A 57,671-nucleotide genomic window follows, 5' to 3' on the forward strand; every position below is an offset into this window, starting at 1 on the left:
GGCGTCCACGGAGGTGCTCGTGTCGGCGAGTGGCACGGCCGGCGGGAGCTACGCCTATCACGATATGAGGACGGCTGGGCGGCCGCTGTGTGGGGCGGGAGACGAGGAGACGGAGTACGTCACGGTAACCATCGAGGAGGCACAGCGCCGAAACAAGGCGCCGTGTCAGCGATGTCGATATCTCGATAGCATTACCGAGCGCGACTGAACCTCAGACATGCTGTCGGCGCGTTCGCTCGCTGCACTACTGTGACAGCATTACAACCGTCACACTGTATCGGTAGCCCGGAACACCGAAGCGACGGACTGAGTGGGAGGACTCACCGTTCGCACTGATGCGAACCGTGCCCAGCACGCTGGAGACCGTGCCGACCGCTTCGCAGTCGCCTGCGATGAGCAGGTGGGAGGCAGCGTTGACCCTGCTACACGCGCTGCAAAGCACGCCATCGGAGATACTTAGGGCGGCGACCCATGACGCTGGCCACGCGAAAGCGTACTCGAGCCGCTGAGGAGCCGCGCAATCCTCATATCCCGTCGGGGACTCCCGCGGCTTCAGCCGTGGGAAGAGGTCAAGCTGGCAACAACGGGGACACCAACACGCTTCAGCACATTCCACTGGGAGCGCCAACTGGGAGCATACAAAAGAACACGCTCTTGTGGCGGAGATTATTGGTGAGTCATAGCGCAGTTCCGAGGATGGTTTTGAGCGCTTCTTTCCCCGGTTTGCGGAACACTTCTCGACGGAGCTGAAACGCTCGGATATACGGCGTGAGTCTGTCTTTAGACACACCTCGATGCGGCGAGAGCCACCGTCGCGCCAGCGACGCGTGGCTCTCGCAGGTGTTCACGTGAACGGCTCCATCAACGTACTCGCCGTCACCGTGGACGACGTATTCACGGGTGAATGCGTCGTCCTCGTCAAGTGGATCGTATGCCCGAAAGCCGTCTGTGTAGACGGTTACCGACTCCTGCTGGCGGTCGGCCAGCAGGAGTCGAATCCCCGATTCGGTCGCGGCTTTCGTCGGGATCACGTGTCGTTCACCACTGCCGCGATCAGCGAGAACAAACACAGCGAGCTTGTCCTCAGCGTATGTTCCACGTCCGCGCGTAGACAGGCCACGCGAGCGCGACGGCTGGTCGCGCTCGCGGCCCTTGAGACCTGCTTTCACGTAGAATTCATCTATCTCGACCGGGCCTTCGAGCTGTAGTCGAGGCGCGTCCAGCGCCTGCAGGAAGCGCTGGACGCGCCGGTAGATCGTCTTGTATGAAACGTCAATCTCTACGTCTAATTGCCTGAGACTTGTGTTGAAGCGGATGTACGTGTAGACGGCGAGAGACCACTTTCTGAGCGCCACCGAAGAATGTTCGAAGATCGTGCCGGTCTGATCGTTGAACGTGCGGTCGCAATCCTTACAGAGATACCGCTGAAACACGCGATAGCCGCCGTACCGAATCACAGATTCGCCACGGCAGCGTGGGCAATAGACGCCGTCGCGCCAGCGAACCTGTGCCAGCAGGTTCGCGGCGCGACGCTCCGAGACGAACGTCCTGATAGGGAACATTGTTCGTCGGGTGACGCGGTCGCGTCACCCTTGCCCGCTGTGACTTCCAGCTACTGCTGAGAACTCACCAACAATCCTCTACCCAAGAACGCACCAACAATGTTCTTCACAAGAGCGTCTCTGTGAACTCCGCCGCGATCGGGATCTTTTGCCCGGTCGAGACGATCGTACAGCCGTAGCCGTAGTAGTATTCGTCGTCGGTTGGATCGTAGCATTTCGACGCGTCTTGATCGGCAGGCATCGCCCTCACATCCGTTGAATCGATACAGTAGGTCAAGTCGAGCAGGCCGCGGACGGCGGCCTGCTCGACGAGTCGGTCAAAGACTTCGTCGACGACGTGTTCGAGATCGGTGAGGAAACGATCGACCACGTCTCTCGACGGCGGTCGATCGAAGCCACAGCTCAGCCAGACAACTGTGTTTTGAAGCTCTCGTTCGACGGGACGAATGCCGTAGATGTCGTGGTAGTAGCAGTGGAGAAAGCCACGCATCAGCTCTGGTGGTTCGTGCTCTCGTGTTCGCCCCGTCTGCGCCGGGGCGAACACGTCGAACTCTTCGAGAAACTCGAAAGAGAGGTGCTCAGACAACGCTAGCGTCTCGGTTTCCGCGACATTGAACAACGAGTCTACCGAAGGGTGATCCTGCAGGGTCGCTGGGCTCATACCACCTCAGCGTTCACCCTGCTCTTTCGTGTGATAACCGTTCTATGACACCCTCGTAAGTCGTTACCGGCACTTGGCCAACCCGTCTTGGCAAAGTGTCGGTGAACAGTTACACTAAACAGTATGATACAGCGTGACGATGTCGTCGTAGTCGACCCGGCCGTTCCCGTTGAAGTCGTAGGCGACCGCGTTCTGGTTGATCGCTGCGTCTTCGAAGTTGTCGAACAGGATCGTCACGTCGTCGTAGTCGAGTCGCCCGTTTCCGTTCAGGTCCTCGTACGCGCCGTCACTGTCGATGTCGGTCGGGGGCACGCCGTCGACCATCGGTGGACCCGCTGTCACGGTCGCACGGCCGGCCGCGACCGACATACTTGTGCCGTTGTCGTCGTCGAACCGATCGATTACGACGGTCAGGGTGGTCGTGCCAGTGCCGTTCGCCGCGAGGGTGAGTTCGGCGAGCGCGCTGTCGGTCGCACCGGACTGAATCTCTTTTTCCACGTCGGCGACGGCAAGCGTGACCGAGGAGTCGTTCTCCGTGATCTGTGGCTCGCGGCTCAGCAGGCTCTCGGGGTAGCTCGCAGCCTCGACCTCCGCGACAGTCGGGTCGGAGACGGAGACGGTCAGTGTGCCGCCGGCGAAGCCGTCGGGGGCCGCAGAGAGCGTGATGGGAACGACTGCGGCGTCACCCGACTCCAGCGTCACGTCGGTCACCGCAACCGTCGGCGTCGCGGGCGTACCGTCGGGGGCGTCCCGGTCGAGTTCGACGTTCAGCACCGCGGTGTCGAAGTTCTCGTACTGACTGCTGTACTCGGCGTCGGTGTAGGGGACGTACAGATCGACGCCCGACCCAGCCGCGAGCGGATCGGTCCCGAACGCGTCGAAGTCACTCGCCGGGACGGTCACAGTGACCGTTCTAGCCTCGCCGTCTAACTGGACGTCTGTCGTGGTAACGCGCGTGCCGGTGCGATCTGCGAGCACCGCCTCGTCTTCGACGCCCGTAACCCGGGCCGGGACGTCGACGGTGAGGGTGGTGTCGGTGTCTGTCTCGGTTCGAGTGACCGCGTTCGCCCCGAGCGTCTCGTCGACGCGCCGCATCCGGTCGCCGCGTTCCGTGTCGACCTCGTCGGCGTCGATCCGTTCGCGCGCGCTCAGGTACGCGAGGACGCCCTGAGCCATCGTGGTATCGGTGTAGATCTTCACGCGCGGTTTGTCGGCGAGCGGGTAGCCGCTCCCGCCATCGGCGATGTAGGAGTTCGTCGCGAGTGTGTACGTCGCGGAGTCGTTCACTGGTTCACCGTCGATGGTCAGGTCGCGAATCTCTCCGTCGCCCTCACCGGGTGAAGAGCTGTTCGTGTGCGGCACCCACTCGAAGGTGACGCCGGCGACCTGCTGTTGGATCTGCGTGCCGTACTGGTAGTCGTACTCGAGTGGCGTAATCTGACTGCGGAGAATCTCGCGCAACTCCGCGCCGGTCACCTCGACCACGACGATGTTGTTTCCGAACGACAGCGTCGACGTGACCATCCCACGGGTGATCTCGAACTCCTCACCCGCGCCGTACTCGCTCGGATAGAGCGTGTCGCGGATGCCACCAGCGTTCGTGACGGCGACGTCAGCACCAGTGTAGTTGCGGACACCGTCCATGAGGAGCGCCCCCGTCGCGGTGTCGTCGGTGTAACTGGAGCCGACGCCGGTGTGCTCTGGCATCTCCGCGCGCACGACGGGCGTGTCGAGGTAGTTCTCCCGGAGTGGGTTGATGTACGCTTTCCACGTGTCGTTGCGGGGCGTGTCGGTCGTCACGTCGATTAGTTCGCCCGATGCGTCGGTCACCGTGTTGTTCGCGGTGTCGACCGTGAGCGTCATCGTCGCGATGGCGTTCGCCCGGCCGCTCGTCTCGGCGATGAGCACGCCGTCGGTCTGCTGGGGCGGATACCGTTGCTGGTCGTCGCCCGAGATGAGCGCGTCGATGCCGTCGACGTTTCGCGCGAGGGCCTTCGAGTCGGGAATACCGAGCGGTGCGAGCGCGACGACCACATCGACGTTCTCCTCGGTACGGAGCGTGTCGGTCACGTTCTGTGCGGCCACGACCGGGTCTGTCACCTCGTAACCGTTCCGAGAGACGACGCCGTCGGTCTTCGAATCGATCGCACCATCGGTGACTCCGAAGTAGCCGACGCGGACGCCGTCACGTTCGACGACGGTGTAGTCCTGTGTGCCGGGGAGGTTCGATCCGTCGCTCGTTTTCTCGACGTTCGCGAGCAGCCACGGGTACGTCGACTCCGCGGAGATGTTCTCGAAGACCTCGAAGTCGTTCGTACCCGCGTCCTCGTCGTAGTCGAGTTCGTGGTTCTGGACGACCTCGGCGTCGGGATCGATGAGGTTCAGCGCCGTCACCGGCGGTTCGTAGCCGTTCTCCAGGCCCGCGTAGTTGCGAAGCGCGTGGGGGCTGACCTCGTCACCGCCGCCGGCGACGAACACCGGGCCCTCGCTCTCGGCGCGCTGTTGGTCGATCAGCGTGATCATCCGACCGAGGTCGTCGTCGCGGGCTCCCGCCGCCGCCTTGCCGATGTCGTTGTAGCCGACGAGGGTGATCTCCGTCGTGTCCGTGCCGGTGTCACCCGTTTGCCCCCCGAGGCCGGTTATCACCTTGGGCTGGAGTTTGAACGCGCCGAAACTGTAGTAGATCGGTCCTTCGACAGCGTCGACGGACACACCCGACGTCGATGGCGTGGCAGAGTCACCCGTGTCGACGTCGTCGACGGCGAGCGAACCGCTCCCGTCCGTGACCGCCCACTCACCGTACGGGCCCGGTGTCGACGAGACTGTGAGGCCGGAGACGGTGACCAGGACGCTCTCGTACGCCTCCTGGCCCGCTTCCGCAGTAGACAGCGAAACCGCCTCGGGCACCGCACCGGTCCCGGTGACGTTGACGGAGGCCGACTCCGCCGTGAGATCGAGTTCTGTCAGACCGTAGTGCTCTTTCAGGAGGGAGGTGACCTCGACCGTGTCGCCGACCGAGACGTCGGGTGAGCCACCGCTGTACGCGAAGAGACCGCTGTAGGCGACGTCCGACGCGGAGGCGTTCTGGACAAAGAAGCCGTCGGGCGAGACGGCCGTCACCGTCCCAGTTACTGTGACGGTCTGGCCGGCGTACGCCGACGCGCCGTCGCTCGTGGTGTTTGACTGGAGTTCCGAGATCGGTATCTGACCGTCCGTCGTTGTCTGGGCCGCGACGGGTCCCGCGCCTCCGACAGGAAGCGTCGCGACGAACAGTGCGACGACGAGCAGAACCGTGACGATGCGTCTGTGTGGCCGTGTAGTGTGATTCGAGTCCACACAGGGCCCCTGTTACCGAGCTGGTATAAATCCTGATAATATACTTACGTATTGAACGATACCGAAACGACGACGTTAGAGGCGTACGTAGTGGTGGATAGTACCGAGAGGGTCTCGTGACCGGCCTGCAGACGGCCGTCGAGTGAATCGACACGCGAGCGTGGAGGAGGCTAAATCATTTACGCTCTTGTGGCGTAGATTGTTGATGACTCATAGTGTTTATTGTAAGTCATTACCGGTGGATCGCCGGACCGTCTTGGTGACCCACCGGTAACCAGTTACAATAAACACTATCACAGCGCAGTTTCGAGGATGGTTTTGAGCGCTTCTTCACCCGGAATTCAGAACACCTCACGGCGGAGCTGAAACGCTCGGAGATATGGTGTGAGTCTGCCTTTCGAGACGCCCCGATGTGGCGAGAGCCACCGTCGCGCCAGCGACGCGTGGCTCTCGCAGGTGTTCACGTGAACGGCTCCATCAACGTACTCGCCGTCGCCGTGGACGACGTATTCACGAGTGACTGCGTCGTCCTCTTCAAGCGGTTCGTATGCCTGAAAGCCATCGGTATAGACGGTCAGCGACTCCTGCTGGCGATCGGCCAGCAGGAGTCGAATCGTTGACTCGGTGGCGGCTTTCGCAGGGATCACGTACCGCTCACCGCTACCACGATCCGCGAGGACGAACACAGGTGGCTTGTCTTCAGTGTACGTTCCACGTCCGCGCGTGGACAGCCCACGCGAGCGCGACGGCCCGTCGCGCTCGCGGCCTTTGCGTCCCGCCTTCACGTAGAATTCGTCGATCTCAACCGGTCCCTTGAGATGGAACTGGGGCGCGTCCAGCGCCTGCAGGAAGCGCTGGACGCGCCGATAGATCGTCTTGTACGAAACGTCGATTTCGACATCTAGCTGTCTCAGACTGGTGTTGAAGCGGATGTACGTGTAGACGGCGAGAAACCATTTTCTGAGTGCGACCGCAGAGTGTTCGAACACCATGCCTGTCTGATCGTTGAACGTGCGGTCGCAATCCTTACACAGATACCGCTGAAATACCCGATAGCTGCCGTACCGAATCACGGATTCGCCACGGCAGCGTGGGCAATAGACGCCGTCACGCCAGCGAATCTGTGACAGCAGATTCGCGGCCCGACGCTCCGAGACGAACGTCTTGATTGGCATCATCGTTCGTCGGGTGACGCGGTCGCGTCACCCTTGCCCGCTGTGACTTCCAGCTACTGCTCGGAACTGACCAACAATCCTCTACCCAAGAGCGAAAGAACAAACCAAACGCCGGCAAAGTCTTATCGCTGAAAGCGACTCGACGACGGCGCAACGCTATACGAGCTGGCTCGTGGGGGAATATACGATCCGTCTCACGACTGACGGCCGAGAGGCGTTGCGTGAAATCGACGTCGGCGTCGATGTCGCCGTGTTGCATCGCAATCTGCCGGCCGTCTCGGGCCGTGAAGTCCTTTCGAAGATACGTGCTGACGGGCACAACTGTGGCGTTCTCATGGTTTTTGACCAACAGCCCGACGGCGACCTCGACGACATGGCGTTCGATGAGTCGCGGCTCGGGCCGGTCGAGCGCGACGACTTCCGCGAGACCGTCGCCGACTTGATCGAACGCGTCGCAGCGGCCGACGACGTCCGACAGTATCTCGCCCTCCGGGCAAAAATCACGCTGCTCGAGTCGGCCTATCCACCCGACACGCTCGCTACCGACGCGCAGTATGCCGAGCTCACCGCGCAGGCCGACGCGCTCGACATCGAACCGGCCGATATCCAGGCTGCCGGTCCCCGCGCCTTCCGTGGAATCCAGCAGTACGCTCCCGATTCCGCCTCGCCGACGTGACAGGGAAGGGGTAGTCGGGACCGGGCGACTGTCCGACGGCATGTCGAGACCACCGCCCCCGGCACACGGCCCAACCGATCCCTGCCGCGCCTGCTGATCGAGTCGACACCTTGGTAACGGTGGCTCTCCCATCGAAGAGTGGCATGGCTACCCGACGACGCCAGCGGTTCATCCACGCGACCATCGCGTGGATGCTGGGCGCAATCATCGTGCTAACGCTCCTCGAGTCACTCACGGGTGAACTCTTCTTTGTCGTCTCGCTCATCGGCTTCCTCGTCGTCGTCGAACTGACCGCGCCGTTCAGCGTCACGCCGCGGTGGCGGGCGCGGCTGAAGTGGGTGATCGCCCTTGGACTCCTCGCGTTCAGCTATATCGTCGTCAGACGGGTACTCGAGATCCTTCCCCCGGGGGTGGTGTGAGCGATGCGAGGCCCGCGCGACTGGGGGTATCCGGAGTGGGTGCTCGCCGGGGTGACGGTCGCCGTCGCGATTGCGATCGTCGTCGCAGCGAGTACGTCGGCCGCGGCCTTCGGGGTCTACAACGCCGCCTGGGACGGCACGTCGGGTCTCCAGACGGAAGCGGAGGCCGTCGGGACGGAGAGCCGCATCCTCCTGAACACCTCCTCGTACGACAGCGCAAACGCCACGGAGACGCTTGCCGTCGTGCTGGCACCCACCGACCCCTACAACGCGTCGGAGACGCGGCGCGTGCGGCGGTTCGTCGAGCGAGGCGGGACGCTTCTCGTCGCCGAGGACGTCGGCACGGGCGGCAATCGGCTCCTGACGGCCGTCGGGGCCGAGGCGCGCGTGAATGGCTCGCTCCTTCGAGACGAACGGCACCACTACCGCTCGCCGGCGATGCCGCGGGCGCGGAACGTCTCCTCGAACGGACGCTTTAGCAACATCGACGCGCTCACGCTCAATTACGGCTCGGTCGTCGACCCCGCTAATGCGACCGTGCTCGTTCGCTCGTCGGCGTTCGCGTATCTGGATCGGAACGGCAACGCACGCCCGGACGACACCGAACCCCTCAACCAGTATCCGGTCGTGACGAGCGAATCCGTCGGCGAGGGACGCGTCATCGTCGTCTCCGATCCGAGCGTCTTCATCAACGCCATGATCGATCGGCCGGGCAACGCGGCGTTCACGCGACACCTGCTCGCTCGACACGAGCGCGTTCTCCTCGATTACTCACACGCGGGGAGCCAGCCGCCGCTGGCGGTTGCCGTCCTCTGGCTGCGCCGGTCGCCGCTTTTGCAACTCCTCGTGGGCGGCATCGGCATCGCCGTGGTCTGGGGGCTGGGAACTCGTCGGGCGGCGCAGGCGCGTCCCCCGTGGGCTCGTCGCGACGCAGGGCGGGACACACCGGCGCCCGAAGACGGCGAATCACGGGCACGAACGCGATCACGCAACATCGAGGCGCCGCGAGGCCGGGTGATGGCAGGAACTTTGTACCGCGACGGTGACGAACAAACCGATGAGTGACCCGGCGGACGTGTACCAGGCAGTCAGCGAGGAAGTCAGTACCGTTCTCGTCGGCAACGAACCTATCATCGAGCGCCTGACGATCGCTGCACTCACTGGCGGGCACGTACTCCTCGAGGGAGTGCCGGGCGTCGCCAAGACGACGATCGCGGATCTGTTCGCCCGAGCGTTGGGACTCGACTTCCGGCGGATTCAGATGACTCCCGACATCCTCCCCGCAGACATCACTGGCACGCAGATGTACCGCGAGCAGACGGGCGAGTTTCAGGTGCAGCGCGGCCCCGTATTCGCCAATCTCGTTCTCGCGGACGAGATCAACCGCGCGACGCCGAAGACACAGAGTGCACTGCTCGAAGCGATGCAGGAGCGGCAAGTGACGATCGAGGGGGAGACGCTGACGCTTCCCACACCGTTCATGGTGATCGCGACTCAGAACCCGATCGAATACGAGGGGACGTTCGCGCTCCCGGAGGCACAGCGCGATCGCTTCCAATTCAAACTCGTCGTCGATGTGCCCGAAGCGGGCGACGAGCGGACGATGCTCAACCGCTTCGACGACGAACCGGGCCTCGGCCCGGAGAGCGTCTCGCAGGTCGTCGAGCCGGACGCGTTACTGGCGGCGCGACGTGAGGTCGAAGAGGTACACGTCAGCCCGAAAGTCAAAGAGTACATTCTGTCGGTCATTTCAGCGACGCGAACCGCTTCCGACATCGAGTACGGCGCCTCGCCGCGGACATCACTCATGCTGCTGAATGCGGGAAAGGCCAACGCAGCGATTCGGGGGCGGGAGTACGCGCTTCCGGCCGACATCAAAGCTATGGTCCCCGACGTGCTCAGACATCGGCTGGTGCTGAATACCGACGCAGTGCTCAGCGATCGATCGATCGAGTCCGTCGTCGACGACATCCTCGGGACGACGCCGGCGCCAGAAGCTCAACTCGACGTGCCACAGCCGGACGGACAGTCCCCGGCGGACGGCGAGACGGCGGGCGCGGAGGCGACCGAGGGGGCGGACGATTGACTGGCCCGGACTGCTCGCGGCGTCACGCCTCGGCCGTCGCTTCGGCTTCGGATAGGCTCGTATCGGAATCCGACGGCGTCCACCGACACGTCACCACCAGCGAGTCCGGGTTCTCGCCCGCCGTGGTTTCGACGACGATTGGCTCGTCGAGCCCGTTGGCGAGCCCGACCGCGAGAAACGACGCCACTGGATGGTCGAACTCCGTCGTGTCGGCGTACGTGTTGCCGGTCGTCTCGACCGAGAGGCGGCCGTTTGCCACGTCGAGGTCACGCTCAGCCGACTCGACGAGCTCGAACGATTCGACCAGCGCGTCCGTGAGTTGATCGACCAGTCGGGCGGGCGACCGCCCGAGCGAGCCGGTGAGCGTCGAACGGAAGTCTCGAAACAGGCCGCTGCCGGTTGGCGTGAACGCCACGCCGCGCCGGGCGCTGTCATCCGGGACGACGAACACCGTATCGAGGTCGTCGCCCGGGGGGAGCTCGTACTGCTCGTGTTGGGGAACGAACAGCGTCGCGGTCACGGGCGATGCTCTCGGTACGTAAATCCGGTGATCGCTCACCCCGAGTTCCGCACAGATGGCGGCCTCCGTCTCGGAGGCTGATTCGTAGACGCGCTCACCGACAGAGGCCGTGAGGAATCGCCCGGGCGTCAGGTAGTAGATCATGACGCCGCCGAAAAGGCCGGTGCCTCCGAGGGCAAACAGGACGGAGCGTGTGGTGGGAAAGAGCACGCCAGCAGCGAGTGCGAGCACGCCGACGAGGCCAAGCGCGAGTGCCGTCCGTCGATAGGTGAGCCGGCGGGTTCGCGCGTATTCGCGGCGGAGTCGGTCGTTTTCTTGCTGGAGCCGCCGGACCTGCGCACGCAACGTCTCGGGGTCGGTGGCGGCGTCCGTATCGGCCTCGCCGTCCCGGTCGTCAACGTCTGCATCCGTCTCCGCGTCGCGTTTCCGCGCGGGACTACCGGGCGATTCATCGCGGCCGGCCGATCGACTCACGTCGCCACCTCACCGAGGACGACGAGTTCGTAGCGATGCAAACCGTACAGACAGAGCGCAAGCACACAGAGCACGCCGCCGCTCAACACCCAAAGGTCGATGTCGAGACCGGTGACGCGGATCCAGCCGACCGCACCACCGACAGCACCTGCAGCGACGGCGAAGCCCCCGACGACGCGGCGTCGTTGCCGGGCGATAGAGCGGTCAGTAACTAAGCAACCAGCGAGAGTGAGTGCAACGGCTACGACGCCGGCCGGCGGGGCACGGCCACTCAGTCCACCGAGCACAAGCATCCCGGCTGCAAAGCCCATGGGACCCCCGGCGACCAGACGGACACCTGCAGCGCACGCGCCGCCGACGAGGCCTACTGTCCCACCGACCAGCGTCGCGACGCCGACGAACAGCGCGGCGCTGACGAATTCGGCCAGCGTGGCCCGCAGTGGCGTTTCGATACCCGGTGCGTACCCGTCTGTGGACAGTACCATGCGTGTGGGTTGGGGTGAACTGCGTTCGTGACTGTGCTAAAACCATCGGTGATCCCGTCTCCGCGGGGATGCCCGCTCGTGGTCCTGACTACGCTGGGCGGGCCACCGAGAGCGCTCGCCTTCGTGTCGGGACCCTCTCTAGACGACAGATGTGGGCTTCCCCCTTATTAGCGTGAGGCCCTGTCGGGCTACCTAATTGACCTCCTCCCGCGCCTAAAGTCGCGGGAATCCCACCATAGGATTTCAGGCCGAGCGCGGCCCTAAGGTTTCAAGACGCATACGTTCCAAGTGTCTCTTGCTGGGTGTCAGCATCGGCTTGGCTGTCTTGTGGGACGGTCAAACGTCCCCCTTCCTCAGCCGAGTCATCGCCACTCGTGTATTCTCTTGAATGGCTCTCTCCGCTGAGGTAGCGGTCTGCAATATTGAGCGCGGCGTTCACGTCTGCTTGGTACTCCGAAACCCAACACTCCGAATTGGAACACTTGAACGTCGCCTGCTTCGGACGGTAGCCCTGTTCTCCGCAACAGTGGCACGTCTTCGAAGTGTACGCGGGATTCACCGTCTCCACACGAATCCCTTTCTCAGCCGCCTTGTAGCGAATCTGAGCGTGCATCTTCGCAAATCCCCACCCGTGAAGGCGGCGGTTCATGAACGCGCCGTAGTCCATGTTCTCACGGATGTGCGTCAAGTCTTCGAGTACCAACACGGGGTTCTCGAATTGGTCGGCGTAGGCGACGACCTCCGACGTGACCGTGTGGAGGATGTGGTCGATGTGTCGCCACAACTCGTCGCCGTAGGACTCTGCTATACGTTCGCTTCCGCGTTTCTGAAGGCGTCGGGTCGCCGTGAAGTACGTCTCACGGAGTTGTCGGACTCGCTTGCCTTCGTCGTTCCAGAGGTTGGGTGCAGTCGGGGAGCCGCGCTCGTCACGGTGACACACCGTTAACAAAGAGGCTTCCCCGATGTCTACCCCAATCGGCGTCTCCGCCGAACTGGTTTCTCGCTCCTCCACGTCTCGCGTGGCGACGATGTGGAAGTACCACTCACTGTCGCGGTTGAACAGCCGACATTCACCCATCTTCGCGTCTCCCGCGTGCAACGCTTCCAACCACTCCCGTTGTTCGGGGTTCGGTTGTGCGGGCAACCAGAGGTGGTAGTCGTCGTGGTGCGGGATTTTGACGTACCACTCAATTGCGTTCTGCGGCTTGTGGTCGAGCTTCGGGCCTTCATTCGTGAACCGAACAGGGTGGTCGTCGTGAAGCTCTTTCGCGTTGTAGCTTCCGCCACAGAGTTGTGGGACGTACTTCTTGAGCGCGTTCTTCGCGTAGCCGCTCAGGTCGTAGTTGACCACTACGTCGTTGGCCGCTGACTGTGTGGTGCAGTTGGCGTTGAACGCGGCTTCGAGCGCGTCTTGGTACGCTTGTTTCGTCTCACAGAGTTTGCGGTGCTTGTGGGCGTTCGGCTCCACAAGCTTGAGTTCCAGCGTCTCGGTGAGTTCCGTCACTGTTCGTCCTCCTCGTGACGCTCGATGTACTTCTCGACAGTCTCGCTCGAAACGTGTCCCGCTGTTCCTGCGTAGTAGCCGCGTGCCCACTTGATTTTCTCGCCGTCGTGGTCGGCGTGTCGGTGGTTGTATTTCCGCGAACTGATGCCTTTGAACCAGTTGGCGAGAAGTGACGGGGCGTGTTTCGGCGGGCTACTGACGAACAGGTGGATGTGGTCGGGTTGGACGGTGAGGTCGATAATCTCCAACCCTTTCTCGTCGGCTATTTCGTGAAGGATGTCTCGCACACGGGTTGCAACGTCACCGACGAGTACCGATTGGCGGTACTTCGGTATCCACACTATGTGGTAGTTGAGGTTGTACGTTGCGTGCCGTGTGGTCTTCATCCGTACTACACACTATGCCTCTGTGGTGTCTTAAAACTATCGTACACGGTGGGAAATCCAGCCGTGCTATCATCGGTGGGGATGTACGCTATTGTCCGCTTGACCCGCGCCTGAAGACGCGGGTATGCGCTCGCACTATGTGTCATGCGGACTGCCGCATACGAAGGCGATGGGCGTCAAGGAGCGCGTCGAGTCGGTTACCGGGGGCGACTTCGAACGCAGCGACACGCGAGAACTGATTCAATTCCTGACGAAAATTCTCGAACGAACGGTAGCGCTCGTAGGCGGCTTCCCCGTCCACGCTCGCGTCTGGCTCGTAGAGCACGCGCGGCGCGAGAAAGAGCATGACGTAATTCCCGTTCCGGCGCGCCAGCTTGACCGTCTCGCGGAGGCTTGCCCGCTTCGCGTCGTCGGTGAACAGTACCGTCCAGAGCGTGCCGCGCTGTCGAGTGTCGATCGTCCGCATCGTCTGGAACAGACTGTCACCGGAGAGTCGCGACACGTACGCGTTCGTACTCTCGAGATATGGTCGAAGCGTCGTCGCAAAGCGCGTGTCTGACTGCGATAACCGGGAGCGGATACGCTCCGCGTACTCGGGGGCCACCGCGGTATCCGCGGTGACGCGGTGTCGCGGCCGGTGGTGGTCGGCAGTGGCGGGGGCCGGGAGCGCCGACAGATCGAGCAGGCGGCGCCGGATCACTCCGTACGCCGACCGGGCCGCGGTCGACGGCTGACGAGTCGTGATTCCGTTGTTGCCAACTGTGTACAGCCGGAGCGGATCGTTCTGTTCCTCGGCGGCGCCGGCCGCACCCATCGCCACCTCGCGGAGATAGTCCAGCATCGTCTCGCCCTCGCGACCGACCTCGAGGGTCGACCGGTGGTCAACGACGAGAACCGTCTTGCGTTCGGTTTCGGTTTCGAACTGCTGGATGTGGAGATCAGCCAGTCGGGCCGTTGCCTTCCAGTCGATGTACCGCATACTGTCGCCAGGGACGTACTGTCGAATCTGGTCGGGGAGGAGCCCCGGTCCTGTTTCTTTAGTGGGGTGTTCACCGAACAGTGACTCCACGCTCTCGCCGCCCTGGCCGACGTGTAGGTTCCGCGGATACCGCGGCTCGACCGTCACCGCCGGTTGCGGCCCACGAACGAGCGTTTCCGCGTAGCAGCCACCCGCACCGCGCACCTCGACGCGGGCGGCATCGAAGTCGAACTCGCCGGCGACGGGCATCGTAAGCGTGAACTCGGTGCCGACGCCGGTCGTTCCGGGAGCGAGCCGGACGCGCCGCGCTGCGACCGACGTCCCTCGGGCACTCGTCGGTGGACGCGCCGTCACCGTCACCGCGGAGGCAGTCGGCACAGCGAGTTCGACAGTCAGTCTCACCTGTACCGTTTGTTCCACGGGGAGACGGGGTCGGTCGAGATCGTACTCGATCCGAAGGCCCTCGTCGATTTCGCGAAGCGATCGGTACGCGGCGTACTGGAGACCAAGCAGCCACGCTCCGATGCCGATGGTCCCGAGCAACCAGCGCGGCTGGGCAGCGAGCACGGCGAGGGCGGCAAACACGCCTCCGATGCCCGCAACTGTCCAGAAGCGCCGCGTGACGTTCATGTCCTCTGCGCGTACAGACGCCCGACACACAATTGAATGTTCGGTGTCGGCAGCGGAACGATAGGCCGACGAGGATCGCCGACGAGGCGGTGCGGTGTCCGAGTGACTCATGCCCGAACTCGACCGCCCCGGCGATGGCAGCGACTACATCGGAGTGACGCGGTTACGCGCTTGCCAACCGATAGAGGTGGCTAAAACGGGAGTTCACTGGTCGCCGCCACCGTGCTACTCAGTCCGACAGCAAGAGTACGTCCACCGGCAACGGGAGATCGGGGGGGTTCTGATCTGCCCGGGATGATTGTCACTCAACAGTGACCGGAGAGCGAAGGAAGCGAATTTATACGGGTGGTAGAAATATATGATCGTGATCCGATCTTCTGTGGGCCTGTGCTGTGGACGCCGATTGGCGACGCCGCTCGTTGCCGGGATCCTCTTGCTCGCTACAGTCGCCGTCCCGGCATCGGGGACCGCTGTGGCGTCGTCCGACGCGGCGTACGCGAGCACACCGTCTCCGACGATCGAGGCGCCACCAGTGACCGCACAGAACAACACCACTGTCAGACATCGCAATCCGGCGAACGTCAGCCAACTCGGTGATCTGCAGGCCGTACAAGCGATGCTTGCTGGCTCCCTTGCGACCCGGCTCGAAGCCGGTGCGATCAATCTCTCTCAACGCGAGTACCAGCGGGCGCGTACCCTGCTCGGGCCCGAGTACAACGACTCGCTCCGGAAGCTCGTCGATGTCGCCGGCGACACGAGTCGCTCGGATGACGACGAGACCGCGGAGCAGTTCGCCGAAACCCAGGGCACGCAGCGGTCGTACACGGATACCGTCGAGACGGTTCGAGATGTCGAGGCAGCCTATCGAGAGGCGAAAGCTACCGGCAACGATCGGCGGGCGCGCGCTCTAGCGCTGGACCTCGCTCGGCAGATCGCCCGGGCAAATCGGACGAGTCACGAGTTGCGCGACGAGTATCGTCGGCTCGAAAACCGGACTGGGGCGGACCTGAGCGGAGCGACCCGGGCAGTCGACGAGACGCAGCGAGATCTGACCGAACTTCGGCGCGACATCGTGTTGAGCGAGCGAATCCGAACTGATCTCGAGATCCTACAGACTTCGTCGACGGCCTCGTTCATTCGGCCACTGCGACTGCAGGGCGAACTTCGAACGACCAACGGGACGACGATCGCGAACCGCCGCGTCGAGTTCAGCATCGGGGCCCAGCGCATCCGGACGACGACCGGCCCGGACGGCACGTTCTCTTTCCTGTACCGCCCGGTTCGGCTCCCGGCGAACACGAGTACGGTGACGGTTCGTTACCTACCGACCCGAACATCGAGGTATTTAGGGGCGACACGTACTGTTCGCGTCGACGTGCAGCAGGTCTCGGGAACGGTGTCCCTCGGTCGTGCGCCATCGACGGTCGCCTTCGGCGATCGAGTTCGCGTCACCGGCACGCTCCGCGTCGGTGACCGCCCCGTCGCGTCGATGCCGATCAGCCTCGAACTGGGCCCGCAACGGCTGGGGGTGGTGCGAACCGACGAGACGGGGCGGTTCACCCTGTCGATGCGGATGCCAGCCGATATCCCGTCAGGGACGCAGCCGCTCTCGGCGGTCGTCGGCATTCGAGATCGGGCGGTTACCGCAACGGGCTCGAATCAGTCGGTCGACGTTCTCGAAAGTGAGACGGCGCTCTCGCTCACGGCCAACCACCGACAAGGGCGGACGATCCAAATTAACGGATCGGTTACGACCGCGGACGGGCGTGCCGTCCCATCACAGTCCGTCGACGTTCGGATCGACGGCACGCGAGTCGCGACCCTGACGACGACCGACCGCGGTCGGTTCCGTCAGTCGGTCACACTGCCGGTGAACGCCACCGCTGATGGACAGCAGGCCGTCACTGTACGAGCCGTCTTCACCGGGAACGGAACGAATCTCGCCCCCGCATCGACGACGACGACGGCGCGGTTGCCGGCGCCGGACGCTGCTGAGACGGATCGCCGCATCGGCTCCATCGTGAGCACCGATGGGGGAATCAACCCGATGGCCGTCCCCGCAGCCGTCCTCGACGTCGTCACGTCCCCCTCGATTCCGACGTGGGTCTGGCCGCTGGCCGTGGTCGGGATTGGGGCGCTCCTCGTGATCGCCAGGACGGTTATCGAACGTACGGATGCCGAACCGGACAGCGCGCCGGCGGCGACAGCGACGGGCAATGCCGACGCCAACGACGAGGGGCACGCCGATGCTACCGCGGACGACCCGTCCGAGACGAACGCCGGGGATGCGGCTGGGGACGTAGACGCCGACGAAGCCAGCCCGCGCGTCCCTGCAACTGCCGCGGCTGCACAGCCGACGGCGCGGTCGCCGCTCGACGTTGCCGAAGGCTACCTGGACGCGGGTGACGAGACGGCTGCCGTCGAGGCCACGTACGCGATCGTCCGTGAGCGACTGACCCACCAACTCGACCTCTCGGTGGGTCCAGCACAGACACACTGGGAGTTCGTCCAGCGCTGCGAGGCCGGGCTCGGCGACGATGCGCTATCGGCACTCGAAGACCTGACGCGCACGTACGAACGGGCGGCCTACAGTCCCGACGCGGTCACGACAGCACGCGCAACGGACGCGCTTGACGCCGCCCGGCGACTTTGCTCGGCGCCGGAGTGAGCCCGCCCTGAACACCGCCAGCGCGAGGAAAACCCGGCGTTCACGCCGGAGAGGATGTCATTGTCCGCTCGCCGCCCCTCGTCTCAGCACCGTGACCTGTACGAACGCGTCACCACCCCTCTCGACCCGCCAACAACGTAGGCCCGTAATTTGTCCCGAGAGGGGGCTCGCCGCCACTTCCGCAAACTGGATGCACGTGACCTCCGGGACGAACTCGTTGCTGAACGACTTATCCTCTACAGGCGGAGCAGGCCGAGTGCCTCGGGGCTTGACCCCGAAGGTGAAGGCCGTACGCTCTGCTAAACGTGTTCCGTGCGGTCGATATACTGCTCAATCGTGTCTGTCGAAACGTCGCCTGCCGTCCCAACGTAGTACGATTCCTCCCAGAACCCACCGCCCCACAGATACTCCTCCAAGAGCGACTCGTGCTGTTCCCACATCACTCGTGCCGTGATGCTCTTGACCGTTCGCACAATCTCGCTCGGGGCGTGCTTCGGATGGGCTGACAGAAACAGGTGTACGTGGTCAGGTGAGATGTGGAGTCGTTCGAGAGACGCGGTCTCTCGTGATCACGAAAATCTCCGATTTTCGGACGACGACAGTATCTCGTAATCGTACTCGTCACACACGTCGCGGAAACTCGCTTCCAATGAATCTTCAATTGGTTCGAGTATCGCGTGGCGGTATTTCGGGCACCACACAAAGTGGTAGTTGACGTTGTACACCGTGTGGTCCGACCGCTTCTCACCCATATCGAACCGTCAACACCAATACAATTAAGTATATCCAAAATATATACTCTAGTATGGTGAATCGTTTTGAAATAGACGGCGAGGAAGTTCTCGACAGTGAGGTCAAACCGTTCGGGAACAGTGCCCACGTCACCGTCCCTAAACGCTGGCGTGGGGCCGACGTGAAAGTCGTCCGAACCTCAGAACCCGACGGAGGAGATGATGAGTAGTAGTACGACAACCGAGTCTGCTCGAACTGCTTCCATCGTTCAGATACTCTGTGAGGCCGAGGGAAAGGACGTTGTTCTTCGGTTCGATGGGTCGATGAGTGCTCCCACGTCGAAATATGACGGGTCATCGTACCACCACGATACACTCCCCAAGGCAACCCTAAACGCAACTATGTCGCGTGCCAGCATCGAAGACGAAGGGGAGACGCTCATGTGTTTTGCAAAAATCTCGCTGGACGAATTAGACCGGGTGGGGATTGACCCCTCCATCGTGTACACAGAGCCGGTTGATGAACAACCAGAATACTGTGTTGTGGATATTAATGCGTCCCGTCAGTGGTGGCTTGATGAGTACGAGGAATTGACGCGAGAGGAAGCAGAACAAGCAATCAACAACGGGCGTGAAGAAGAAGTTCTGCCGCCATGGGATGGCCTCCCCACCGTTACGGTCAACGTTGAACGCACCTTAGAGTGCCATGAAAAGTCGTATGATTCTGGATTTCATGTCCAATATGCCTCACCGACCCACGAGATCGGCCGGCTTATTGACGTTCGAATTAAATGACTACTAATCCCCTCGTCAAGACTCTGGACTTCCAACTCGACATTCAGAGTGGCAACGGGGGCCTGTTGTACGACGCCACACTTGAAGCCCGCTCGGTGTACAACGAGACCATCCGTCTCGCCAAAGAAGGTGTGGATTGGAATGCAATTCCTGGCCGCGTGGCCGACGACGCCAACCTCGTGAAAAACACGACACAGCGCGTCGTCGCCAAGGCTCTCGGCGCAATGGAGAACTACTACGAGTACGACGACTTCGGACAGCCGAGTCACACCAAGGATGGCACGTACCCGCTTCGAGCCAACCACGAGGAAGGGTACAACCTGTCACTCACCGACGATGGTGACGTGGCGTTCCGCATCAGCGCGAAGCCGTACAATCACGTCAAGGGCGTCCTCGAAGGGAGTGAAGCCCACCTCGACATTCTCAGGACCGCACTCGAAAGCGACGAGTGGAAGATTGGGACGGCAGAAACCCTGTTCCACAACGAGAACGCCGAGTTGCACGTCAACGTCACCAATACCGAGCAGACCGTCCGAGACAAGCAGGACTCACGTACGGTCGTCGGTGTGGACGTGAACGAGGACAACGTAGCGTTGACCGCGCTCTCCGAGGGTGGCGTCGAGGACACGTTGGTTATCGATTTTCCCGAAATCAAGTTCGAGCGTCACCGCTACTTCACGATGCGAAAGCGCGTTCAGAACGCGGGGAAAGACAGCATCCACAACACGCTGGAAGGGCGTGAGGAACGGTTCGTCCGTGACCGACTCCACAAGGTGTCTCGACATATCGTGGAGTGGAGTCAACGGTTTGAGAAGCCGTGTATCGTCTTTGAAGACCTCAAAGAGATGCGCGACAGTATCGACTACGGCACGCGGATGAACCGACGCTTGCACCACCTCCCGTTCCGCGCCCTTCAGTTCTATACGTCGTACAAGGCGTCATTCAGGGGGATTCCGACTGTGTGGATTAAGCCCAAGTACACGAGTCAGCGGTGTCCGATGTGCGGGCATACGGAGCGTGCGAACCGTAACAAGAAGCGGTTCAAGTGCCGAGACTGTGGGCATCAAGACCACAGCGACCGTGGTGCAAGCGTCAACATCGCCGTGAAAGGCGTGAAGAAACTCGATTGGAATGTGCCTGCTCTCAACAGCCTTCCCGTTGTTCGGAAGGTGCGACGGCAGGCATCGGGGGCCGTGGACGCCCCGACCGTGACCCACCCGACCGTTCGAGGCTATCAGGCCGATGGTCGAGTGGGAGTATCCGACTAACCCACGGGAAGCCTCGGGGTCGTTCGAAACGGCTACGCCGTTTCGTGATGACGAGAGACCGACGGTCTCTCGAACCACTTGACTCCGAGGCAATTCACTGATTGAATAGTATAAACGTTGGCCCGAGTGTGCGTTGATCGGTCCAAGCGACGGCCTCCTTTCGCTGTCGTGGTGAACTGGACTCCGCCAGTTCACAGTCGGGACAAGGCGGATGCCACGGGCTTGACCCGAAGGGGTTGGCGTACCAATGCCGCCCGTCCGTCCTCCCCGCTCCCACTGCTGTTGAACGGTAGCACCACTCTCCGACACAAGAGCCGATGGACATATGTGCATATTAGCTATATACCGCGACTCCCCGGGGGATGCATATGGCAATCCGGCCGACTAGCAGAAGGTGGCTCACCGACTCGGTGAGACGATTCTGCACCGTTGCAGGTGGTCGTCTCACCGTACAGGCAATTACAGTTGCAGGCAGCACCGGAACGGACGCATCCGCCGGGACCGACACCGAGGTCGACACGAGTTCTCGGAGGTATTTGTGAGCGAGCGACTCCAAGCGATCGGTGCTGTCGTGTGCACCGTTCTGATGGTTACGTCGTTGTTTGCGGGGACGGTTACCGCCGTAGGGGGAGTCCCCACAGATGACCCCCATCCCATCTCGCCTGTAGGTGACCTGTCTGAGTACGTGAGTACAGACGCATCGGAACTCCAGGCGATGAACAACGATGAGCTTTCGCCCACGCGCGAGGAGGTGACTGTCGCTTCGGGGAGCGGGACGGAAGCAGATCCGTACGTGATCACGAACGCATCGGAACTCCGAGCGATGAACGACGATCTCGGCGCGTCGTACGTGCTCGGCAACGATATCGACGCCTCGAGCATCGCAAACTTCGACCCGATCGGTGAATTCCAGAACGAATTCACCGGGTCGTTCGACGGTGACGGATACACGATTTCGGGATTGACAATCAACCGTCCGGAAGAGGAGCGGGTCGGACTGTTCGGCCGGACAGGGCCTGAAACGGCCCCCATCACGAACGTCACACTCGCCGATGTCGACATTACTGGGAAGCAGTATGTCGGCGGGGTGGTCGGCTACTCGAACGCCTCGATACGGAACGTCGAGGTGAGCGGCACGGTGAGCGCAACCGGTGGCGACCCCGCCGTTGAAAGAGTCGGCACTGCAGCAGTTGTTGGTGGGGCTGTTGGGTACGCCAACGATGGCAGCGTCGACCACGTGACGGTGAGTGCCACGGTCACTAGCGACGCCAACCGAGTTGGTGGGGTGATTGGTGTTGCGACCGTTTCAGTGTCGAACCTCGCCGCATCTGGTGACGTGACTGGCAACGAGCGTACCGGCGGTATCGTTGGCGAGGCTGTCTCGGTCTCGAACACCACTATGTCTGGTGATGTGACCGGTAACACCTACAGTGGTGGTATCGTCGGCGTGTCGAACGGTCCCGTATCGAATGCCACCATGTCCGGTGACATGACTACCACTTTCTTTGGCGGCCGTAGTGGTGGTATCATCGGTGAGGGAGGTCCGGTCTCAGACTCGCTCATGTCCGGTGATATGACCGGCGGCCAATACGGTAGCTTCATCGGGGGTGCCGCCGGCTACGCCGATAAGTCAATATCGAATACGACCGTGACCGGGAATGTAACCGGATATAGCGCGGTTGGGGGTGTCGCTGGCTCTCTCTACGGTAGTACCATCGCAACCTCGATTGTGAACGGGAACGTCACAAGCGACGGCAGCCGGGTTGGTGGCCTTGCTGGAGTTTCCGGCGGCTCGACTGCGAACGTGATCTCGGATTCATACGTGACTGGAAACGTCACTGGCAGCGACAAGGTCGGTGGTCTCGTTGGTAAAAACAAAGCCGGTATCGATGGAGCGTATGCCGTTGGTAACGTCACTGGTGAGACGAACGTCGGCGGCGCAGTCGGGCTGAGTGACGGCGGTTCGGCGACTGATGTCTACTGGAACACCGAAACGACCACCCAGAACTCGTCTGCGGGTGGCACCGGTCTGACAACGGCCGAACTGAAAGGCGCTGACGCAGAGGCCAACACGAATCTCGATTTCACTGCCGACTGGCGTGTCGTCGCCTCCCCTACGGCCATCTCGTACCCGTATCTGCAGCCGAACACGCAGGAGCCAGCACCGGGGGTAGAGTCCGTGGTTCCCCCGTTCCTCGGTGGGAACGGGACGGTTGCGGACCCGTACCAGATCGGCAACTGGTCACACCTCGACAGCGTGCGTGGGCTCCCCAATGCGAACTTCACGCTCGTTACCAATCTGGACGAGGAGACTGCTGACTACGACACCTACGCCAATGAGACGGCGAACGGCGGCGCTGGGTGGGAGCCGATCGGGACCGCGGCGACACCGTTCAGCGGGTCGTTCGACGGTGACGGGCACACGATCGCTGGGCTCCGGATCAACCGGACTACCCAGGAAGAAGCCGGTCTGTTCGGGAACGCCACAGACGTCACGATCGAGCGGGTGACGCTTGACAACGTGAACGTCAGCGACGGGTCGAACGCCAGTGGGCTCGTCGGCTACGCGACGGACGTGAGAATTACCGATGTCACGGTGAACGGAAACGTCACCGGCGACTCGGTTGCTACGTTTGCCGGCGGGGCTGGCATACTTGCCGGCTACACGGTGAACGGGACGATCACGAACGTCGCGGTGAACGGGAACGTCTTAACAGACGGTGCCGCTGGTGGGGTCGCTGGTTACGTGATCAACGGCACTGTCGAGAACGCCTCGATGAACGAGAACCCCGATGGGATCGCGACGTACGAGGGAGTCGAAGCAAACGTTTTGGGTCGAACGGCCGGTGGTGTCGTGGGCAGTACGGTGCCCCAGAGTGACGGCAGTGTCTTCACGAGCGGATCGGTAATCCGCAATTCAACGGCGAATGCAACTGTCGCCGGCCAAGCCCTCGTCGGCGGCCTCGCTGGAGTCGGAGAGACGGTCACCGGCTCGACAGCGGATGGGGCTGTCTCTGGGCAGGCGTACACCGGCGGGTTGATCGGTCTCGCGCTCGGAGATGTGACCGGCTCGGCCGCGACCGGTGACGTACAGCGCATCTCGGTCGAGAGCAGAGGCCCTGCGGATACCCACGGCGGCCTCATTGGAGCTACAGGTGGCAACGTCACCGACTCGCGTGCAACTGGCGACGTGGCTAGCAGCAGTGACAACGTTGGCGGCCTCGTCGGGACTGTCGGCCTCTCCGCGCTCGGTGTTTCTCCGCCTGCTGATCTAAGTGTGGTCAATTCGACCGCAACTGGTGACGTCGACGGAGCGGACAGCGTCGGCGGCCTCGTCGGAACGGTCGCCGAAGGGAACATCACCGGCTCAACGGCAAGCGGAGCGGTGAACGCGACCGGCATATACGCCGGTGGCTTGGTGGGTGAGTTCATCACAACAGGTGGCATCAAGACGCACTTCATCGCTAACTCGTCGGCGTCGGGGGATGTCGTCGCCAAAACAATCGCCGGCGGCCTCGTCGGGGCGAGCAATGGGAGCGTCACTGTCTCGTATGGCACGGGGGGCGTTGCTGCTGACAGCGATGTCGGCGGATTAGTTGGGATCAATGCTGGAGCGGTGAACCGGACGTATGCCGCTGGCTCTGTCACCGGGGACAATTCAGGGCTCGTCGGGACTGAGCGCGGAGACGGGAACAGCGCCAACAGCTACTGGGACACCGAGACCACCGCACAGTCGTCGTCGGCCGGTGACGCGACTGGGCTTACCACAAGCGAGCTGAAAGGTGCCTCGGTGAAGATCAACACCGCGTTTAATTTCGCCACGACTTGGAGTGTCGTTGACAACGGGACACACATGTCGTATCCGTCCCTGCAAGCTAACCCGCAACGGCCCGAACCAGGGCTCGAACGGACTGCCGTGTCCGGACCGATCGGCGGCGGCTCCGTCCCGAACGACGGTGACGATGACCGCCCGTCACGCTCGGACGACGATGACGACGACCCGCGATCGGTCGTCTCGGTCTCTTCGGCCCCCAGTCCCGACGGTGGCCAGCCCGACGACTCGTCGGCACCCGCGGGCGGCAACGACGAAGACGGCGGTCCTGGGGAAGCCACCGATCGGCAGACCGTCAGCGTGCGCAACGTCGGTACGGGTGAACGCGTCGCTGTCGCTCTCTCGCCGCCCGGCTCCGACCAGTCCGAGACGGATACTGAGGCCGACGACCAGAGCGGTGGGACAGACGAGACAACGCCCCGGAACGTCCTTCCGGACGGACTCGACATCACGTTCAAACAGCCCGGTGACTACGATCTCGAGGTGAGTTCGCGCGATATCGATGTCTTCGACCGCGCGATGGACGACTCCGCGACGGACGCGAGACCGGACCTCTCGACGGACACGCTCGACGACGAGAGCAAGCGGTTCGTCAGCGAGACGAACCAGCGACCGGTTGGCTTCATCGAAGTCGATACGGCCTTCGACAGCGACGAAGCTATCGAGGAAGCCACCCACAGGTTCCGCGTTCGAAAGAGCTACCTCACGGCCACCGGCGCGTCCGTCGAGAGCGTCACACTCTATCGTGACGAAACGGACGGCTGGCGGTCACTCCCCACGCGACAGACGCGCGAGGACGAGGAGTTCCACTACTTCGAAGCTGATACGCCTGGCTTCTCGATGTTCGCCATCGGCATCAGCTCGCCCGTCTTCGAAACCGGCGCTGCGTCGCTGGACTCGTTCGACGACTCGTCCGGTGAATTTGAGGCCAGTGTCTCTATCGAGAACGTCGGGGACGAGGCCGGCACGTTCGACGTGACACTCGCTGCTGAAGGAACCACACTCGAAACGACGACCGTGACGCTCGCATCGGGTGAGACGGTCACAGCCAATGTGTCGGGTGTCATCACCGGGCCAGCGACCGTTACACTCGCCGGCCAGTCGCTAGGTGAACTCAGCCCCGGTGCCACAGAAGACAAGAATGAGACGGCCGATTAACTGACCACGACGGCAGACGAACCGGCGATAACGACGACCACGGACGCGTCAGACGCACCGACAGTGACGACCACGACGACGACCACGGATGCGCCGGACGCCGACAGCAACGACGACTTGACTGTGGTCGTTGTGATGCTCTTATTACTGTTTGGCCTCTTATTCATCTTCCTCTGGCGGCGCCGCGACGATCATAAAGAGGAGTAGGGAACGGTCGATGGCCCCTTCAGGGTCAATCGGTTAGGACAACCGCGTACACTCGTTCACCTCGGCGCCCCAAGGTTCTGCTGCCCCTGACCGATAGGCAACCGACTCACTGACATCCTCCCACAGCTAAAGACACGGGTTTCCGCCTTGCAGTCATTCCAGTGGTGCGGTCCCGTGGGACTCCCGCGGTTTCAAGCGCGGGAGAATGTCAAGAGTCCGTATGGGAGTGCAGCGCCGTTATGCTCAAGTATGCGTACACCAGTCGAGATGCATGTCTAGGCCGACCATCCTCTCGCTCGGCATAAATCCGGATCTTCAACTGCTACTCGGCCCCGAAGAGGCCGCTCAGCGCCCTCGAGTGATTTGTGAAACAGACACCGACGCCGGAGTTGAGGAGCTCAGGCAAGGGCAAGTCGACTGTATCGTGAGCGAGTACACAGCAACAGACCGCACAAGTCTCCGATTCCTGAACACGGTGCGCGGGATCGACACTGACCTGCCGTTTGTGTTCTACACGGCTCACGAGTCAGCGGAAGCCATCCAGCAGGCGACTGACGCCGGAGCGACCGCGTATTACGTCGAGACGGAAGACCCCGAGCGTCGGTCCGAAATACGAGCGTCGATACAAGAACAGGCGCTGTGGTATCACCATCAGTTGAGTTCGACACCGAGGCCCGACGACTTCATACGGCTCTCGGAACTGCTCGACAGCTCATTTGCTGCACACGACCTCCAGACTGGTCGCAACGTCCAGATTGGTGGATTAGCCGAGCTGGGATATGACTTCTCGGAGATGTCGTGGTCGATTGAGGAGATTTTCGAGCTTATTCACCCGGGCGATCAGCAAGCTGTGCGGCAGAAACATCAGGGAATCCTCGCTCGAGATGAAAGCGCGTTTGATATGCTCACCGTAGAATACGCAAGTTCTCAGAGGTCGTCCGTATTCGTCGTGCCGATGGGACGTACGCGCACTGTCTGATGCGAGGGATCCTCATATTTGACCAGGGTGTGCCGGCGGTGATGTTCAACACACTCAGCGACATGACGAGCGTCGTCGAAAACGAGTGGAACGAACGCACCGAAACCATCCTGTTCTCTACGCCATCGATTCAGACAGCCGCCAAAGACGCCTGCCAAGTTCTGTGTAGCGAGCAAGACTGTAGGGCAGCCTGGGTCGTCAGCACCGCAGTCGACGCGACGCACTCTGGCCTCACGGTGCTCGCCAAATGCGGGGACGAGAACAAATATACCCCGAGTGACCAGACGGGCAACCTAAGCGATCCGGTTACCGAGCGTGCGATTTCCGGCACCGCCGCTCCGGACGATCCCGACCAGACAGCAGCAGACCGTCTCTCAGTCATCACCTCGACTGTCGACCATGACCAGTTCCATTCGGTGTCAGCGGTGCCGCTCATTAATGACGGTGTTCTGTACGGTGCGCTGGCGGTGCTTCGGTCGACCCCTCCGACGCGTGTGTTCACTCAGGGGCTGCTTTCACTCGGAGAATCATTGGCATTCCGGCACAAAATCGAGAACCAACAGACTGCTCTCACTGCTGACGTCGTAACGCGGCTTGCGCTCTCGTTCGACTCTGAGCACGTGCTCTCGGAAATCTCCGCAGACCCCGCGCTGAAGCAGGCCGAAATTATTTGTTACAGCTGTAAATCCTCAAATGGAGGCGATACGTCCTATATTATCGCCCCCGAAAAACGGGACGTGACGGCGACACGACTAGCTGCGGTCGCTTCAGCGGTCGACGGTGTCACGTCCACGAAAGTGATTGCCGGAGACGGAGCGAACTCATCAGTGCTGATAAAGACGAGTGACCGAACAGCTGAGACGGTCCTGCGCGCCCATGCCAGTGTTACACGCCAGATCCGAGCACGAGATGGGAAAACGGTCATCTCCGTCGATTTCTCCAAACGAACGGACGTGAGTGAAGTACTGGACGAGATTCGATCCATACCACTGCCCGTTCGGATACGCTCGAAGACGACACGGCAGGCACCACGGACAACGCCATTAGAGGCTACTTCGCTCACCGAAAAACAACGCGAAGCACTACGGGTTGCAACACTGTCCGGGTTCTTCGACCGACCGCAAGCAGCTACCGCCGAAGACGTTGCTGACATTTTAGACGTATCACGAACGACTGCGCTTCGCCACATCCGACTAGCGGAAAATAAATTGTTCACCGAATTGTACGAGTGACATCCTCCCGTACTAAACGGTAGACGCCGAATCAAATCGAGATCGGAGGGGATTCGTTCCTCTCGACAACTCAGGTGACGCGATTCCGAAACGGGAACACACGGAACGGAATCGGAGACCGAGGGACCGCCGCCGAGCGGCGGCGGTCCCGAGCGTTGCCACTCTGCGAGGGCGTTCTGACCGGTCGCCCCGGTCGGTGGGGCTCAGCCGCTAGCCGTAGTCTGTCGAAAGGACGAACGTCCGGAAGATCCGCATCGAGACCGGCGGTTTCTTCGGAATCGTTCCACCTGAGAGGAGGACATTTGCCAACACCCACAGGTTGTACAGTGACACCGCAAACAGAAAGTAGAACAGTCGTACCGAGAACATCGGCGACGACGTTCTCGGCAGGAAGTCACCGATTTGCCGATACGACGTCTCGATGCCCCAGCGGCGGTGGAACGCCGCCGCGTACGCGTTGGTCGTCTCGCTCTCTACGTCGAGATTCGTGACGAATCAGACGTGTTCGTCCTCTTTCGTTCGATGAGGTACGGCGAAGACGGTGACGTCAGCCGAAGCTGTCGGTGGCCGCTTTCGCTGCATCTTGTAGGCATCGACGACCGTCTCAGCGCCGGCGCTGAGACGGTCTTTCATCCCCTTACTCTGCCGTGCACGCACGACGTACCCGACATCCAGTCGGTCTAACTCCGCAACGACGTGAACCTGATAGAACCCCCGGTCGAGGTAGACGTGTCTGATCGACACGTATCGTCTCGCTTCGGCGATGAGTGAGCGAACGGCTTCCTGCTTCGCACGGAAGCCGTTCGCGTCCATCGGAAGCACGGCGAGGGTGAATCGAACACCGGGAGCGACGATACAGAGCGTCGCAAAGCAGTGCGCTCGGTTCGTTCCGAGGTCAGGATAGGTCGTGAGAACGTGGTCTGTATCGGCTGCCCCGTAGAATCGCCACTCGTGAAGATCGATCGCGACATCAACACGAGCGGGCAGCAACCGGAGTGACCGAAGGACCTGAAAGAGGCGGTCGCGGACGCCACCGAACTGGGCGTCGATGGCGTCCGCGTCGAGATGTCGAAGGTGGTAGAGCAACGATTTCGCGAGTGGGTTCCGAGCCGTCGACGTGACGTCGACCGGCTCGGACCGATCCAGTTGAACGGTCTTGCCGCCCGTATTGGCGAACTCCCGGTCGAAAGCGATTCGAGAGAGGACTTGCTCGAAGTCCTCTCTCGTGTAGGTACCACACGGTTTGATGTCGAAGTCCAGTGCCGGGTAAACGAGTGGTGATGCGGCACGACAGACCTGCTTTGCCTCAGTCGTATCGACCATGCCAACGACTACGAATCGAGTCGTCAGTTAGGTTCGGCAACTACTGTGAACGACGGGATTCTCTCCTCGAAGAAAGATAGATATACACTGGAGGGTTTGATGGCAGATCGATATCGACTGTCCGCTGCTGTTGCCCCCGACACGAACCCTGGCGATACGATGCGGCAAGCTACAGCGTGGCTTACATGTCCGGGCCTGGGTGTAGAAACCACACCACAAGTGTCGTCAGACGTAGCTGGTCAGAGACGGACGCCATCCCGAGTGGCGAATGCATATGAAGGCCTACAACTAACAGTGACGCGTGTCATGGACCTCCAGCAACCGCTCTCGGTAGAGAACGTCACGGTGACCGCCAGCGTCGATAAGGAGTTAGACCTCTCAGCTCTCGTCCTCGGGTTGGGTAGCTCGGAGTGCGAACTCGACCGTGACGTCGGGCTCACGTATCAGCCCGACGGGCTTGAAACGACGGCCGTGGTCTATCGATCTGGAAAGGTCGTCTGTATGGGCGCACAGAGCGTGGCAACTGCTCGTGCGAGCGTCGGCAGTCTGCTGACCCGGCTTAACACCCTCGGCATCGACGTGCCGGCCGACCCGGACGTGCCAGTAACGAACATCGTCTTCTCGGCACTGCTTCGTGGCCGACTCGACCTCAATGCGGTGGCGGTCGAGTTGGGCTTAGAACACATCGAGTACGAACCCGAACAGTTCTCGGCGCTCATCTATCGACCCGAGCGGGTAGATGTCGTGGTCCTCATGTTTGGGTCCGGAAGCGTCATTATCACTGGGGGAACGGACGACAGTCACGCCCGTTTGGCTCTCGACGCACTCACGGACAAGCTCACTGCGTCTGGTCACAGTCGCCCGTGACAGCCACGCCGACACGCCACCGGCACTGCGGAACAGCGTCAGGCGACGCCATTGCCGTCGCTGTTGAGTTGCTGGGACCCCGCAGAGCGAACGCTCCCATTAAGTTCGGCGAGCCTGATCGCGTTGTTGTTGTTCCCGTTCGCGAAGACGATTTCCAGTCCGCCATCGTTATCAATATCAACGCTACTCAGTCCCCCGGTGGGCTGCCCGGACGCGGCCACCGTGGTCGTACTGCCCGCGCCCACGAGGACGATCTCGTCGTTCGCATTGACCGCAGGGACCCGGGGTGTGCCATCACCGTCGAAATCCGCGGGCGACCCGATTTTAATGCTATTTTTCGTGCTGAAGCCGTTCGCGCTCTGGACCGTGTCCGCACTCCGGTCGTAGTAGACTACCTCGTTACTGTCTCCGTCGGTAATGACGATATCGTCGTCGACACCATCGGCATCGAAGTCAGCCATCCCCCCGACGCTGTGGACGCTCGTTCCGTCCCGATTGAGGACGGTCCGTGTCTCGTCTGTCGCCACTTCGTGTCGACGGAGCCGACCGTTGTTGTCTCCGAACAGGATCGCTGGCGTTCCGTCGCCGTCGACATCGGCGACACCGAGCCGGGTCGGCTGAATGAGATCGACGCCACCGTTTTCGGCTTTCGTCAGTACCGTCGTCACGACCCCGGAGCTATTCACTACGTTCAGATTGCCGTTGTTTCCGACGTACGGGATCTCCGCACGCGAGTCGCCGAACAGATCCGCCTGTGGGCCGAGCGATTTCGTCTTGACAGCCGCATACTGCTCGGGTGACCCCGTCGAATCGAGGGCATTGAGCACGTCGGTGTCCTTCCCGTTGTACACGACGGTTGGCGTCTCTAAGTTGGTTCGACTCGGCTCGTCGGTATCACGGTATGCCGCAACGCCGTCGTTATCCTCGTCCGTCGTTCCCTCCTGCTGATCGGTCCGCCCGTCGTCGTCGCTGTCCAAGTCGAGGGCGTCGATCGTTCCATCACCGTCGGTATCGACGGCCTCTCCCGGCCCCGTCCCGTTGATACGAGTCGTCTCCACCGCGTCGTCGATTCCGTCACCGTCGGAGTCGGCCGCCGTCTGATTCGTTCCTAACTGGGCCTCTTGGCTGGCGGTGAGGCCATCACCGTCGAAATCGACGAACTGACCGCCAACGACCCCCGTGTCGGCGCTCACGCTCAGCGAGGTATTGATCGAGCGGAGTGTCCGTGCCCCGGTGACGTTATCGACGAACTTCGTCTCGCCAGATGTGTCTCGAAACAGGATTTCGCTGGCCGAGTCCTGGTCGATGTCGACACCCGCGACTGGGCTCTTGCTGGCACTCCCTGTCGTCAGCACCGTGTCCGTCCCCTGGGTCGTTGCAACGTCGATATTGTTCCCTCCGTCGACGAACGGCACGTCGACTCGGCCGTTCCCGTCGAGGTCCGTCGGTTGCGACGTGAGGCCCACTCCGACGCCATTATTACTTCCGGCAGCCGCGTTCGGGAGGTTCTGTTTCGTCCCGTCGTCGTCAAGGTACTTCAGGCTCTGTGACCCGTCGGCGAACACGATTTCCGACGAGCTATCGTTGTCGATGTCACCCACCGTCCCGACTGCGCCCACGCCGACGGTTTTCACGACCTTGGGGGTCGCCCCATCCGTGGCAGCAATGCGGTACAGCCCCTCACTGGTTGCATTCGCGTAGTAGATCGACTGCGGACTTCCGTTGAACGATCCAACGCCGAGTAGGCTCTTGGTGTCGGTCGGGACGGCGGGGCCGCTGGTGTTAACTAACGTCTGCGTCTGGCCACGCAGGTCGACGGCTTTGAGTCGGTTCTGCCCGTCGACGTAGGGAATTTCGGTCCGCGCATCGCCATCCACGTCGGCCAGTGCTGGCCCGACGACCTGTGCATTGGTGCCCGGAAGCTCGGTGACCGTACTGCCGTTATCGGCCACGACGCGCAGTTCGCCAGCCGGAGTCGTGTCCGCGAAGACGAAGGCGGGCGTCGCCTGCCCACCGGTTCCATTCGAGGACGACCCGTCGGACGATGAGCCTCCGGAAGTCGAGTCGGACGTGCCGTTCGCTGGCTGCACGTCGATCTGTCCACGGACGGGCGCAAGCGCGAACTCGACGGTCAACGGATCGGGTGGCACGTGGTCGTACTTGACGGTCACATTGACCGCTCCGACCCCACTCTCGTTCGTTGGCGATACTTCCACGAGGGCTTCCTTCGGGCCAGCAACGGTGTGTTCTTCGAGCCGACGCAGCGAACTGTTGTTCGCAAGGGTACTGGTAATCGTCCGCGTATCAATGCTGAACGAGGCGTTCGAAGAGGAGGCGCGTAGCCGGACCGTTCCGCGGTCGTCGGCGTTGTTTCGAATCGGGACGGTGACCGTGAGCGGACTCTCGTTGATCGACTCCTGAATGACGGTAAGTCGTGTCCCGTCGGCCGACCGAATGACGGTCTTTCGGCCGGCTCCCGATGTCCGAACGTTCCTCTCGGCCGTCTGATTGATTTGTGGATACTGGAACTGTGGGCCTATCTGGACGCCAACGTCGGACTGGACCGGGCGGTCACCGAACGACGCAGTCAGCGCAAGCCCGCCGGAGGTTATCAAGAGGACAGAGATCAGGACCGCAACGAACCGTCCGAAGCTATCCGGCAGTACGGACCCCCGACTCATCCTGTGCACCTGCCAGGGCGCAGTCTCGGGTTAGCCCTCCGCGGCCTCGTGTCGGCCGGTGCGTGGCGGCCGACTCCGGACGACACCTGCGGTGTCACGAGGCCGGCGGTCCCGCGCTGTCTGCGTTTCGACACTGCGTGTATGACCGACCGCCAACACACACGTAGCGCCGCCTGAGACGCGCATCTCGTCATTGGGACGTTATGATTCGCGATCCACGCTCGAGAGGGGCCTGCTGAACTGGTAGTTCCTGAGCTGTTCCCCCTCGAGCGGTAGTCCCTTGTACAACGCAACCGTCGCACCTCCGGCGACCCCCAAAAAGATGATCGAGAGGAGGACGTACGGGATCATCGCCCCGCTCAGGTTCTGGAGGTTCACGAACGTACCATACCCTCCAATGACGGTCAAGATTGCGGGGATCAGGACCGCGAGCTGATCGTCTATCGCGGGGTGTACTTTCGAACCGAGGTTATCCGCGAGCTTGAATAGGCCACCGATGATGACGAGTTTCACAACGAGCATCACCAGTGGGTGGATGTTAATCGCGGCCCGAATAATTGGGTTCGTTTCGACGGCCGTTCCTGACGCGAGTGCGTAGACGGTGGTAACCGAATCACCCGCCCCATATAGCCCGACAGCGAGCGCCCAGACCATGATGAATCCCCCAATAGAAAGGTGCCACTCCGTCGAGAGGATCCCGACAGACGGGTCGGGGTCGGGGTTGGGATCGCCTGCCGCCTCGTCGACCGCGCCGCGCGCATCGCCCACCTCCGATGGCCGCCGTGGTCCCCCCTGCTCGTTGCTGGGAGTGGCTTCCGTCGTCGCCGTCGTCTGCTCTCCGGCGGTGGCATTTGCACTGGTTCGCTCCGACGGTGTTGCGGCCGCCTCCTGCGTGGGTTGGGACTGCTCCACTTCCCAGCCGGTGTCCGTGTCACTGGTGGCCGGCGCATGACGGCGCGACTGTCGGTCTGCCTCGTGAGTCCCATCACGTGACTGGTGGCTCGTGTCGTTGCTGCGATGGGCGTCCGTCGCTCGAGGCGCTCTCACTCCACCATCCGACGACCGCCGGCGGTGCTCGTTTTCGACGGTCGAACGGTCCGTCGACTGTTCGGATGCCGTCTCGCCCCCCGTCACAGGCTCGACGTGGTCGGGGTCCGGCCCAGCAGTCGCGCCGATGTCGGATGCGTCTTTTTCGACTGTCGAATCAGCTTCCGACGACCGTACAGGCCCCGTCGACATCCGACGAGACCCGTACTCGGTCGCAAGCGGTTGTTCTTGTGCCTGTCTGAGTAGGAGCCGGAGGTACTCGCTCCGCGAGAGCTCGTCCCGAACGCTATCGATTTCGGCGACGAGATCGCGCCGGATCGGGATCAACGCGTACGACGCCTCCCCGTCGGGTGCGTCCGCCCCGTGTGATCCACGTTCGTCCGCCATTAGTTATCCGTACTCATGGGCTCGAAATCAACGGTTATATCTCTAGCGCCTGGTGTCGCCACGTCGGAAATCTCGAACAACAGTTCGAGCGTCGTCTCACCCGGTGTGAGCTTCGTGACGTACGCGTCCGTATCCGACTGGACAACGGTGTCCCCGTCACCGCTCGGGCTGTCGTCGATATCCTCGACGGTGATGACGTCCGGTGTGCCGACGATGATTCGCACAGCTAGCTTGTCCGCACTCGAATTCTCGATCGTCGGCTCGACTTCGAACGCGTCGCCGTTGTTCGCCTCAATGGCGACCTGAAGCTTGGTGTTGTCGTCCCCGATTCGGCTGAACGTCGCGTCGCCGCCAGCCACGCTCACGTCGCTCACCGTCAGCGCCCGCTCGGCCTGTACGTCCACCTGTCCCGACGCGGACGCCGCGTCCAGCCCCTGCGTTGCCGTCACGCCGGCCCCACCAGCAGCTAGGACTGCGGTTGCGGCTACTGCCTGTCTCCGCGTCATTTCACTCATCGGGAATGATCCGGAGCCGGGGGTCCCGGAGTCCGGGGGACTGCGCTGCGTGGACGAAGTGCTAGTTGTCCGTACTCAGCGGGTTGATAGCGACGCCGATGTCGTACGACCCGGGTGAGGCGGTGTCGTCGAGTTCGGCGTCGATGTTGACCACAGTTTCTCCGGTGGCGAGGTTGGCGACAAACGTTCCCTCGCCAGTTTTTACAGCGGCATCATCGTCGGCGTCGGTGTCGTCAACGTTGTCGTCGATGTCGTCCACCGATTCTGACGAGTTGTTGCCGAAGTTCGTGGTGTCGTCGCTGGCTGTCCGCACGGTCACGTCGATGGTGTCGGGCACGTCTACAGCGAACTGGGCGTCCAGTGCATCGTCGGCATTGTTGGTGATCTCCGCCGAGAAACCCACAGTATCGCCATTGTTCAGTTCGACAGCCGCTTGGAACTCGGTGTTGTCGTCGCTGACCCGCGTGAAACTCGCGTCGCCGTCGTCGCTCACGCTGACGTTATCTACGATGAGCGCCTGCTCAGCCTGCACGTCAGCCTGTCCTTCGACGCTGCCGTTCAGACCGGACGCTGCTGCCGTGACACCTGCGCCTCCTGCACCGAGGGCTGCTGTACCGAGGATTACCGCTCGCCGTGACATCTCAACCATTACGGCTCTGTATAGTCGACGCGGTCATATAAGGTACCTGTAATAAGTAGGTGAGTAGGCGCTTTCGGTATTCACAGTGGCCCGCTGTGACGAAAGGGACGCTCGAGACCGATACAGAACAGGGACTAAGACGCTGCGTGCGCAAGTGATAGCACCAACCGATGAACGAGCCACGTGCACTGACGCGACGGGGGGCGCTGACACTGGGCGCTGGGGGGCTTACGCTCTCTGTGGGGTGTCTTGGCCCGTCGCTCTCGGTGCAGGAAATCGAGTCGGAGACGACTGACGGCGGCGCAGTCCTTGCGCTGATTGCAGTTACGAACGACGCCGCTGGCGCTACGTCCGCACAGTTGGCTGTCCAGTGTAACGTCATTTCGGGGGATACGTACACCAAGCGGCGTCAGATCACGGTGCTCGGGAGCCGAACTAACACGTATCGGTTCGAGTTCGACGTGGCAAAACAGGAAGTCGAAAACCGCTATCAGATCGCTGCGGATATCTCGAAAGATCGGCTGAAGTTCTTGGAGCGATTTTAACGGGTGTTAACGCTCGGCGAACCGGCCTCGACTACAGCCGGGGGCATTCTGTTCCTGAAAGCACACCGAGACGGGGGAGACAGGTCAAAACCGAAGAAGAAACAGCAGGCCAACTACGAGCGTCACGACGAGGAGGGCCATGTCGGTGCGACTGCTTTCCCTAGTCGACTGGGTCGCGAGCGTGATCGGTTCCGGGAGCCACTCCGCGACGGTCCAGTTGGTCGCTCCGGCTGGCGTGCTGTCCGGCGTGGCGGTAGCCCGACGCGACGGTGAGGCCGTAGATCGGACACTCGTCGGCTGTGGGAACGCCGTCTCCGTCTCCGTTTGCGTGCGAGCGATCGAGGGTCGCGAGAGCGTGACTGATTCGAGATACTCGACGCCGGTAGCGTCCAGCGTCCGAACGCGGACGCGGACCGGATAGGCGTCCGTCTCGGCTTGCAGCGTCTCGTTCACGTCAACACGCGAGACGACGGTGCCGCTGTGGACTGTCTGAATGTCGAGCACGGATCCGTTCGGAGCGACGGTCTCGACGCGCACACGGGCGATTTTCCCCTGTGAGACGCTTCCGACAGCACTGACTCGGTCCTCGCCACGGAAGCGCGTGCGCCGTGTCTCGAAACGAGTCTCCGGAGTAATCAGGGCCGAATAGTTGAGGTCACGACTGACAACCCGCTGCTGTCCACTCGCATCGGTGGCGACGAGGGTGAGCGTCGGCGCGCCTTCGTCCACCGCGACCGTGTGCGTGAATTCGGCTTCTACTGGCTGCTCCTCGGGGTCGAGCGAGAGCAAGCGATGGCGCCCCAGTCTCGGGTCTTCAGCCGTACTGACGCGAACGGAGCGAATAGCGACGGCGTCGCTCACGGAGAAGTTCACTCGCATCTCAGAGGTCCGGTAGAGCGCCTCGAGATCGGTAATCGCGATCTCCGGCCGGGCCTCGTCGGTTACGGTCAAGTTGAATTCGTACCGTCGAACCTGGTCGAACTGGTCGTAAAGCGTAATCTCGATCCGATTCGTCGTCTCAGTCGAGGTCTGCTGTGGGGGGATGAGCCGAACCGGCCACGACACCGATCCGTTAGGATCCCGGATGATGGTTCGGTCGCGTCCGCCCTCGCTCCTGTCAGCGTGGGTGTATCGGTACGTGTGCTCGATCTCCACTCTCGTCACGTTCGATCGGTCGTGAAGCGTCCCAGCGACCGTCACGCGGGAGCGATCGACGTCGTACGACTCTTCGAGCGACTCCCCGGCAACCGAGATCGGTTTCGTGAACTGCATCGTCGGTGGAGCACTGTCCTCGATCACCGTGAGGCGATACTCAGTCACGTCGTTCGGCGTCTTGCTCACGAGTTCGATATCGTGGGCTCCCGGTCGCAAGTCGAGCGTCACCGCGCGTGAGAAATTGGTCGTATTTGGGGTGTACGACCGATACGTGCGGCCGTCGACGCGAAGCGACAGCAGCGAGATCCGAGCCTGCGACGTAACGGTAACCACGAGCCGTGGGTCATCGGTGGTCGTGACACGCGCTCCCGACGCGACGTGCTTCCCGTTGATCGTAACGTTCAGCTCTGTCACGGGCCTTTCGCTGGCGTTGGCTGTCGGTGCTCTGCCGCCGACGGACGGGCCAGCAGCCGCGGCCGGGCCATCACTCCCGACTGGCTCGGTAGCCATGGTCCCGCCAGCAGCACCACCAAGCAACAAAAGAAGCACACTCGCACGGCACACCCGTCGCAGTGCGGCCGTAGTCATTCCGTCACAGCCGGAACCATTGACTCGAGTGCAGTCCGTGTTGCCTCGTCGAGTGGCAGGCGCTCGATAATCTCGGTTAGCAGTCGGTACTCCGGACGTGCCTCCGCTGCCCGTCCATACGCGTCGAGAAACGCGGCCTGCTTCGATCGGGTTGCCAGATACTCCCGTTTCACATCTGTGAGTCCCCGTCGAGCCTCGATCGATTCGATGTGAGCGGCCAGCTCGTCTCTGTCCACTGGCTTGACGACATAGTCGTCGGTGTCTAACCTGAGGAGTTTTCGATCCGGTGCCACGCCAGACACGATCATTATCATACAGGAGCGACACCCACTTTTGACGGCACGCACGAGCTCATCCCCTTGCTTGCCACCCGGTAGACGCCGATCCAGTATGACGTAATCTAACCCCGTGCTGACGTGTTCCTTCGCCTCTTCGACCGTCGGTTCTTGATAGAGCGTGTACCCCTCGGAGACGATATCGCCGATCTGGTCGGCGAGGAGTTTGGCGGCCATTTTGTCGTCTTCGACGAGCAAGATTTCCAATTCGTCGTGCTGCTGTTTCTGCCAGCGGACGAGCCCTTCGAGCCGATGCACTAACTCCCCGCCTTGCGGGGCCGTCGTGTAGAGTACGTGCTGCTCGTCCTCGTCTTCGTGTCGAAGTATTAGCCCTCGGTCAAGAAGCTCCGAGAGCGTCTTCGAAAGCATTTTTGAGGAAATATCGAGTTCATTACTCAGCTTTGCACGTTGAAGTAGGAGCGTGACGTAGGCGGTGGCAAGGACAGATGATGCCGATCACGGACTTCCTGTCGTGTACGCGCGTGTTCAACGAGTTTGACTCGCTATCACCAGCACAACGGCGTCACGCCAAAACCTACGCCACAGGTCTTGTTGCGGCCAGCAACAAGACCGTGGCGGGCATCGCACGCGAAGTTCTCCCGGCCAACAGCAAACGCGCTCTCAACAAGTTCCTCACCGAGTACGACTGGGACGAACGGGAGTTCAATCACGAACGCCTCGAAGAACTCCAGAAACACGGTGAAACGCGCTGGTCGAAGGACGGCTACATCATACTCGACGACACGATCACCGACAAAGCCGGGGACGAAGTCCCCGGAGTCGGTCGGTTCTACGATCACGCCGAAGGCGACACTGTCTGGGGCCAAGACCTCATCTACGCCTTCTACGCCGACGATAAAACCGCCTACCCACTCACCTTCCGCCTCTACGAAAAACAGGACGAAGACGACCAAGATCACGACACCAAGTACGATCTTGCCCGCGAAATCGTCACCGAACTCGAAGAAGAGGTAGGTGTGCCTGCGGACACCTACCTCTTCGACTCGTGGTTCGCCCACGACTCTGGACTCGTTGAACACATCGAATCCTACGGCAACGACTGGATCGGCCCGCTTCGGAGCAATCGCAAAGTGACCTACGGCGGCGAAGAGATCAGCGTCGATGCGCTGGCAGAGCGCATCGACACGGTTGAGCGCGATATCGAGGACGACACCTACCACATCTGGACGAAGAAGCTTCCCGTCTCCCAACTGGGAGACGTGAAGCTGGTCGTCGCCGAGAAAGAGACCGACGAAGACGAAGAGAACCCGGTCAAATACCTCGCCACGAACAAAATCGACGCACCGACCGAGCACATTATTCGCTCCTATGGAATGCGCTGGCGCATCGAGACGTTCTTCGAGGACTCGAAGCAGGATCTCGGCCTAGGAGACTGCGAGATGCAGACCGACGAAGGTGCCAGTCGGCACTGGCACCTTCTGATGGCTGCCTACAGTCTTGTTCGTCTTGATCCTGAGTCGAGCGCCTTGGGGACGGTTCGCTCGAAGGCGTCATCGCTTCGAGCGAACCTCGAACACTCTCTGAAAGAAGCCGTCTACAACCTTCTCTCGTGGGTTCGAGACAACGATGATCGCGGTGTCGATGACCTTATGGAAGAAATCGACCACCTCTTCGTTCACTCAACCGCCGACGCTAACGTGCAAAGCTGAGTTCATTAGCAATCTCGCCGTATCGAACAGGCTCGGTATGGTATATGACGTACAGAACCTGTGGGTTCCACTTTCGAGAAAAGATTTCTACAGCGGACTTGAGATGGGGGAGGTCAGCATCGGTGCTAACTCGTCCACCCGAGGTTGGTGAGTTTATATACATTGTCAACCTCCAGGTATATGTGTGCATGAATAAAAATTATCCGATCCCACCACGTAACATTACGGTTTGCTCCAAGCGCCTTGACGTCCCTCCGATCTAAAATGTGAGACTGTCACCTCGTTACCGCGATGCCATGACTAAGTGTGTCCAACAGCGTACGCACCGCTCATGCGGTGCGATAAACGTCTGTGACAGACTTCTGTAACAGATACTTAGTGACTATATTACAGCTCAAGCCGCAGACGGATCCCGGCAAACCATGTTCCGGTCTCTTATGTCGATTCGCACTTTTGATCCGCGCTACGCGACGAGGCAGCCGTAGAATAGCGGTCGTCAAACCGACCGCTTCTTTACGTTCGATCAAGTGGTGCTGACTAATGGCCGAGACCGACGAGGGGGGCTGGTGGTTGTTGCTTCCCTCTCAGCTCCGAGACCTCCCTGCGGATTTGGCTGTGACAGTGGGGTGGGTCCTCTTGACGACGCTCGCTGTATTTCTCCCGGGCGTCGAAGAAAGCGCCCTGCGCGTCGTGCTTGGGCTCCCCTATGTTCTGTTCGTGCCGGGGTACGCGTTCATCGCGGCGCTCTTTCCAGAGGCGGGGGACGGCGTGCGCGGCGAAGCCGCGGATACCGACGACGAGCGTGACTCGCAACGGCGGTCGGGTATTGACGGCATCGAGCGGGTTGCTCTCTCCTTCGGCCTGAGCATCGCCATCGTTCCGCTGCTCGGCTTGGTGTTGAACTTCACACCGTGGGGGATCCGACTCGTCCCGATCGTCGTCTCGGTGAGCGGCTTTACGATCATCATGTCGGCCGTCGCAGCCCGCAGACGGCTCGCCGTCCCGGAGGCGGAACGGTTCGCCGTGCCGTATCGGGCGTGGGCGGGTGCGGCTAAAGCCGAACTGCTTGAACCCGAGACGCGAGGCGACGCGGTGCTGAACGTGCTCCTCGCCGTGAGCGTCGTGCTCGCAGTGTCGAGCGTCGGCTACGCGGTGGCCGTCCCGAAGCAAGGAGAGTCGTTCACGGAACTGTACCTCCTCACCGAGGGTGACGACGGCGAGTTGGTCGCCGACGGCTACCCGACCGAGTTCGAACGTGGTACAGGGAGCCCGATTGTCGTCGGGATCGGCAATCAGGAACACCGACCGGTCAACTACACGCTCGTCGTGGAACTCCAGCGCGTCACCGTCCAGAACAATTCGACACGGGTCGTCGCGGAGCGAGAGCTTCGCCGGTTCCAACCCCGAGTCGAGCACAACAAGACGTGGCATCGTCGACACGTCGTGACCCCGACGATGACCGGAGAGCGCTTACGGCTGGCGTATCTGTTGTACATCGGGGCAGCCCCGGCTGAGCCAACGCTCAACAACTCCTACCGCGAAGTGCATCTCTGGGTCAACGTAACGGCACCGTCGTGACACCAGCCCTACGCGCCGACCGACGCGCTCGCTCGTTCGTTCGGGTCACTCACCCCGAGAGCACAGCGAGTGGTTCGAGTCCACGGACGCGCCAAGCGGCTGCCACGGCTGCTACGATAGCCATCACGACTGCAAGCCCGAAGCCGGCGGCGAAGACCCACGGAACGACGGAGACGACGCCCTCGAACCCGACGACCCGAGAGACCACGGCGTTGAGGCCCTGAACGGCTGGGACTGCGACGAGGAGCCCGACCATACCACCCACCACACCGAGCATGAGTGCTTGGACGGTGATGATGCCCGCGAGCGTCACCGTTGACAGGCCGAGCGCTTTGAGTGCGGCAAAGGTCCGTCGCTGCTGTGCCACGACAGACAGTAGCAAATTGACTGTCAGGGCTGCACCGGCGAGGACGGCAAGGAGAATCAGGCTCGCGCCAGCCGCGAGCACGACGGCCTGTCGCCGCACCGTCTGTCTGAGTTGCTCTCGGTTCGTTCGAACCTCGTAGGCGGGATGTGCCCGTTCGATGTCGGCGGCCACCCGCGTTGGCTGTGCGCCATCGGCCAATCGAACCGGGATCATCGTCGCACGGTCGCTGCCGGTCGTCCCGGTAATCGTTTGAAGTTCGCTCAGATGGAGGACGACGACCGGACTCCCGAGGAACTGCGCGTACGCCCCCGAAGTGCCGACGATCCGGAACTCGTGCTGTCGGGCGCTGGCGAGCGTCCCGCCGATGTACAGCGTGTCGTTCACCCCCACGCCGTACCGATCGGCGAGACGTGGGTCGATGACCACCTGATGTGTCATGGTCCCGTTGTACGTCCCGTTGGCGTAGTGCTGGTCATACCGAGTGAATCCGTGGCCCGATTGGATACGGGCGCCGGAGTTTGCCGGCCCTCCGACGCCGATCACCGTCTCGAACGACGACCGATTTGGTGAGACATAGACGGTCTGGAAAGCCAACGCTCTGGCGGTCGAGATGTCGTCGCGGCCGCGCAACTCCGCGGCGACGGTGTGGGCCTCGACCAGCCCGTTTTCGACGCCGCCGACGGTCCCGGGCGCGAACTCGAGGGGGCCACCCGTCACCCAGAGGTCGCGCCCGGCGGCGTCGAACTTCTGCTCACCGGTTTCGATCACGCCGAGGCCGACGCTGGCGAGCAGGACGGCCGCAAGTACGGCAAGGGCTATCCCACCGACAGCGAGTACGGTCCGCGTTCGGTCAGCAGTGAGCTGTGCCCACGCGAGCCCGATCCAAGCACGAGGGCCGGCGAGCGTCACCGCGAGAGCACCTCCAGGGCCGGAACGCGACGATACAGCCAGACGGGATAGAGCGCCGCGACGATGCCGATCCCCAGTGCGATCGCGACGCCGTAGCCGAGCAGTCGCGGATCGACGAGCGCGGGCGCCACGCCGAGGTACTGCCCCGAGACGAGGTTCACGGCTTCGATGCCGAGGACGCCGAGGCTCACGCCGAGGACGCCACCCACGACCGTGATACTCAGTGTCTCGACGAGGACGAGCACGGTTACGGACCGCGCACTATACCCGAGTGCCGTGAAGACGGCAAGCGTCTCGCGGTCGCTCAGCAGTTCCAGTCCCATCATCGTCGCGACGAAGAGGACGCCCACCACGACGCTCGTCACGAAGGCGGCGAGGGCAATGGCCAGCGGAAGACTGGAAAGCGAGGCCGTCTGTGAGAGCCCGGTCCGCGTCACGACTGTCGTCCCCGGATAGACGGCTTCGATATCCGATTGGACGCTCGGATCGGTCGTGCTCACGAGCAACTGACTGGCGGCATCGCCCGACGTCGCCCCCGAAATCGTCTGGAGCTCTGACAGATGAACGATCACGACCGGAACCGGTCCGACACCCGTTGAGACGTCGTTCTCGGCGACGCGACGCACGGTCAGCGTCCGCGCCGTGTCGCCCGTTTCGACGTCGAGTGTGGCCGCGCGCTGGACGTCGAGCACCTCGGCCGTTGCACCACTGATGACCGCCTCACCAGTCCATGGGCCACTGTACGTCCCGTTGGCGTAGTGTGGGTCGCCGGAGGTGAGACCGCGGGTCGAGAGACCGGCAACGGTTCGTGGCGTCTCGGGGACGACGATACCCAGCGCAAGCACGTACGCCCCCTCACCGCCCCCGTTGGTGACGCGTATCAAACTGGTTTCGACTGGCGTCGCGTACTCGATGCGGTCGTCGCGCGTGAGGCGCGTGCTGGCCGCGTGAACGTTGCCGAGCTTGGGGCCCTGCACGGAGGCGGCGATCGCTGTCGGCGTCGTGGCGTCCGGTACTACCCAGTAGTCGACGTCCTCGCTCTGGATAGCGGACTGTGACGCCAGCCCGAGTGCAATCCCGGAGACGGTCGTCATGAGCGCGATCGTGACGGTAACAGCAGCGACGGCCGCGAGAAGCCCACCCGAGGTATTCGTCGTCAGGCGGGCTCGAATCCGACGAACGCCGATTGTCGTAAGTCCGTACAGCCGAGTGAAACGCCTACGCATCGTCGACGATACGCCCGTCACGGAGGCGGATCACGCGGTCGGTCCGCGCCAGCGCTTGGTCGTCGTGCGAGGCGAGGACGACCGCACACGCGTCTGTCGCCTCGTCAACCACGTCAAGGACGCGCGCGCCCGTCTCCGTGTCGAGTTCGCCCGTCGGTTCGTCGGCAATAAGCAGGGCTGGCTCCGTGACCAATGCCCGGGCAATAGCGACCCGTTGTTGCTCGCCCCCACTCAGTTCTCCTGGCGCGTGCGTAGCCCGATCACCGAGCCCGACGCGGTCGAGCAGGGTGTCGGCCCGACGGTGACGCTCGCGCTTCCGGACGCCATGCTCGACGAGCGGCAGAGCGACGTTACCACGCGCGGAAAGCGATGGAACGAGATGGAACCGCTGGAAGACGATGCCGACGTGCTCGAGTCGGAGCGCTGCGCGCTCGCGCTCCGAGAGGGCCCTGGTATCGATGCCGTGGATGGCTACCGTGCCGCGAGTCGGGACATCGAGTCCGGCAAGCAGATACAACAGCGTCGACTTGCCGCTGCCACTCGGTCCGGACACCCCGACGAACTCCCCAGAGTCGATAGCAAGCGAGACGGCATCGAGGGCGGTGACGGTGGGCTGTTGCCTCCTCTTCAGTACCGGGTCGGTGCCGCGGGTGTACGTCCGAGTCACCTCGTCGCACCTGACGACTGGCGCGTCGGGCGCGGACGCCGCCGTGTGAGTGGTCGATCGGTTTGCCATGCGGAAGGGCACTTTTCGTATGTGCCGTCCGCCAACATATATGCTCTGCCTCGTGGCGACGCGTCACTCGCGAGTCGAGACAGAGCGAAAGTCCACAGCGAGAGCCGGGACACGGCTCTCCCGGTGCTGTCGCTCGCGCAGGGACCGGCGTCCGGCCGTCGGTGTCCGGAAGTGCCCTTACCGAATGGTTTTCGAACCGCAATCGGGACAACGGGTGAGCTTCTCGCTCTCACGGACGAGATCGTCCCGACCGCAGTTGAGGCAGATGCGAACGTTCGAACGCATTGATGCTCTAGCTGTTAATAGAGAGTGAGTCAGGTAAAATGGCTTCGTGTTTCATAGAGATTGCGAGGCGGATACCCCGACCCTTGAGCTCGGGGATGAAGCCGACAACCGATGACACAAACCACGCACGATGGCAAGGCCGACTCCCCCACATCTAAATAAATATCTTTACCAATAATAATAAACGTCGTCCGCAACATCCAGCTAAAGCTTGACGTTCCCGAGGACGCTCACAGCGTTCTCGATGAGACGTTCGAGCAATTCCAATAGGCGGCCCAACACGTCGCTGAGGCTGGATGGAGCGACGACCCCACGGAGATCGAGGACATCAAAAACGCGCTCCACGAACAAACCTACACAGCGGTTCGAGAGCAGACCAGTCTGCAAGCCAGTCTCGTCCAATCCGCCCGCAACCTTGCTGCCGACGCACTCAGCAACTGCAAAGACCGAATCCTCGACGACGGTCACAGCGGTGCAGTCACGGCGAGTGCGGGTTCACGCACGAGGACAACTGCACTGGTGACGAGGTCGAGTGCCTGAAGTGTGGAAGGGAACTCCACGCGGATTATAACGCCGCTCGGAATATCGGGTGGCGTCTTGTCCAGGACTGGCTCAAGTCTGGTGCTGGACGGGCCACCAGTCAACTGGCCTTCAAGTCAGGGACGCTGAACGCGAACGGCGATTACACGCCTTCCGCCTTGCGCGGATAGAGCGGGCGTCCACTGACAAGCCTCGGGGCTTGACCCCGAGGCGGTTGACGATAGCAAGCATCAATGGCCGACGGGAGCCATACGTCCTGACATCCTCCCGATAGCCACAACAGGAGGTCGTTCGAGTGTCTGCAATGCAGAGACGAGCACCACGCGGACTACAGCGCGAGCGAGGGCATCGGCTTCCGGTATCTCTGTCGTCGGCAAAACGCAGGCGACGGACGCACCGGTAGGTGCTGCGCCAAATCGGGGGACGCTGAACGTGAGTAGGGAGTACCCGCTCGCTACCGATGGCTTGAACCGGAGTCCACGCGGAAGCCCGCGGCTTTACTCGTGGGGAGCTTCCGCGCTGAGTCTGAACTCCGTAATCCGATGCTTACGGTGGCGCTCGACGGTCTCGACGGCAAAGGGGAGTTGGAACTCCTCGGTGTGCGCCTCGCATCGAACTACGACGGTGTCGTCGCCTACCGTCCACTCCAGCTCGGCGTCGTCCCCCTCAACCACGATGGTGGCCGCCGAGCCGCCGTCGTCGTACTGTCTGACGAGCGGCGGCTCGTCCGCGAGCAGTTCGTTGAGGCTGACGCCCCGACGCTCTGCCTGCTTCAGCAGCCGGTTGAGCCGCTTCATTCTTCGCCGTGCTGCGAACTTCTCTCGACCGCGTAGGCCCTCCGAGTCGCGGTCAGCACTCAAGCTGCTGTTCGGACGCCGTCGCTGTCGTCGCGGCCGTGGCGCTGGGCGCCGGGCGATCGATCGCCGTTGGACGGTTTGCTCGATATCAAACTCGAAGTCGGTGTTGTCGACCGCCTGGAGCAGTCGCACGATGTTCCCTAGTAATTTATCCATGGATTCGTCTGACACTGCTAGCTGCGTGCACGCTACTCGCCGTCCCCCCTCCTGTGCCCGTTTCACCCTTTGACCGCGGCACCAGCACGGGTAACTGGGAGGCGCTCCGGCCTCGGGCCGTAGGATCGCCTGCTCGGTCACGATCGGGATCTCCGCCCGGGAAGCAGTTGTCTGCCACGTGCACACCCCGTGAGCCGTGTCTGCCCGACGGACTGTCTCGATCCGGTGACCCACCGAGTGAGACGACTGCTTCGGTCGCGCCGCATCAACGTAAGGGGAAACGTTCATCGGTGGGACAAGACAGAGATTGGCTCCGCAGTCTAATAATTGTTTACATAACACGAGTCTGGCCCAAATACCACTTTCGGCGGTTCAGGGGACCTGTAGCTGCGTCTTGAACGTTGGCACGTCCGATCGCACGGCTACCAGTCGATGCAGTCGGTCGCGACTCCACAGGAACGACGACTGTGTTCAAGTTATCTCCGAAACAGGCACTAACACCTGCCGTTCAGGGTGACATCCTCGCCGCGCTAAAGGGCGACGCTTCCCGAGGTTCCGATGTTGCTCCGGTCACTTCCGATGGTTGGGAATCTAAGGTTTGTGACCGACGGCACTGGCGGTGCCACGCTACCGATACTCGTCCCTGGCGTGGGGTAGCGAGTTATCTGGTTGTTTTGTGTCGGTCGGCGCGGTCGGCTCACTGTTTTGATTTCGGCTCTCGCCGTGGCAGACACCGAGTCAACTGCCAGTTTTCCGCGCATATCCATTGATATGACGCGATGGGATCTGAACCTTCGCCATGCACAGTGAAAGTAACCGAAGACGGGCGCTGTATCCCCGCGCTGAAGCGCGAGGTTTTAGCGCCCTTCACCGCAGTACATAAGGACCGTGTCGTCATATATACCCATACCCAGAAACAACTAAGTCAAGTCAGAGTGTCAACGAAACCGAAATGGACGCCGTAGAGCGCTTTCAGCAACTAGCCCACGTCCTCGGTCAGGCAGACGGGACCGAAGCCGCGTTCGTCGACATCGAGGTGATGAGCGTTGGCACCGACGCAGAGCCAGCCGACGCGAGTGTAACGCTCGAGGTGGACTTACGCGCCGACGGTTCTACACGTACAGAGGGAGTCACGTTCGCCAAACCGACCATCGAGTCGTTCGACGATGGACAACTGCAGGTAAGTTTCGACCTCGAGGTGACCGACGTCGAGAGCGAGTGCACGAGTCGAAGTTCACCGCCCGTCGCGCGGACCGACGGCTCAGGAGTGAGACACCGACGGGACTCGTCTCCGAGGCGAACGCCCGCGATGCCGGCCGTCGGAATCCCCGCGGTCGTCTCGCCGTCACGACGGGCAACAACCGCTCCGACCGCTGGTGATGACGCGCGCGATACCGAGGACGTGGGCGCGAACGGCGACGCGACCGACGACGGCGTCGCCAACTCAGGCAAGAGCACCGGCTCCGAACCGACCGATACAGCCACCGGAGTCGATGCGGAGGCGCCGCCGACTGTCGAGGGCGACGTGGCGGCGGAGACAGTCGACGACATGCCAGCCGACGACGCGACGACGATGTCCGGCGACGAAGCCACGGTCGACAGTGAAGCCGACGAATGCGGTTCGAATGAGCCCTCTGTCCCAGTGCACCGCGACCCGGAGCACCTCCGAGCCGTATACGATCCCGATAAAACGTTCAAGCAGATGACCGCCGAACTCGGCGCAGACGTCACCCCACAGACCGTCCGTGCCCAGATGATCAAGCACGACATTCACGAGACGCGGACGTACGACTGTGATAGAGTGTCCGGGCACGCAAGTGACCGCAGCGGGGAACGGACCGAGACGGCGGCCGACGACACAACCCCCGACTCGTCCGCCGAGCAGACGGCACCGGACAACGAGAAGAGCACTAACGGGACGCCTGCGTCTGCCGGTCAGGTGTCGAGCGAGACCCACGACCCGGAGCGCACCGCCGCTGCCGCCGACTCCGCGGTGGAGCCCGACTCGCCCAAGGGAGACGGCGACCCGAGCACGCACACAGCCGAACGAGATACGGTAGCGTCCGCCGCCTCGTCGGCCGACGACGCCGGCGATCAGGCGCACCCGTCCACAGACTCCAAAGAGAACGACCTTCTTACCGCCTCCGGGACAGCAGCTACATCCACGGATGCGTCCGTGGCCGAGGGCAGTACCGATCACCTTGCCGACAGCGAAGCCGGTGCTGATACCGACACACCGACGACAGACGACCCAGCCAAGGCAGCCCCATCCCTTCCCGAGGAGTACAGTCATCTAGATGTGACGACGCCAGCGGTGTACGACGCCGTCGAAGGGGCAAAAACGTTGTACGAGGTGGAGCGAGCACTCGACATTGACCGTGACACCGCCCGTGAGTTGCTCTCTGCGCTCGACTTACTCGACCTCGTGACAGGGCGGCTCGCAACCCGAGAAGCAAAGCCAGTTTCGGCGGCGGAGATCAGACAGCGAGCGCAACTGTCAGGTGAGTAGGCATCGGGTTGATTTCCCCCGATTCGCGGAGCCAAAGACATCTGATAATGATATTTTCGGGGACAAACAGTACGACGTTGACATATGACTTCGATTGAGCGCGGCTGGGCTGTGGACACGATGCGAGATACGCCATCGAGGGAGACATACAGTTTTTATCATAGCTCACTAGAGTGTACTACGTGTTTCCACTGGGTCATCTCGCTGTTGGGTATCTCTGTTACGTTGGCTATTGTCGATACGGTGGACGGCCGACGACACTACCTGCACTCAAGATACTGTTCATTCTGGCCGTCGCAACACAGCTTCCGGATCTCGTCGATAAACCGCTTGCTCACGTCGGAATACTTGCGAGTGGGCGCTCGCTTGGCCATTCGCTGCTGTTCCTTCTGCCCCTCTCAGCAACCGTTTGGTGGTTCTCAGTAAGCCGCGAGATGCAGCACATCAGTGTCGTCGGCACGCTTGGAGTCCTCTCACACCTTGGTGCCGATTCGTACCGAGCCATCCTGAGCGGTGACTGGGCGGCATTGCGCTATCTGTTGTACCCCCTGATCTCGCCAGTGACGTATCCAAACGACGGTGTCTCACCAGCACTCCGCATCTATCGTCATTACACCACTCCCCAGCTCACTGTCGAGACGGCGGTCATTCTTCTTGGGCTCGGCATCGCAGTTTGGCAGTTCGCAGCCACTCCTGAACCAGCGGCATGACCTTGCCGCCGTGCGTCGGTGACTGACCGACAGTCTGGGGGAAAACTATTCGCCTCGGTTGTACTAAATAGATGGCCACTGGGCGAGTAGCCGCGCTCGGAATTCGCTGCGGTCGGTGGAAACGGAGACCGTTGACGGTTCGGACGGCGGCCGACGAGGAGCGACGAAACGACTATACGTGCCCGCTTTGCATCATTCCCTATGGTCGCTGACGGGATTCGGACTGCGACAGCAGTGTTGCTGGTGGTATTATTAGTGGTCGGAAGCGTCTCCGCATCGACGGGCGGTGCTGTCGCGGACGACGCGACCCCTGGCCATGCCGCTATCTCCGGTGACAACTTTCTAGATGTCTCTAACAACGTCGAGATGTGGGACGGTGCGGCGCTCCCGCTTCGAGTGGATCCCCAGAAGGGGCAGACGGTCGTCGACAACGCTGAGACGTTCATCAGCGTGGAGGAAGACGGTGCAGACGGCCCACGAAACCGTCAGAAGCGGGCCGTCTATGGTACGTCGACGCCGCTCACCCTGAATTTCGATGACACGGCTGTCGCCCCAACCGACCAGTTCAATGGGAACGAGACGTCGCTACTCGTTGCCCGCCTCGACAAGGACAGCCCCAGAGTACGCCAGATTCTCAACGACAACGCGGCTCTCACCGTCAGCCAGGCGCTCCAACTCATTACCGGACAGAACGCGAACGGGAACGCCACGTTTGCACAACGGCCGGCGGGGACGATCAGGGGAGGCTCCCTCAGTACGGATTACGATGCCAGCACAGGGACCGCGAGCGGACCGGGTGTCTACCTCTTCTTTCTCGTCCAAGACTACAACGAAACCAGTGGAGGATGGGACGGGAACATCCCCAACAGCGGGGTCGAAGTAGACGCCAGCGGGAATTTGACCGTTCGAAGTCCGGTTCGACTGCTGGGTGTAGACGGCGCTCTCGTTCAGAAGACGGTGGCCTCGGCTGCGCCAACACGAGAGACGGTCGTCGGTGGCGCCGACATCGAATTTGAGGTGGACTCGACGCTCCCAGCGGAGCAAGTAAACCACACCGTCGTCGTCTACGACAAAGAGACCTACACGAGTTCGATCAAGCGGACGACGGTCAGGAATCTCACCGCCGACCTCACGTCGGAGGACGTCACTATCGAGCGGCAAATCGCCGATGTCAACGGCGTCGCGGACGTCGGCGCGCAGAGTTCGCTGGCGGGGATCGAACTCGACAATGGCAAGGTGTCCGGTCCGGTCGGCGGGATCAATATTATCGACTTCGTCGCCGAGCAACTCGCTGCCGATGAGCCGGTCGATGGAGTGGCTCAGTCGGTCGACCCAGTGACCATGGACGCATCAGTAACGTCGATCCGAGCGACCGATCCAGGGACGCTGACCGTCGAGACGTTCGGTAACTGGTCGCCCGGAACGTATCGGTACGTGTACATGGCAACGGGAAACGACACGGCGACTGTCGCGACGAAGACCGGAACGATCGAAATCCAGCGAGCAATCGCCAGCAAGGACGAGACACTCTCGAACGAGAAGAGTATCAATATTTCACTCGAAGATCGGGCGGCCACGCGTAACGTCTCGGAGGTCACGCTAGAGTTCGACTCGAACGTCTCCGGGACGATCCGGGTTTCCGAACTCTCACAACCACCGAGTGGCACCCCCGAAGTCCAAGGAACGAACGTCGCAAGTCCGGCCGTCGCGACGTATCTGGACATTACCGTCCCGAGCGGCGAAGAGGAGACGTCGGCGACGATACGGACGACGGTCAACAAGACCCGGCTCGACGAAGAAGGACTCGCTCCGAACCAGGTGTCGATCTGGCGGTACGACGACGCGAACGGGGAGTGGGTCGAACTCGAGACGACTGTCGTCGCCGAAACCGACACGGACGTCACGTTGTCCGGGACGACAAGTGGTTTCTCGACGTTCGCTGTCGCCGAAGCCGACACGTCCGCTTTGACCGGTGGTGACGGTGGTGACGGTGGTGGCGGTGGTGGACTCATCCCTGACCGGACGGCGACGCCGACACCAACGCCGACGCCCACGGCGACGCCGACACCAACGCCGACGCCCACGGCGACGCCGACCCCGACCGCCGAACCGACCGGCACGGCAACCCCAACGGTCACACCTGCGCCGACGGCAACGCCGACGGAGGCGCCAACGACACCGAGCGAGCCGAGCGGCGGCGATCCCGTTCTGTTGGTCGGCCTCGTGGTCGCCTTGATCCTGCTGGCAGTAGCGGCGTTCATCCGGCGACAGACACGTTGACATCCACACACTAGGCGGTGAGGATTTTCGAGCGTGGAGATGTTGTGATTCGCAACCCACTGTTCGCTCGGTGTGAAACGCCCCGAGATTCGATCGAACAGGTAGGCTGCTGGCCGTGCCAACCGACCGTTACCCATCGGGTGATTCCCCCTTGTCAGCGGCGTCCAACTATCGTCGGGGGGCAGGCTGATGCCGAGGGCGGGTTCTCGACCGTAGCTGCCGAAAAACGAGATCATACGTACTGGCTAACGCGTAACGTTAGCTGGATTTGATATACGCCCGTCATACGGGCGTCACACAAATCATTATTATTGCTGGAGAAGATGTAGAACTGCGGTAGTTCGGCGAAAGCAGGCCGCCTGAGAACCTCAACGCCGGCGGCGGCACGGACCATCCAGCGGCTCCAGGAGTCCCAATGAACCAACAGCGCAGCCGTACCATGTTAGGTGGATCGAAGCGTCTCACTGCACGGCGAACGGCCATCGGGATCACAGTCGTCTGTCTGATACTCTCCGCCGCGGCCCCCGTCGCTGCAAGTGCCGGTTCAGTTGCGACGTCGTCTGAACCCCAGGCAGTGAGCGAGCATGCGAGAGGACAGGTCGACACTGCCACTGCCTCGACACCGTTCCAGGCAACAGTAGACACCGACGGCGACGGTCTCACCGACGAGGAGGAACGGGCACTCGGGACCGATCCGAACAGCGTCGATACCGACGGCGACGGCCTCGGTGACAACACGGAAACGAACGGCGGAACGGCAGTTGATACCGACGACGATGGAAAAATCGATGCTCTAGACCTCGATAGCGACGGCGACGGGATTCTGGACACCGAGGAAGGAACGAGCGAAGATGATAGTGCCTCCGGCGATCAAGACTCTGTCGTCACGGATCCAGTGGACACCGACGGCGATGGCACGCCCGATTTCAGAGATTTAGATTCGGACGGCGACGGCATCTCGGACGCCAACGAGACCGGCGGGAATGCCGACGGTGACGACCTTCCGAACTACCGTGATCTAGACTCCGACGGTGATGGCATCTCCGACACCGACGAGGGAACCGGCGATCCCGACGGCGACGACACGCCGAACTTCTTAGACACTGACTCCGACGGTGACGGGATTAGCGATCGCACGGAGACGAACTCGACTGGGAAGCTCGTCGACACAGATGCTGATAACGTCTCGGACTTTCTCGACTCCGACTCGGACGACGACGGAATCCCCGACGCCGTCGAGGGCACGACCGATACGGACGGTGACGGTACACCGAACTTCCGTGATACGGACTCCGACGGCGACACGAAACCCGACGCGAAGGAAGGAACCGGTGACGTCGACGGTGACGGCATCGCGAACTATCTCGACGCTTCGGATACGACGGGGCCCAACGGGGACCGCGACGCGGACGGGCTCACGAACCGACAGGAGAGTATACTCGGCCTCAATGCGTCCGCGGCGGACTCCGATGGCGACGGTATTACAGACGACATCGAAACGAGGGGTGGCCAACGGATAGACACCGACGGTGACGGCACCATCGATGCCCTCGACTTGGACAGCGACGGCGACGGGCTTCTGGACAGAACTGAGGGTGCTGGTGACGCCGACGGAGACGGGCTCAGAAACTTCCGCGACCGAGATTCCGACGGAGACGGGTGTAGCGATGCGACCGAGACGACCACCGACCAAGATGGCAACGGGATTCCGTCTTTCCTCGATCCCAACGAGTTTGCGAGCGCGTGCGACGCCGCTGGTGACGATCCGGGTGGGGGGTCAGACCCCGGCGATGGCGACGACGGCGGCGACGGCAGCGACAGCGACGACGACGATTCGGACGATGGAGGAGTTCCCGACGACGGCGACGCCGAGCAGCGAGACTCCGATGCAGATACCGACGGCCAACCACCCACAGACGACCGGGCGCCACAATCGACCCAGACAGCGGCCCCAGTTGACGGAGACGCGACGACGGGGACTGCCGAGCGGGCAACTGCAGGGCCGCCGACTGACGGTTCACCTTCCGGAGACGGGAGAGAAAGTGAACTGTCGCCCGACGAGTCACCGGATGATCAAGAAGAGAGCCCAACGGCGCTGCCACCAAGTGACGAAATAGACCTGGCGACGACACCCGAGGCGCCTGGGTTCCCGTTGGTGGGCGCTGGTGACTCGCAGATCAGGTTGTACCCCGTTTCGTTCACCATCCCGTGGTACGCTCTACTTTTGCTTCTCGCGCTCCTCGGAACGGACGTGATCTATCGCCTCGAGACGCGATATCAGCTACGTCTCCCGCAACTCGATTCGGACGTAATTCAACACTTGAGCAGAGGGATACCGTGGTTCGTCTGGATTCCATGCTGGGCCGTGCTTTCGACATCTTCCGGAAACAGAGTGCTCCGCTCGTACTACCGGCTTCGGCGGACGGTAGCCGACCGATACGGGTCCAAGACCCGTCTGAGGGGATCATTACAGCGAGCGGATATTCCGCTTTCCAAAGCAGAGCAGCGGGCCGTCCGGCGGCGATTTTGGTGGCTGAGCGTGCTGTACTTCGTTCTCGCCCTCCCGGTTGCAGTCGCCGCGGTTGCGATCACCTCGTACGTCGGTGTCGACGGACTCCTGAGACTCGCGCTGCCAACCGTCGTGCTCATCGCCACGGTGGTGATTATTTATGTTGCCCCGGTCGTCGCCTCTCGACTCGGTGTTCGTTGAGAAGCGCCGGCCGTCGTCTTGCAACTGTCGGGAAGAACCTGCACCGGGTGGCTGCTCCCGAACCGTCCTCGCTGACATGTCACGGGCGGAAGATTCCTGAGCGTACGTCGTGAATCGTCTCGGGTCAAGCCCCGGGCATTCGCTCGGCCGCGTGTAAACGACTACGGGTCGGGTGACCAGTGGAACTCTCGCTGTTCTCTTCGGAGACGGCACAGCCGGACTATCGCCGCGCTACAGCCCTGCCGGCCGTTCCCGCGTGGCTCCCCTGGCCTCGATACGCTCGCCTGAGTCTCACATCGGACGGTCCAGCGTAGTCGTTGATCCCTGCTTCAGCGCGTGTGAGGCGTCGGCGTACGACCCAGCGCGGCTACTGCTCGGCGCAGGGGTGATGCCAGTATCGTATCGGCGGACCGCCCGGCCCCGTTTGGGAATCTCGACGAGGTGTGATGCCCGTAACAGTGTTTACTCAGTAGACGTGGTACACAGCGAGCGGCCTCCTGCCCGACAAGATGCTCCGCCGGCCACGGCTGCGAGGCGTTCACTGTGCGCGTACTTCGTACGGTACGGGGCGCGGTCAAGAGCAACGTAGTGCTCCGGACAGCTATTATAAACGGTATAATATCCGAGTTCGGTTGCCGCATGTGCAATGTTTGAAGAGAAGCTCAGTCGGCGGAGAGTGTTACAGGTATCAGGTGGCGCATTGGGGACTGGACTGCTGTCTGCGATGGCGGCCGGGCGAACTCCTGACGAAGCGCTCGCGGCCACGGCGATTGATAGCTTCGATGGCGGCGCCGCGCCGATGCTCGAACCCATCGGGCGGTACGAATCCGGTCTCTTCGACGAAGGGGGTGCGGAGATCGTCGATTATCACCCGCCGACGCAACGACTGTTCGTCATCAACGCGGACCTCGGCGGCGTCGACGTACTGGACATTGCAGATCCGACGGATCCGGCGAAGATCGGTGAACTCGATGTCGCCGGTGAACTCGCCGGCGTGAGCAAGGCCAATAGCGTATCCGTTGCCACCGAAGTTATTGCGGCTGCGCTCGAGGCAGACACTCCGCAGGATCCCGGTGAGGTCGGGTTCTATGACCCCGAAACGCTCGCGTTCTTGGGCTCGGTCACGGTCGGTGCCTTGCCCGATAAGGTGACTATCACTCCCGACGAGCGGTATGCACTCGTTGCGAACGAGGGCGAACCGAACGAGGAGTATTCCGTCGATCCCAAGGGCTCGGTCAGCGTCATCGACATTGCCGATGGCGTGGGCTCAGCTAGCGTCGAAACCGCCGGCTTCGACAAATACGATGGAATGGAAGACGAGCTACGTGGCCAGGGAATCCGCATTTTCGGCCCGGACGCGAGTGCATCCCAGGACTTCGAGCCGGAGTACATCACAGTGACCAGTGACTCGAAGACTGCGTGGGTTTCGTTGCAGGAGAACAACGCACTCGCAGCCGTCGATATCGAGCGCGCGGAGGTCACGGATCTCCTCCCACTCGGGTATAAAGACTACAGCCTCGCGGGCAACGAACTCGACGCCAGCAACGAGGACGGTGGGGTCAACATCCGGAACTGGCCCATCAACGGCATCCTTCAGCCGGACTCGATCGGCGTGTACAGCGTCGGCGGAGAGACGTACATCGTCACGGCGAACGAGGGCGACAGCCGCGACTACGACGGCTTCAGCGAGGAGGCGGAGGTCGGTGACCTCACGCTCGATCCGGAGGGATTCGACTTCGACGCCATCGAGGGTATCGACAGCGTCGACGAGCTTCAACAGCCCGAAAACCTGGGACCGAAAGGCGTGACGACGACACTCGGCGACACGGACGGCGACGGGGTGTACGAAGAGATCTACGTCTTCGGCGGCCGTTCGTTCAGCATTTTCAGCGCCGACGGCGAGCAAGTGTTCGACAGCGGGAGTGATTTCGAGCGGATCACGGCCGAGCGATTCCCCGAGAACTTCAATAACGACAACAACGAGAGCGACCCCGACGGACGCAGCGACAACAAGGGTCCTGAACCCGAAGGACTCGCCCTTGGCACGGTCGGCGACCGACACTTCGCGTTCATTGGTCTAGAACGAATCGGCGGCATCATGATGTACGAGATCACCGACCCTACCGCTCCCGTCTTCATCCAGTACATTAACGAACGGGACTTCTCCGTCGATATCGAGACGGAGATTGAAGACGGTGACGCACCCGCGAGTGCTGCGGGCGACCTCGGCCCGGAAGGGCTGACTTTCGTGACTGCCGAGGAGAGCCCGATCGATGACCCGCTCGTCGTCGTGGGACACGAGATTAGCGGCACAACGACAGTCTTCCGGGTAGCGACCACCGTCGTTGACCTTCCGTCTGTTGCGATCGGACACGAAAAGGCCGCGACCGTCGATCTGACCCTCCAGAGCGCAGTAGACGGCCTCGCAGGCAGCCGGCTGACCGTTTCGGTTGATCATCCCGACGTCGTACGGATTAGCGGAGCTAGCTACCCCGAAGAGTTCAGCCTTACCCGCACCCCGAATGTCAGCAAGGATGGAAGCTCGGTTGAGCTGGTGTTGGCCGATATCGAGGAGAGCGTTCAGCCCGGCGCAGTGGACGTCCCACTCGCGACGATCGACCTCGTGGGAACGGGCACCGGAACGACCGATCTGACAGTCGAGGTTGAGGCGTTCGACGACGAGTCGGGCAGCCCGGTCGACGTACTCGCCCACGACGGGGTGGTGGTCACCGGACCGCCGTTGACTCCGGGCAGCGAGGGCTTACCCACCGATCCCGACGGCGACGGGCTCTACGAAGACATCAACGGGAACGGACGACTTGACTACGACGACATTGCTCTCTTGTTCAGGGAGTTCGACTCGGATGCCATCCGCCTGAACAAGGAGGCTTACGACTTCAACGAGAACGGCAAACTCGACTACGACGACATCGTCGAACTCTATCAGGACGTCCAGTAACTGGAGCAGGTAGCCGGACGGACCCGGTCCGTGTGAGGCCTCCTGACGACCCACACCCGGACCAGGTTCTGTGACGACGGGGGCTGCCCTCGGTAGTTACCTACAGCTGCATTATTCAGCCTCACGTATCACTTGCCCCAATAGTTAGGACTCATGGTAAGTTTTATTTACAACCCCTTGCAACAGGGGAATGCATCATGGCACAACCCGATTCGTCCAGCCTCGCGGAGGTATTGGACCGCGTCCTTGACAAAGGTATCGTCGTCGACACGTTCGCACGAATCTCGCTTGTCGGGATTGAGATCCTGACGGTGGAGGCACGTGTCGTCGTCG

The 57,671-nt window shown here is 61.9% G+C and carries 44 protein-coding genes and 3 pseudogenes (2 of these 47 cut by a window edge); 24 read left to right on the forward strand and 23 right to left on the reverse strand.

All coding sequences use genetic code 11. The annotated features are described in order from the left end of the window. Nucleotides 1–208, forward strand: the 3' portion of a protein-coding gene (locus HALNA_RS00695) for a hypothetical protein (protein WP_049934286.1). 65 nt of this gene lie to the left of the window's left edge; only the last 208 of its 273 coding nucleotides appear in the window; its start codon lies beyond the left edge, outside the window; the stop codon is at nucleotides 206–208. Between the two features lie 469 nt (nucleotides 209–677). On the opposite strand, the gene HALNA_RS00700 is transcribed toward HALNA_RS00695, so the two are convergent. The 4 genes and pseudogenes from HALNA_RS00700 to HALNA_RS00715 all read right to left on the reverse strand — a co-directional run bounded on the left by HALNA_RS00700 (nucleotide 678) and on the right by HALNA_RS00715 (nucleotide 6,737). Further along, nucleotides 678–1,562 carry an IS1595 family transposase gene (locus HALNA_RS00700; RefSeq protein ID WP_049934287.1) on the reverse strand — a complete coding sequence of 295 codons (885 nt, stop codon included), beginning with the start codon at nucleotides 1,560–1,562 and terminating at the stop codon, nucleotides 678–680. Between the two features lie 115 nt (nucleotides 1,563–1,677). Then, a pseudogene (locus tag HALNA_RS00705) lies at nucleotides 1,678–2,223 on the reverse strand (IS5/IS1182 family transposase); the annotation flags it as partial. A 114-nt stretch (nucleotides 2,224–2,337) separates the two neighbouring features. Continuing rightward, nucleotides 2,338–5,559, reverse strand: a complete 3,222-nt coding sequence (locus tag HALNA_RS00710) for a 5'-nucleotidase C-terminal domain-containing protein (protein ID WP_245575963.1) — start codon at nucleotides 5,557–5,559, stop codon at nucleotides 2,338–2,340. A gap of 341 nt (nucleotides 5,560–5,900) precedes the next feature. Continuing rightward, nucleotides 5,901–6,737: an IS1595 family transposase gene (locus HALNA_RS00715; protein ID WP_049934288.1), complete on the reverse strand. Its 837-nt coding sequence runs from the start codon at nucleotides 6,735–6,737 to the stop codon at nucleotides 5,901–5,903. A gap of 331 nt (nucleotides 6,738–7,068) precedes the next feature. Between HALNA_RS00715 and HALNA_RS00720 the strand changes: the two genes are divergently transcribed. The 4 genes from HALNA_RS00720 (at nucleotide 7,069) to HALNA_RS00735 (ending at nucleotide 9,915) form a co-directional block, all read left to right on the forward strand. Further along, on the forward strand, nucleotides 7,069–7,410 hold the full coding sequence (locus HALNA_RS00720) for a HalX domain-containing protein (RefSeq protein WP_157573397.1): 342 nt from the start codon (nucleotides 7,069–7,071) through the stop codon (nucleotides 7,408–7,410). 143 nt (nucleotides 7,411–7,553) lie between these two features. Further along, nucleotides 7,554–7,829 carry a hypothetical protein gene (locus HALNA_RS00725; protein WP_049934291.1) on the forward strand — a complete coding sequence of 92 codons (276 nt, stop codon included), beginning with the start codon at nucleotides 7,554–7,556 and terminating at the stop codon, nucleotides 7,827–7,829. Nucleotides 7,830–7,832: 3 nt separating this feature from the next. Further along, complete coding sequence (locus HALNA_RS00730; RefSeq protein WP_049934292.1) at nucleotides 7,833–8,894, forward strand: DUF4350 domain-containing protein; 1,062 nt, start codon at nucleotides 7,833–7,835, stop codon at nucleotides 8,892–8,894. Beyond that, on the forward strand, nucleotides 8,887–9,915 hold the full coding sequence (locus HALNA_RS00735) for an AAA family ATPase (RefSeq protein ID WP_049934294.1): 1,029 nt from the start codon (nucleotides 8,887–8,889) through the stop codon (nucleotides 9,913–9,915). The genes HALNA_RS00730 and HALNA_RS00735 overlap by 8 nt, the downstream gene beginning before the upstream one ends. A 22-nt stretch (nucleotides 9,916–9,937) precedes the next feature. Here the strand turns inward: HALNA_RS00735 and HALNA_RS00740 are convergent, their stop codons facing one another. From HALNA_RS00740 to HALNA_RS00760, 5 genes are all read right to left on the reverse strand, one after another. After that, the gene (locus tag HALNA_RS00740) at nucleotides 9,938–10,909 is read right to left on the reverse strand and encodes a hypothetical protein (RefSeq protein ID WP_049934295.1); all 972 of its coding nucleotides are present in this window, start codon (nucleotides 10,907–10,909) and stop codon (nucleotides 9,938–9,940) included. After that, nucleotides 10,906–11,394: a hypothetical protein gene (locus HALNA_RS00745; RefSeq protein WP_049934296.1), complete on the reverse strand. Its 489-nt coding sequence runs from the start codon at nucleotides 11,392–11,394 to the stop codon at nucleotides 10,906–10,908. The genes HALNA_RS00740 and HALNA_RS00745 overlap by 4 nt, the downstream gene beginning before the upstream one ends. Nucleotides 11,395–11,662: 268 nt before the next feature. Next, on the reverse strand, nucleotides 11,663–12,898 hold the full coding sequence (locus HALNA_RS00750) for an RNA-guided endonuclease InsQ/TnpB family protein (RefSeq protein WP_049934298.1): 1,236 nt from the start codon (nucleotides 12,896–12,898) through the stop codon (nucleotides 11,663–11,665). Then, nucleotides 12,895–13,284 (reverse strand): IS200/IS605 family transposase, encoded by a 390-nt coding sequence (gene tnpA / locus HALNA_RS00755; protein WP_049934299.1) that lies wholly within the window; start codon nucleotides 13,282–13,284, stop codon nucleotides 12,895–12,897. The genes HALNA_RS00750 and tnpA (HALNA_RS00755) overlap by 4 nt, the downstream gene beginning before the upstream one ends. Nucleotides 13,285–13,426: 142 nt before the next feature. Beyond that, the gene (locus HALNA_RS00760) at nucleotides 13,427–14,893 is read right to left on the reverse strand and encodes a DUF58 domain-containing protein (RefSeq protein ID WP_049934301.1); all 1,467 of its coding nucleotides are present in this window, start codon (nucleotides 14,891–14,893) and stop codon (nucleotides 13,427–13,429) included. A 364-nt stretch (nucleotides 14,894–15,257) separates the two neighbouring features. Between HALNA_RS00760 and HALNA_RS00765 the strand changes: the two genes are divergently transcribed. Beyond that, nucleotides 15,258–17,561 (forward strand): DUF4129 domain-containing protein, encoded by a 2,304-nt coding sequence (locus HALNA_RS00765; protein ID WP_169718989.1) that lies wholly within the window; start codon nucleotides 15,258–15,260, stop codon nucleotides 17,559–17,561. 299 nt (nucleotides 17,562–17,860) lie between these two features. On the opposite strand, the pseudogene tnpA (HALNA_RS00770) reads toward HALNA_RS00765, so the two are convergent. Continuing rightward, a pseudogene (tnpA, locus tag HALNA_RS00770) lies at nucleotides 17,861–18,313 on the reverse strand (IS200/IS605 family transposase). Nucleotides 18,314–18,366: 53 nt separating this feature from the next. Between tnpA (HALNA_RS00770) and HALNA_RS19615 the strand changes: the two are divergent. From HALNA_RS19615 to HALNA_RS00795, 7 genes are all read left to right on the forward strand, one after another. Next, complete coding sequence (locus HALNA_RS19615) at nucleotides 18,367–18,522, forward strand: DUF2080 family transposase-associated protein (protein WP_157573373.1); 156 nt, start codon at nucleotides 18,367–18,369, stop codon at nucleotides 18,520–18,522. Beyond that, the gene (locus HALNA_RS00775) at nucleotides 18,515–19,087 is read left to right on the forward strand and encodes a hypothetical protein (RefSeq protein WP_157573374.1); all 573 of its coding nucleotides are present in this window, start codon (nucleotides 18,515–18,517) and stop codon (nucleotides 19,085–19,087) included. Before HALNA_RS19615 ends, HALNA_RS00775 begins: the two co-directional genes overlap by 8 nt. Further along, nucleotides 19,084–20,355, forward strand: coding sequence for an RNA-guided endonuclease InsQ/TnpB family protein (locus HALNA_RS00780; RefSeq protein WP_049934304.1), 1,272 nt, complete (start codon nucleotides 19,084–19,086; stop codon nucleotides 20,353–20,355). The genes HALNA_RS00775 and HALNA_RS00780 overlap by 4 nt, the downstream gene beginning before the upstream one ends. A 538-nt stretch (nucleotides 20,356–20,893) precedes the next feature. Then, nucleotides 20,894–25,345: a PGF-pre-PGF domain-containing protein gene (locus HALNA_RS00785; protein WP_084509828.1), complete on the forward strand. Its 4,452-nt coding sequence runs from the start codon at nucleotides 20,894–20,896 to the stop codon at nucleotides 25,343–25,345. A 63-nt stretch (nucleotides 25,346–25,408) separates the two neighbouring features. Further along, nucleotides 25,409–25,552: a hypothetical protein gene (locus HALNA_RS19620; protein ID WP_157573375.1), complete on the forward strand. Its 144-nt coding sequence runs from the start codon at nucleotides 25,409–25,411 to the stop codon at nucleotides 25,550–25,552. Nucleotides 25,553–25,823: 271 nt separating this feature from the next. Continuing rightward, nucleotides 25,824–26,531 (forward strand): response regulator, encoded by a 708-nt coding sequence (locus tag HALNA_RS00790; protein WP_049934306.1) that lies wholly within the window; start codon nucleotides 25,824–25,826, stop codon nucleotides 26,529–26,531. Then, entirely contained in the window at nucleotides 26,531–27,763 is a 1,233-nt protein-coding gene (locus tag HALNA_RS00795) for a helix-turn-helix domain-containing protein (protein ID WP_049934307.1), read from the forward strand. The genes HALNA_RS00790 and HALNA_RS00795 overlap by 1 nt, the downstream gene beginning before the upstream one ends. A gap of 210 nt (nucleotides 27,764–27,973) precedes the next feature. Here the strand turns inward: HALNA_RS00795 and HALNA_RS21740 are convergent, their stop codons facing one another. Both HALNA_RS21740 and HALNA_RS00800 read right to left on the reverse strand, forming a co-directional pair. Next, nucleotides 27,974–28,132 (reverse strand): hypothetical protein, encoded by a 159-nt coding sequence (locus HALNA_RS21740; RefSeq protein ID WP_245575964.1) that lies wholly within the window; start codon nucleotides 28,130–28,132, stop codon nucleotides 27,974–27,976. Nucleotides 28,133–28,258: 126 nt separating this feature from the next. Further along, entirely contained in the window at nucleotides 28,259–29,086 is an 828-nt protein-coding gene (locus HALNA_RS00800) for a transposase (protein ID WP_245575965.1), read from the reverse strand. A gap of 306 nt (nucleotides 29,087–29,392) precedes the next feature. Between HALNA_RS00800 and HALNA_RS00805 the strand changes: the two genes are divergently transcribed. After that, nucleotides 29,393–29,953, forward strand: coding sequence for a TATA-box-binding protein (locus tag HALNA_RS00805; RefSeq protein ID WP_049934308.1), 561 nt, complete (start codon nucleotides 29,393–29,395; stop codon nucleotides 29,951–29,953). A gap of 38 nt (nucleotides 29,954–29,991) precedes the next feature. Here the strand turns inward: HALNA_RS00805 and HALNA_RS00810 are convergent, their stop codons facing one another. From HALNA_RS00810 to HALNA_RS00825, 4 genes are all read right to left on the reverse strand, one after another. After that, complete coding sequence (locus tag HALNA_RS00810) at nucleotides 29,992–32,634, reverse strand: hypothetical protein (protein ID WP_157573378.1); 2,643 nt, start codon at nucleotides 32,632–32,634, stop codon at nucleotides 29,992–29,994. 201 nt (nucleotides 32,635–32,835) lie between these two features. Then, the gene (locus HALNA_RS00815) at nucleotides 32,836–33,873 is read right to left on the reverse strand and encodes a DUF5658 family protein (protein WP_157573379.1); all 1,038 of its coding nucleotides are present in this window, start codon (nucleotides 33,871–33,873) and stop codon (nucleotides 32,836–32,838) included. Nucleotides 33,874–34,067: 194 nt separating this feature from the next. Continuing rightward, entirely contained in the window at nucleotides 34,068–34,517 is a 450-nt protein-coding gene (locus tag HALNA_RS00820; protein WP_049934312.1) for a hypothetical protein, read from the reverse strand. Nucleotides 34,518–34,644: 127 nt separating this feature from the next. After that, the gene (locus tag HALNA_RS00825) at nucleotides 34,645–35,232 is read right to left on the reverse strand and encodes a hypothetical protein (protein WP_157573380.1); all 588 of its coding nucleotides are present in this window, start codon (nucleotides 35,230–35,232) and stop codon (nucleotides 34,645–34,647) included. A 161-nt stretch (nucleotides 35,233–35,393) separates the two neighbouring features. Here HALNA_RS00825 and HALNA_RS00830 point away from each other — a divergent pair, with 161 nt between their 5' ends. Further along, nucleotides 35,394–35,768 carry a hypothetical protein gene (locus tag HALNA_RS00830; protein WP_049934315.1) on the forward strand — a complete coding sequence of 125 codons (375 nt, stop codon included), beginning with the start codon at nucleotides 35,394–35,396 and terminating at the stop codon, nucleotides 35,766–35,768. Between the two features lie 84 nt (nucleotides 35,769–35,852). On the opposite strand, the gene HALNA_RS00835 is transcribed toward HALNA_RS00830, so the two are convergent. Both HALNA_RS00835 and HALNA_RS21280 read right to left on the reverse strand, forming a co-directional pair. Further along, on the reverse strand, nucleotides 35,853–37,256 hold the full coding sequence (locus HALNA_RS00835; RefSeq protein ID WP_157573381.1) for a hypothetical protein: 1,404 nt from the start codon (nucleotides 37,254–37,256) through the stop codon (nucleotides 35,853–35,855). Between the two features lie 251 nt (nucleotides 37,257–37,507). Further along, nucleotides 37,508–38,245 (reverse strand): response regulator, encoded by a 738-nt coding sequence (locus tag HALNA_RS21280; protein WP_342664995.1) that lies wholly within the window; start codon nucleotides 38,243–38,245, stop codon nucleotides 37,508–37,510. 47 nt (nucleotides 38,246–38,292) lie between these two features. Here HALNA_RS21280 and HALNA_RS00845 point away from each other — a divergent pair, with 47 nt between their 5' ends. After that, nucleotides 38,293–39,516: an IS701 family transposase gene (locus HALNA_RS00845; RefSeq protein WP_049934320.1), complete on the forward strand. Its 1,224-nt coding sequence runs from the start codon at nucleotides 38,293–38,295 to the stop codon at nucleotides 39,514–39,516. A gap of 540 nt (nucleotides 39,517–40,056) precedes the next feature. Then, complete coding sequence (locus HALNA_RS00850) at nucleotides 40,057–41,094, forward strand: DUF1616 domain-containing protein (protein ID WP_049934322.1); 1,038 nt, start codon at nucleotides 40,057–40,059, stop codon at nucleotides 41,092–41,094. Between the two features lie 49 nt (nucleotides 41,095–41,143). Here HALNA_RS00850 and HALNA_RS00855 read toward each other — a convergent pair whose 3' ends face one another. The 4 genes from HALNA_RS00855 to HALNA_RS20775 form a co-directional block, all read right to left on the reverse strand. Further along, the gene (locus tag HALNA_RS00855) at nucleotides 41,144–42,370 is read right to left on the reverse strand and encodes an ABC transporter permease (RefSeq protein ID WP_049934324.1); all 1,227 of its coding nucleotides are present in this window, start codon (nucleotides 42,368–42,370) and stop codon (nucleotides 41,144–41,146) included. Beyond that, nucleotides 42,367–43,596 carry an ABC transporter permease gene (locus HALNA_RS00860; RefSeq protein ID WP_049934325.1) on the reverse strand — a complete coding sequence of 410 codons (1,230 nt, stop codon included), beginning with the start codon at nucleotides 43,594–43,596 and terminating at the stop codon, nucleotides 42,367–42,369. The genes HALNA_RS00855 and HALNA_RS00860 overlap by 4 nt, the downstream gene beginning before the upstream one ends. Beyond that, the gene (locus tag HALNA_RS00865) at nucleotides 43,589–44,332 is read right to left on the reverse strand and encodes an ABC transporter ATP-binding protein (RefSeq protein WP_049934586.1); all 744 of its coding nucleotides are present in this window, start codon (nucleotides 44,330–44,332) and stop codon (nucleotides 43,589–43,591) included. The genes HALNA_RS00860 and HALNA_RS00865 overlap by 8 nt, the downstream gene beginning before the upstream one ends. Nucleotides 44,333–44,821: 489 nt before the next feature. Beyond that, nucleotides 44,822–45,085, reverse strand: coding sequence for a hypothetical protein (locus HALNA_RS20775; protein WP_049934327.1), 264 nt, complete (start codon nucleotides 45,083–45,085; stop codon nucleotides 44,822–44,824). Here HALNA_RS20775 and HALNA_RS20985 point away from each other — a divergent pair. Next, nucleotides 45,067–45,327, forward strand: a pseudogene (locus tag HALNA_RS20985) (zinc ribbon domain-containing protein); the annotation flags it as partial. The gene HALNA_RS20775 and the pseudogene HALNA_RS20985 sit on opposite strands and share 19 nt — an antisense overlap. 327 nt (nucleotides 45,328–45,654) lie before the next feature. Here HALNA_RS20985 and HALNA_RS00875 read toward each other — a convergent pair. Then, complete coding sequence (locus HALNA_RS00875; protein WP_049934329.1) at nucleotides 45,655–45,954, reverse strand: hypothetical protein; 300 nt, start codon at nucleotides 45,952–45,954, stop codon at nucleotides 45,655–45,657. 1,168 nt (nucleotides 45,955–47,122) lie between these two features. On the opposite strand from HALNA_RS00875, the gene HALNA_RS00880 reads away from it, so the two are divergent. From HALNA_RS00880 to gvpA, 6 genes are all read left to right on the forward strand, one after another. Further along, nucleotides 47,123–48,679 (forward strand): prolipoprotein diacylglyceryl transferase, encoded by a 1,557-nt coding sequence (locus tag HALNA_RS00880; protein ID WP_049934330.1) that lies wholly within the window; start codon nucleotides 47,123–47,125, stop codon nucleotides 48,677–48,679. Nucleotides 48,680–48,861: 182 nt separating this feature from the next. Continuing rightward, nucleotides 48,862–49,389 (forward strand): metal-dependent hydrolase, encoded by a 528-nt coding sequence (locus HALNA_RS19090; RefSeq protein WP_169718990.1) that lies wholly within the window; start codon nucleotides 48,862–48,864, stop codon nucleotides 49,387–49,389. 201 nt (nucleotides 49,390–49,590) lie between these two features. Then, the gene (locus tag HALNA_RS00885; protein ID WP_084509831.1) at nucleotides 49,591–51,669 is read left to right on the forward strand and encodes a PGF-pre-PGF domain-containing protein; all 2,079 of its coding nucleotides are present in this window, start codon (nucleotides 49,591–49,593) and stop codon (nucleotides 51,667–51,669) included. Nucleotides 51,670–52,243: 574 nt separating this feature from the next. Then, nucleotides 52,244–54,379 (forward strand): hypothetical protein, encoded by a 2,136-nt coding sequence (locus HALNA_RS00890; protein ID WP_049934332.1) that lies wholly within the window; start codon nucleotides 52,244–52,246, stop codon nucleotides 54,377–54,379. Nucleotides 54,380–55,103: 724 nt separating this feature from the next. After that, nucleotides 55,104–57,338 (forward strand): choice-of-anchor I family protein, encoded by a 2,235-nt coding sequence (locus HALNA_RS00895; RefSeq protein ID WP_245575966.1) that lies wholly within the window; start codon nucleotides 55,104–55,106, stop codon nucleotides 57,336–57,338. A gap of 197 nt (nucleotides 57,339–57,535) precedes the next feature. Then, on the forward strand, nucleotides 57,536–57,671 hold the 5' portion of the coding sequence (gene gvpA, locus HALNA_RS00900; protein ID WP_049934333.1) for a gas vesicle protein GvpA. 95 nt of this gene lie beyond the right edge of the window; only the first 136 of its 231 coding nucleotides appear in the window; the start codon lies at nucleotides 57,536–57,538; its stop codon lies off the right edge, out of view.

The sequence above is a fragment of the Haloplanus natans DSM 17983 genome (assembly GCF_000427685.1).
In the GTDB taxonomy this organism is placed as follows: domain Archaea; phylum Halobacteriota; class Halobacteria; order Halobacteriales; family Haloferacaceae; genus Haloplanus; species Haloplanus natans.

Excerpts from the sequence above, each read along its gene's own strand:
- HALNA_RS00780 (WP_049934304.1), top strand. The coding sequence starts at position 19,084 with ATGACTACTAATCCCCTCGTCAAGACTCTGGACTTCCAACTCGACATT.
- HALNA_RS00730 (WP_049934292.1), top strand. The coding sequence starts at position 7,833 with ATGCGAGGCCCGCGCGACTGGGGGTATCCGGAGTGGGTGCTCGCCGGG.
- HALNA_RS00860 (WP_049934325.1), bottom strand. The coding sequence starts at position 43,596 with ATGCGTAGGCGTTTCACTCGGCTGTACGGACTTACGACAATCGGCGTT.
- HALNA_RS00875 (WP_049934329.1), bottom strand. The coding sequence starts at position 45,954 with ATGAAGCGGCTCAACCGGCTGCTGAAGCAGGCAGAGCGTCGGGGCGTC.
- HALNA_RS00805 (WP_049934308.1), top strand. The coding sequence starts at position 29,393 with ATGGACCTCCAGCAACCGCTCTCGGTAGAGAACGTCACGGTGACCGCC.
- HALNA_RS00725 (WP_049934291.1), top strand. The coding sequence starts at position 7,554 with ATGGCTACCCGACGACGCCAGCGGTTCATCCACGCGACCATCGCGTGG.
- HALNA_RS00895 (WP_245575966.1), top strand. The coding sequence starts at position 55,104 with ATGGCGGCCGGGCGAACTCCTGACGAAGCGCTCGCGGCCACGGCGATT.
- HALNA_RS00800 (WP_245575965.1), bottom strand. The coding sequence starts at position 29,086 with ATGGTCGATACGACTGAGGCAAAGCAGGTCTGTCGTGCCGCATCACCA.
- HALNA_RS00825 (WP_157573380.1), bottom strand. The coding sequence starts at position 35,232 with ATGGTTGAGATGTCACGGCGAGCGGTAATCCTCGGTACAGCAGCCCTC.
- HALNA_RS00715 (WP_049934288.1), bottom strand. The coding sequence starts at position 6,737 with ATGATGCCAATCAAGACGTTCGTCTCGGAGCGTCGGGCCGCGAATCTG.
- HALNA_RS00885 (WP_084509831.1), top strand. The coding sequence starts at position 49,591 with ATGGTCGCTGACGGGATTCGGACTGCGACAGCAGTGTTGCTGGTGGTA.
- HALNA_RS00700 (WP_049934287.1), bottom strand. The coding sequence starts at position 1,562 with ATGTTCCCTATCAGGACGTTCGTCTCGGAGCGTCGCGCCGCGAACCTG.
- HALNA_RS00720 (WP_157573397.1), top strand. The coding sequence starts at position 7,069 with ATGGTTTTTGACCAACAGCCCGACGGCGACCTCGACGACATGGCGTTC.
- HALNA_RS00845 (WP_049934320.1), top strand. The coding sequence starts at position 38,293 with ATGATGCCGATCACGGACTTCCTGTCGTGTACGCGCGTGTTCAACGAG.
- HALNA_RS00760 (WP_049934301.1), bottom strand. The coding sequence starts at position 14,893 with ATGAACGTCACGCGGCGCTTCTGGACAGTTGCGGGCATCGGAGGCGTG.
- HALNA_RS00745 (WP_049934296.1), bottom strand. The coding sequence starts at position 11,394 with ATGGTACTGTCCACAGACGGGTACGCACCGGGTATCGAAACGCCACTG.
- HALNA_RS19615 (WP_157573373.1), top strand. The coding sequence starts at position 18,367 with ATGGTGAATCGTTTTGAAATAGACGGCGAGGAAGTTCTCGACAGTGAG.
- tnpA (WP_049934299.1), bottom strand. The coding sequence starts at position 13,284 with ATGAAGACCACACGGCACGCAACGTACAACCTCAACTACCACATAGTG.
- HALNA_RS00880 (WP_049934330.1), top strand. The coding sequence starts at position 47,123 with ATGGACGCCGTAGAGCGCTTTCAGCAACTAGCCCACGTCCTCGGTCAG.
- HALNA_RS00775 (WP_157573374.1), top strand. The coding sequence starts at position 18,515 with ATGAGTAGTAGTACGACAACCGAGTCTGCTCGAACTGCTTCCATCGTT.
- HALNA_RS00795 (WP_049934307.1), top strand. The coding sequence starts at position 26,531 with ATGCGAGGGATCCTCATATTTGACCAGGGTGTGCCGGCGGTGATGTTC.
- HALNA_RS00810 (WP_157573378.1), bottom strand. The coding sequence starts at position 32,634 with ATGAGTCGGGGGTCCGTACTGCCGGATAGCTTCGGACGGTTCGTTGCG.
- HALNA_RS00790 (WP_049934306.1), top strand. The coding sequence starts at position 25,824 with ATGTCTAGGCCGACCATCCTCTCGCTCGGCATAAATCCGGATCTTCAA.
- HALNA_RS00815 (WP_157573379.1), bottom strand. The coding sequence starts at position 33,873 with ATGTCGACGGGGCCTGTACGGTCGTCGGAAGCTGATTCGACAGTCGAA.
- HALNA_RS00850 (WP_049934322.1), top strand. The coding sequence starts at position 40,057 with ATGGCCGAGACCGACGAGGGGGGCTGGTGGTTGTTGCTTCCCTCTCAG.
- HALNA_RS00865 (WP_049934586.1), bottom strand. The coding sequence starts at position 44,332 with ATGGCAAACCGATCGACCACTCACACGGCGGCGTCCGCGCCCGACGCG.
- HALNA_RS00735 (WP_049934294.1), top strand. The coding sequence starts at position 8,887 with ATGAGTGACCCGGCGGACGTGTACCAGGCAGTCAGCGAGGAAGTCAGT.
- HALNA_RS00830 (WP_049934315.1), top strand. The coding sequence starts at position 35,394 with ATGAACGAGCCACGTGCACTGACGCGACGGGGGGCGCTGACACTGGGC.
- HALNA_RS21740 (WP_245575964.1), bottom strand. The coding sequence starts at position 28,132 with ATGTTCTCGGTACGACTGTTCTACTTTCTGTTTGCGGTGTCACTGTAC.